Origin of the sequence: Paracoccus sp. (in: a-proteobacteria) (assembly GCF_047605025.1) — a bacterium.
GTDB lineage: Bacteria > Pseudomonadota > Alphaproteobacteria > Rhodobacterales > Rhodobacteraceae > Paracoccus.
This window is the reverse complement of the sequence record NZ_JASGGO010000028.1, coordinates 1-50,279: the sequence shown is the minus strand read 5'-3', so window position 1 is coordinate 50,279 and position 50,279 is coordinate 1. Positions and strand designations below refer to the sequence as shown.

At 64.3% G+C, this 50,279-nt stretch carries 46 protein-coding genes, 1 tRNA gene and 1 pseudogene; 27 read left to right on the top strand and 21 right to left on the bottom strand.

All coding sequences use genetic code 11. The annotated features are described in order from the left end of the window. Positions 1-47: 47 nt before the first annotated feature. Complete coding sequence (locus tag QM682_RS15070; protein ID WP_415131171.1) at positions 48-650, bottom strand: amino acid synthesis family protein; 603 nt, start codon at positions 648-650, stop codon at positions 48-50. A 103-nt stretch (positions 651-753) separates the two neighbouring features. Between QM682_RS15070 and QM682_RS15065 the strand changes: the two genes are divergently transcribed. The 13 genes from QM682_RS15065 to iolB all read left to right on the top strand — a co-directional run bounded on the left by QM682_RS15065 (position 754) and on the right by iolB (position 16,335). Continuing rightward, complete coding sequence (locus tag QM682_RS15065) at positions 754-1,461, top strand: GntR family transcriptional regulator (protein ID WP_415131169.1); 708 nt, start codon at positions 754-756, stop codon at positions 1,459-1,461. Further along, positions 1,458-1,742, top strand: a complete 285-nt coding sequence (locus QM682_RS15060) for a DUF1330 domain-containing protein (protein ID WP_415131167.1) — start codon at positions 1,458-1,460, stop codon at positions 1,740-1,742. Before QM682_RS15065 ends, QM682_RS15060 begins: the two co-directional genes overlap by 4 nt. A 337-nt stretch (positions 1,743-2,079) precedes the next feature. After that, positions 2,080-3,108 (top strand): LacI family DNA-binding transcriptional regulator, encoded by a 1,029-nt coding sequence (locus tag QM682_RS15055; RefSeq protein ID WP_415131165.1) that lies wholly within the window; start codon positions 2,080-2,082, stop codon positions 3,106-3,108. A gap of 208 nt (positions 3,109-3,316) precedes the next feature. Then, on the top strand, positions 3,317-4,261 hold the full coding sequence (locus QM682_RS15050; protein ID WP_415131163.1) for a sugar ABC transporter substrate-binding protein: 945 nt from the start codon (positions 3,317-3,319) through the stop codon (positions 4,259-4,261). A gap of 90 nt (positions 4,262-4,351) precedes the next feature. Then, on the top strand, positions 4,352-5,890 hold the full coding sequence (locus QM682_RS15045; protein WP_415131161.1) for a sugar ABC transporter ATP-binding protein: 1,539 nt from the start codon (positions 4,352-4,354) through the stop codon (positions 5,888-5,890). Positions 5,891-5,903: 13 nt separating this feature from the next. Then, complete coding sequence (locus QM682_RS15040; protein WP_415131159.1) at positions 5,904-6,920, top strand: ABC transporter permease; 1,017 nt, start codon at positions 5,904-5,906, stop codon at positions 6,918-6,920. 218 nt (positions 6,921-7,138) lie between these two features. Continuing rightward, on the top strand, positions 7,139-8,077 hold the full coding sequence (locus QM682_RS15035; RefSeq protein WP_415131157.1) for a sugar ABC transporter substrate-binding protein: 939 nt from the start codon (positions 7,139-7,141) through the stop codon (positions 8,075-8,077). A gap of 403 nt (positions 8,078-8,480) precedes the next feature. Then, entirely contained in the window at positions 8,481-9,491 is a 1,011-nt protein-coding gene (locus QM682_RS15030; RefSeq protein ID WP_415131155.1) for a Gfo/Idh/MocA family protein, read from the top strand. Between the two features lie 50 nt (positions 9,492-9,541). Then, on the top strand, positions 9,542-10,654 hold the full coding sequence (locus QM682_RS15025) for a Gfo/Idh/MocA family protein (RefSeq protein WP_415131153.1): 1,113 nt from the start codon (positions 9,542-9,544) through the stop codon (positions 10,652-10,654). Between the two features lie 11 nt (positions 10,655-10,665). Next, positions 10,666-12,588 (top strand): bifunctional 5-dehydro-2-deoxygluconokinase/5-dehydro-2-deoxyphosphogluconate aldolase, encoded by a 1,923-nt coding sequence (locus QM682_RS15020; RefSeq protein ID WP_415131151.1) that lies wholly within the window; start codon positions 10,666-10,668, stop codon positions 12,586-12,588. Between the two features lie 139 nt (positions 12,589-12,727). Further along, positions 12,728-14,560, top strand: coding sequence for a 3D-(3,5/4)-trihydroxycyclohexane-1,2-dione acylhydrolase (decyclizing) (gene iolD, locus QM682_RS15015; protein ID WP_415131149.1), 1,833 nt, complete (start codon positions 12,728-12,730; stop codon positions 14,558-14,560). Between the two features lie 11 nt (positions 14,561-14,571). Next, a complete protein-coding gene (gene iolE / locus QM682_RS15010; protein ID WP_415131147.1) occupies positions 14,572-15,483 on the top strand; it encodes a myo-inosose-2 dehydratase in 912 nt (303 codons plus the stop codon). Positions 15,484-15,537: 54 nt separating this feature from the next. Continuing rightward, positions 15,538-16,335, top strand: a complete 798-nt coding sequence (gene iolB / locus QM682_RS15005; RefSeq protein ID WP_415131145.1) for a 5-deoxy-glucuronate isomerase — start codon at positions 15,538-15,540, stop codon at positions 16,333-16,335. An 891-nt stretch (positions 16,336-17,226) separates the two neighbouring features. Here the strand turns inward: iolB and QM682_RS15000 are convergent. The 7 genes from QM682_RS15000 to QM682_RS14970 form a co-directional block, all read right to left on the bottom strand. Then, complete coding sequence (locus QM682_RS15000) at positions 17,227-17,988, bottom strand: LamB/YcsF family protein (RefSeq protein ID WP_415131143.1); 762 nt, start codon at positions 17,986-17,988, stop codon at positions 17,227-17,229. 10 nt (positions 17,989-17,998) lie between these two features. Next, complete coding sequence (locus QM682_RS14995; protein WP_415131141.1) at positions 17,999-18,442, bottom strand: VOC family protein; 444 nt, start codon at positions 18,440-18,442, stop codon at positions 17,999-18,001. Between the two features lie 5 nt (positions 18,443-18,447). Then, positions 18,448-19,221 (bottom strand): SDR family NAD(P)-dependent oxidoreductase, encoded by a 774-nt coding sequence (locus tag QM682_RS14990; protein WP_415131139.1) that lies wholly within the window; start codon positions 19,219-19,221, stop codon positions 18,448-18,450. Positions 19,222-19,232: 11 nt separating this feature from the next. Then, positions 19,233-20,408: an NAD(P)/FAD-dependent oxidoreductase gene (locus tag QM682_RS14985; RefSeq protein ID WP_415131137.1), complete on the bottom strand. Its 1,176-nt coding sequence runs from the start codon at positions 20,406-20,408 to the stop codon at positions 19,233-19,235. Between the two features lie 7 nt (positions 20,409-20,415). Further along, positions 20,416-21,888 carry an aldehyde dehydrogenase gene (locus QM682_RS14980; protein ID WP_415131135.1) on the bottom strand — a complete coding sequence of 491 codons (1,473 nt, stop codon included), beginning with the start codon at positions 21,886-21,888 and terminating at the stop codon, positions 20,416-20,418. An 81-nt stretch (positions 21,889-21,969) separates the two neighbouring features. Beyond that, positions 21,970-22,557 carry a thiamine pyrophosphate-dependent enzyme gene (locus QM682_RS14975; protein WP_415131133.1) on the bottom strand — a complete coding sequence of 196 codons (588 nt, stop codon included), beginning with the start codon at positions 22,555-22,557 and terminating at the stop codon, positions 21,970-21,972. Between the two features lie 5 nt (positions 22,558-22,562). Beyond that, entirely contained in the window at positions 22,563-23,117 is a 555-nt protein-coding gene (locus tag QM682_RS14970; RefSeq protein WP_415131131.1) for a hypothetical protein, read from the bottom strand. A 101-nt stretch (positions 23,118-23,218) separates the two neighbouring features. Between QM682_RS14970 and QM682_RS14965 the strand changes: the two genes are divergently transcribed. The 5 genes from QM682_RS14965 (at position 23,219) to QM682_RS14945 (ending at position 29,122) form a co-directional block, all read left to right on the top strand. Further along, positions 23,219-24,202 (top strand): LysR substrate-binding domain-containing protein, encoded by a 984-nt coding sequence (locus QM682_RS14965; RefSeq protein ID WP_415131129.1) that lies wholly within the window; start codon positions 23,219-23,221, stop codon positions 24,200-24,202. A 148-nt stretch (positions 24,203-24,350) separates the two neighbouring features. Then, a complete protein-coding gene (locus QM682_RS14960; RefSeq protein WP_415131127.1) occupies positions 24,351-25,511 on the top strand; it encodes an acyl-CoA dehydrogenase family protein in 1,161 nt (386 codons plus the stop codon). 54 nt (positions 25,512-25,565) lie between these two features. Beyond that, positions 25,566-26,723, top strand: coding sequence for a CaiB/BaiF CoA transferase family protein (locus QM682_RS14955; protein ID WP_415131125.1), 1,158 nt, complete (start codon positions 25,566-25,568; stop codon positions 26,721-26,723). A 133-nt stretch (positions 26,724-26,856) separates the two neighbouring features. Beyond that, positions 26,857-27,699 carry a MaoC family dehydratase N-terminal domain-containing protein gene (locus tag QM682_RS14950; protein WP_415131123.1) on the top strand — a complete coding sequence of 281 codons (843 nt, stop codon included), beginning with the start codon at positions 26,857-26,859 and terminating at the stop codon, positions 27,697-27,699. 316 nt (positions 27,700-28,015) lie between these two features. Beyond that, on the top strand, positions 28,016-29,122 hold the full coding sequence (locus QM682_RS14945) for a helix-turn-helix transcriptional regulator (RefSeq protein WP_415131121.1): 1,107 nt from the start codon (positions 28,016-28,018) through the stop codon (positions 29,120-29,122). A 118-nt stretch (positions 29,123-29,240) separates the two neighbouring features. Here QM682_RS14945 and QM682_RS14940 read toward each other — a convergent pair whose 3' ends face one another. The 7 genes from QM682_RS14940 to QM682_RS14910 form a co-directional block, all read right to left on the bottom strand. Further along, entirely contained in the window at positions 29,241-29,789 is a 549-nt protein-coding gene (locus QM682_RS14940; RefSeq protein ID WP_415131119.1) for a flavin reductase family protein, read from the bottom strand. Positions 29,790-29,806: 17 nt separating this feature from the next. Continuing rightward, the gene (locus tag QM682_RS14935; RefSeq protein ID WP_415131117.1) at positions 29,807-31,012 is read right to left on the bottom strand and encodes a hydroxylase; all 1,206 of its coding nucleotides are present in this window, start codon (positions 31,010-31,012) and stop codon (positions 29,807-29,809) included. A 113-nt stretch (positions 31,013-31,125) separates the two neighbouring features. Then, the gene (locus QM682_RS14930; protein ID WP_415131115.1) at positions 31,126-31,410 is read right to left on the bottom strand and encodes a cytochrome C oxidase subunit IV family protein; all 285 of its coding nucleotides are present in this window, start codon (positions 31,408-31,410) and stop codon (positions 31,126-31,128) included. A 3-nt stretch (positions 31,411-31,413) separates the two neighbouring features. Beyond that, on the bottom strand, positions 31,414-32,016 hold the full coding sequence (locus QM682_RS14925) for a cytochrome c oxidase subunit 3 (protein WP_415131113.1): 603 nt from the start codon (positions 32,014-32,016) through the stop codon (positions 31,414-31,416). Between the two features lie 260 nt (positions 32,017-32,276). Further along, positions 32,277-32,789, bottom strand: a complete 513-nt coding sequence (locus QM682_RS14920) for a MarR family winged helix-turn-helix transcriptional regulator (protein WP_415131111.1) — start codon at positions 32,787-32,789, stop codon at positions 32,277-32,279. Between the two features lie 74 nt (positions 32,790-32,863). Continuing rightward, a complete protein-coding gene (locus QM682_RS14915; RefSeq protein ID WP_415131109.1) occupies positions 32,864-33,469 on the bottom strand; it encodes a hypothetical protein in 606 nt (201 codons plus the stop codon). Beyond that, positions 33,450-35,180 (bottom strand): FAD-dependent oxidoreductase, encoded by a 1,731-nt coding sequence (locus QM682_RS14910; protein WP_415131107.1) that lies wholly within the window; start codon positions 35,178-35,180, stop codon positions 33,450-33,452. The genes QM682_RS14915 and QM682_RS14910 overlap by 20 nt, the downstream gene beginning before the upstream one ends. A 194-nt stretch (positions 35,181-35,374) precedes the next feature. On the opposite strand from QM682_RS14910, the gene QM682_RS14905 reads away from it, so the two are divergent. From QM682_RS14905 to QM682_RS14865, 9 genes and pseudogenes are all read left to right on the top strand, one after another. Beyond that, the gene (locus QM682_RS14905; protein ID WP_415131105.1) at positions 35,375-35,806 is read left to right on the top strand and encodes a pseudoazurin; all 432 of its coding nucleotides are present in this window, start codon (positions 35,375-35,377) and stop codon (positions 35,804-35,806) included. Between the two features lie 240 nt (positions 35,807-36,046). Continuing rightward, on the top strand, positions 36,047-36,853 hold the full coding sequence (locus QM682_RS14900; RefSeq protein WP_415131103.1) for a 2-keto-4-pentenoate hydratase: 807 nt from the start codon (positions 36,047-36,049) through the stop codon (positions 36,851-36,853). Further along, positions 36,850-37,788, top strand: a complete 939-nt coding sequence (locus QM682_RS14895; protein ID WP_415131101.1) for an acetaldehyde dehydrogenase (acetylating) — start codon at positions 36,850-36,852, stop codon at positions 37,786-37,788. The genes QM682_RS14900 and QM682_RS14895 overlap by 4 nt, the downstream gene beginning before the upstream one ends. Beyond that, complete coding sequence (gene dmpG, locus QM682_RS14890) at positions 37,788-38,801, top strand: 4-hydroxy-2-oxovalerate aldolase (RefSeq protein ID WP_415131099.1); 1,014 nt, start codon at positions 37,788-37,790, stop codon at positions 38,799-38,801. The genes QM682_RS14895 and dmpG overlap by 1 nt, the downstream gene beginning before the upstream one ends. A gap of 35 nt (positions 38,802-38,836) precedes the next feature. Beyond that, positions 38,837-39,856 carry a VOC family protein gene (locus tag QM682_RS14885; RefSeq protein WP_415131097.1) on the top strand — a complete coding sequence of 340 codons (1,020 nt, stop codon included), beginning with the start codon at positions 38,837-38,839 and terminating at the stop codon, positions 39,854-39,856. Between the two features lie 68 nt (positions 39,857-39,924). Further along, the gene (locus QM682_RS14880; RefSeq protein WP_415131095.1) at positions 39,925-40,785 is read left to right on the top strand and encodes an alpha/beta fold hydrolase; all 861 of its coding nucleotides are present in this window, start codon (positions 39,925-39,927) and stop codon (positions 40,783-40,785) included. Between the two features lie 93 nt (positions 40,786-40,878). After that, positions 40,879-41,865 (top strand): transporter, encoded by a 987-nt coding sequence (locus QM682_RS14875; protein ID WP_415131093.1) that lies wholly within the window; start codon positions 40,879-40,881, stop codon positions 41,863-41,865. Positions 41,866-41,997: 132 nt separating this feature from the next. After that, positions 41,998-42,765: a hypothetical protein gene (locus QM682_RS14870; RefSeq protein WP_415131091.1), complete on the top strand. Its 768-nt coding sequence runs from the start codon at positions 41,998-42,000 to the stop codon at positions 42,763-42,765. 480 nt (positions 42,766-43,245) lie between these two features. Then, positions 43,246-43,994, top strand: a pseudogene (locus QM682_RS14865) (IS5 family transposase). Positions 43,995-44,028: 34 nt separating this feature from the next. On the opposite strand, the gene QM682_RS14860 reads toward QM682_RS14865, so the two are convergent. From QM682_RS14860 to QM682_RS14835, 6 genes are all read right to left on the bottom strand, one after another. Further along, a tRNA-Val gene (locus QM682_RS14860) sits at positions 44,029-44,103 on the bottom strand. 62 nt (positions 44,104-44,165) lie between these two features. Then, positions 44,166-44,489 (bottom strand): HU family DNA-binding protein, encoded by a 324-nt coding sequence (locus tag QM682_RS14855; RefSeq protein WP_415131089.1) that lies wholly within the window; start codon positions 44,487-44,489, stop codon positions 44,166-44,168. A gap of 61 nt (positions 44,490-44,550) precedes the next feature. Next, positions 44,551-46,965: an endopeptidase La gene (gene lon, locus QM682_RS14850; protein WP_415131087.1), complete on the bottom strand. Its 2,415-nt coding sequence runs from the start codon at positions 46,963-46,965 to the stop codon at positions 44,551-44,553. A 328-nt stretch (positions 46,966-47,293) separates the two neighbouring features. Beyond that, on the bottom strand, positions 47,294-48,547 hold the full coding sequence (locus tag QM682_RS14845; RefSeq protein ID WP_415131085.1) for a hypothetical protein: 1,254 nt from the start codon (positions 48,545-48,547) through the stop codon (positions 47,294-47,296). Further along, positions 48,544-49,593, bottom strand: a complete 1,050-nt coding sequence (locus QM682_RS14840; RefSeq protein WP_415131084.1) for a hypothetical protein — start codon at positions 49,591-49,593, stop codon at positions 48,544-48,546. The genes QM682_RS14845 and QM682_RS14840 overlap by 4 nt, the downstream gene beginning before the upstream one ends. Position 49,594: 1 nt before the next feature. After that, the gene (locus tag QM682_RS14835; protein WP_415131082.1) at positions 49,595-50,047 is read right to left on the bottom strand and encodes a hypothetical protein; all 453 of its coding nucleotides are present in this window, start codon (positions 50,045-50,047) and stop codon (positions 49,595-49,597) included. Positions 50,048-50,279: the final 232 nt, after the last annotated feature.

Here is a 50,279-nt window from a genome sequence, read left to right as displayed (position 1 = left end):
GCAGCGGCTCTCCGCGTCCGGCCTCGATCAGCCGGACAGTGGCTCCGTCAGACAGCCGCAGGATTCGAGACATCATGGCCCAGATCCTTCAGGTCCTGATAGCGGTCTCCGATGCGATGATGTGGACGCCCGCCGATTGATGCGCCAAGCGCGACCAGAATTTCGTCGGCGGCCGGGGCGTCCGGGATCGCGAACTGGATCGTCAGATAGTGCGAGCGGCGGCCCTCGTCATTCTTGTCCATCAGCGGAATCATGACCGGGGCGTTCGCCGGGCCGCGGGTGTTGGTAAAGGCCAGATAGGACTTTGCGCCGACCGCGCTGCGGTAATGGTTGCCAAAGCGCAGGGTATGGATCAGCGCGCTGGCATGCTCGACCTCGCCATCCAGGCCGACCACGGCAGCCTTGCCATAACCTTCGATCCTGTCGCCCCCGCCGGCCGCCTCGATGATCATATTGGTCAGCAGCTTGCCCAGAATCGGGGCGACAGCGTGGATTTCCGGCTTCAAGTCCTCGACATAGCCGCGTCCCGCCCAGGGGTTTTTCAGGACGGCGGCGGCCGTGATCAGCTTCAAGGGGTGCGATGCGGAGCGGCCACCCTCGATCAGCGTAGTTTCGATATTCAGCAAGGTCTTGCGGATCTCCGCGGTCATGGCCGCCTCCCAAAAACGATTCTATGATCGTAAGATGGTATTCCAACATACCATATGTCAATAATAGATTGCCATGCTGCTTCAACGGCGCTAATCTAAGGCAATGGAAAGTCAAAAATTAATCAGCATGCGCATTGAGCATGTTCCCCAGACACTCCGTGAAATCGCGGTGGAGCGTTTGCGCGCGGCTATTGTGTCGGGACGCTTCCCTTCCGGTTACCGACTTGTCGAACGCGTTTTGGTTGATCAGCTTGGGGTTTCGCGATCCGTCATCCGCGAGGCGATCCGTTATCTGGAATCCGAGGGCCTGGTAGAGAGCTTGCCCCGGCAGGGACCAGTTGTTGCGACCCTGGATTGGGGCAAGGCACGCCAGATCTATGATATCCGCCTTCTGCTAGAGGCGGCGGCGGCGGCGGATTGTGCCAGGCTTCTGGATGCGTCGGCCCATGCCGATCTACAGGCCGCGCTTCAATGGCTCACGAAAGCTTTCTCTTCAGCCGATGCCCAGGTTCTCTATGATGCGACGACGCGGTTTTACGAGATCATCTTTGCCACGGCGGGTCATCATATCGCCTGGGAAATCGTCCAGCGCCTAAATGGACGCATATCAAGGCTTCGGGCAATGACGCTTGCATCCACGGACCGCCACGTTTCTGGACAGGCCCGGATGCAGCGGATTGCGGAGGCCATTTTTGCAAAGGATCCCGAGCGGGCAGCCAAAGCGGTTCATGAGCATTTGACCGAAGCTGCGGAAATCGCAGGCAGGTTGCTGGAAGAGGCCGATAAGGGCGAATCGGCGCGCGCTCCATGAGCGCTTATTGGATAGCCCATGTCACCATTCTCGATGCCAAGGCTTATGCCGGATATCAGGCCATGGCTCCGCAGGCGTTCGCGAAATACGGCGCGGAGTTTCTGGCCAGGGGCGGTGCATCCGAGACGTTGGAAGGTCCAGTATTCCAACGTCATGTCGTGATCCGTTTCGTCGACCTGGCGAGCGCCCGTGCCTGCTATCACTCCGAAGAGTATCAGCAGGCGCGCGCGTGCAGAAGGGGCGCGTGCGAGGCGCATGTCGTGATCGTCGAAGGGCTGTAAGCCCATGCCGTCGTGCGAATGAAGAACGAAGTTCCTATGCTTCCTGCGGAGGCAAATCATCAGGAAGGGGGCACGCCTGCCCGACACATCTCGTTGTCCGTGCGGTTGGGCATGTTGATTGGTCCAGAACGCCTATATCCGCGATCTGGTTCAGGCGAATGCCCTGCGCATCGCGGGGCGGCGGCATGAGAAAAACCTTTGCCGCAAAGCCAGGGTCGCTGAAAGGCGCGGGCCGCGACGATGCGCCAGGAAACGCATCCTCGACTGTTTGACAAAATCAAATCATTTGTGATGTAAACCGTCATAAGTGATTTTATCCTTCTGCAAGGATGCCGCCATGAAACGCCCCACCATCCACGATCTGGCCAAAGCCGCGGGCGTCAGCGTGGCGACGGTGGACAGGGTGTTGAATGGCCGCCTGAAGGTGCGCGAGGAGACCGCGCGCAAGGTCTCGACCGCGGCCGAACGGATCGGCTATCACGCCGCGACCGCGATCCGGCAACGGGTGTTGGCGGATCTGCCGGAATATCATCTGGGGATCGTCCTGCAAAAGGAACGCCACGCCTTCTATCAGGAATTCGCCGATAAACTGCATCAGGCCGCGCAGCAGTTCCGCGAGGCCCGGATCCGCCTGACCGCGATCTATACCCAGACCTCGGAGCCGGCGGAACTGGCCGGGATCCTGCTGCAACTGGCAGGCAAGGTGCAGGCGGTGGCGGCCAGCGGGCTGGATCATCACGACGTGACCAACGCCGTCGCGGCCCTGCGCGGCCGGGGCGTGCCGGTGTTCTCGCTGCTGTCGGACTTTGCCCAAGGTGAGCGTGAGGGCTATTTCGGCACCAATAACATGAAGGTGGGGCGCAGCGCGGGCTGGCTGATGTCCAAGGTCGCGATCCGGCCCGGCAAGATTGCCGTTTTCATCGGCGGCCATCGCTATCACGGCCATGCCCTGCGCGAGACGGGGTTCCGCGCCTATCTGCGCGAATATGCCCCGGATTTCGAACCTCTGGACGCCATCGTCAATCTGGAGACCCGGCAATTGACGCGCGAGGCGTTGGCCGGTGTGATGTCGCGCCATCCCGATCTGGTTGGCGTCTATTGTGCGGGCGGTGGCATGGAGGGTGCCATCGCCGCTCTGCGCGAAGCAGGGCAGGGCGACCGCATTGCCTGTATTGTCCATGAACTGACGCCGGAATCGCGTCAGGCCCTGCTGGAGCGCTGCATCAGCGGCGTATTCCAGACCCCGCTGAAAGACCTGTGCACCGAATTGATGATAACGGTGGTCCATACCATCGAACAGGGCATGGCCGAAAATCCCGGCCAACGGTTCATCGCGCCGACGCTGTGGACGCCCGAAAGTATATGATGTAATTCTATCATAATAAATGATGATTTTATATCATAAATGATGTTGCATTGACAGGCTTGCCCGTTGACCCAAGGTCAGGATTGACGGCATCTGATGCGCAGGAACACGGCGGAGGGGCCGGGAACCTGACGACCGGCAGGGGCAGGGCCAACGGCCATGCAGCCCCGTGCAAGCGGGCGGCCGGACCCGCATGGGGAGGATAAACATGAAGACGTTTCTGATCGTCGGCGCCACTGCCGTGGCGCTGATGGGTTCGGCTGCATCCGCCGAAAACATCGGGGTTTCGATGGCCCAGTTCGATGACAACTTCCTGACCGTGCTACGCAACGGCATGTCCGATTACGCCGCCAAGCAGGATGGCGTCACATTGCAGATCGAGGACGCCCAGAACGACGTGGGCAAGCAACTGAACCAGATCCAGAACTTCGTCGCCTCGGGGGTCGATGCGATCATCGTGAATCCGGTCGATACCGACGCCACCGTCGCCATGTCGCAGGCGGCATCGGATGCGGGCATTCCGCTGGTCTATGTGAACCGCCAGCCGGTCAACCTGGACAGCCTGCCCGACAAGCAAGCCTTTGTCGCCTCGGACGAAAAGGAATCCGGCACGCTGGAGACGCAAGAGGTCTGCCGCCTGCTGAAGGAAGCCGGCAAGACCGAGGCCAAGATCGTCGTCATGATCGGCGAATTGTCGAACCAGGGCGCCCGCCAGCGCACCCAGGACATCAAGGACGTGATCGCCACCCCCGATTGCGGCTTCATGCAGATCGTCGAGGAGCAGACGGCCAACTGGTCGCGCACCCAAGGCGCCGACCTGATGACCAACTGGATCACGGCCGGCCTGCAATTCGACGCGGTGATCGCCAATAACGACGAAATGGCCATCGGCGCGATCCAGGCGCTGAAGGGTTCGGGACGCGACATGAAGGATGTGATCGTGGCCGGCATCGACGCGACCGCCGACGGCCTTGCCGCGATGCAGGCGGGCGACATGGATGTGACGGTGTTCCAGAACGCCGCCGGCCAGGGTCAGGGTTCGGTGGATGCGGCGCTGAAGATGGCGCGCGGCGAAACGATCGAAAAGCGGAATTTCGTGCCGTTCGAACTGGTGACGCCCGACAGCATGGACAAATACCTCAACCATAACTGACCCCTTGGGGGCGACCCGCATGACAGTGTCCAGGGGGGCGGCCCGTCCCCTTGGTGTCCCGGCTTCGGCCACGAACAGGGGAGGACCGCCATGGTCAGTTCGACAACCCAACACGCCATAGATCGCGTCAAGGAGGCGATTCATCAGGACGGTGTCCTGTCGATCCGCGGCATTCGCAAAGAGTTTCCCGGCGTTTTGGCGCTGGACGATGTGCAGTTGAAGATCCGTCCCGGCTCTGTCCACGCCCTGATGGGCGAGAATGGCGCCGGCAAATCCACGCTGATGAAGATCATCGCCGGGATCTATCAGCCCGACGCGGGCGAGATCCTGCTGCGCGGTCAGCCGGTCACGCTGTCATCGCCGTTGGACGCGCTGGAACAGGGCATCTCGATGATCCATCAGGAACTGCTGTTGATGAACAGCATGACCGTGGCCGAGAATATCTGGATCCGGCGCGAACCCAAGGGTGCGTTCGGCCTGGTCGACCACGGCAAGATGTCGGCCATGACGCAGGAGCTGTTCGACCGGCTGAACATCCGGCTGGATCCCGATGCGCTGGTCGGCGATCTGACCGTCGCGCAAAAGCAGATGGTCGAGATCGCCAAGGCCGTCAGCCACAATTCCGACGTGCTGATCATGGACGAGCCGACCAGCGCCATCACCGAATCCGAGGTCGCGCATCTGTTCACCATCATCCGCGATCTGCGGGCGCGTGGCGTGGGGATCGTCTATATCACCCACAAGATGAACGAACTTTTTGAAATCGCGGACGAATTCACCGTGTTCCGCGACGGGAAATATGTCTGCACCCACAGTGCCGCCGACGTGACCCGCGACGACATCATCCGCATGATGGTCGGCCGCGAGATCAACGACATGTTCCCGAAGGTCGATTGCCCCATCGGGGACACCGTGCTTGAGGTCAAGAACCTGACCCTGCCCGGCGTGTTCGAGGATATCAGCTTTACCGTCCGCAAGGGCGAGATTCTGGGCCTGGCGGGTCTGGTCGGGTCCAAACGCTCGAATGTGGCCGAGGCGATCTTCGGCGTTCATCCCGCTGCCTCGGGGGAAATCCTGATCGACGGCAAGCCCGTTCAGATCACCAACCCCAAGGTCGCGATGGAGCATGGCCTGGCCTTTCTGACCGAGGACCGCAAGGAAACCGGCTGCTTTCTGATCCTTGACTGTCTTGAGAACATTCAGTCGGCGCTGATCACCCGCGACCATGTGAAAGCCGGGTTCATCGACCAGAAGACGGTGACGAAACTGGCCTCGGACATGGCGAAAACCCTGCGCGTCAAGACCCCGAACCTGCACGAGACGGTCGAAAACCTGTCGGGCGGCAACCAGCAGAAGCTGCTGATCGCGCGCTGGCTTTTGACCAAACCGCGCATCCTGATCCTTGATGAACCGACACGGGGCATCGACGTGGGTGCGAAATCCGAAATCCACCGTCTGATCACCCAGTTGGCCGGACAGGGGGTCGCCGTCCTGATGATCAGTTCGGAACTGCCCGAGGTTCTGGGCATGTCCGACCGCATCATGGTCATGCACGAAGGCCATGTTTCCGGCTTTCTGAACCGCGATGAGGCGGATCAGGTCCGCATCATGCAACTAGCGGCTAAATAAAGGGAAAAACCGAATGAGCACGCAAAACGCATCCATTCCCGAAGCCGCGAAGGGGCTTCGTCGCCTGCCGGCCGAGGTGAATATCCTGATGGTCCTGCTGGGCATCGCCCTTGTGTTCGAAATCCTGGGCTGGGTCTTTCAGGGGCAATCGTTCCTGTTCTCGCTGAACCGGCTGAAGATCATGATCCTGCAAGTCTCGGTCATCGGGATCATCGCCGTGGGCGTGACGCAGGTTATCATCTCGGGCGGGATCGACCTGTCATCGGGTTCGGTCGTGGGGGCGGTGGCGATGGTCGCCATGTCCTTCGCGCAGGTCTCAAGCTATGCGCGCGCGGTCTATCCGGCGCTGACCGACATGCCGATGATCGTGCCGGTGCTGATCGGCCTGGGCTTCGGCGCCGTCGTCGGCTTTATCAACGGCTGGCTGATCGCCTATACCAAGATCCCGCCATTCATCGCCACGCTGGGCACCATGGTCACCGTGCGCGGCTTTGCCAAGTGGTATACCAAGGGCCAGCCGATCAGCTTTCCGACCGACAGCTTCGCCGCGCTTGGCAAGGGCATGATGCCCGTCCTGATCTTTGTCGGTGTGGCGGTGATCTTTCATGTCGCCATGAAATACACCCGCTATGGCAAGTTCACCTATGCCATCGGCGCCAATCCGCAGGCCGCCCGCGTGTCCGGCATCAATGTCGAACATCACCTGATCAAGGTCTATGTCATCGCCGCCGTCCTGGCCGCGCTGGCTGGGATCGTGGTCGCGGCGCGGGGTCAGACGGCGCAGGCCGGCATGGGCCTGGCCTATGAACTGGACGCCATCGCCATGGCCGTCATCGGGGGTGTGTCGCTGACCGGCGGGCGCGGCTCGATCATCGGGACGGCGATCGGGATGGTCATCTTCGGGGTCATCATCTCGGGTTTCACCTTCCTGCGGCTGGACGCCTATTATCAGGAAATGATCAAGGGTGTGATCATCGTCGCCGCCGTCGTGGCCGATGTCTATCGCCAGCGCAAACGCCGCAAAACCTAGGATCGGCGATCTTGCTTCGTCTCTGCGGTGACCGGGACGGCCATCGCAGGGATCCCCGACCTGCCCGCCGAATGTCCCGAGCAAGGCGGCGCCACGGCGCGAAAAGGCCCCTTGCAATGGGACGGTTGCCATCACGCGATCCGCGGCCGTGTCGGCCGGTGGTCACAATCCAGCACGAAGGCGCCCCGTAGGGCCGCCATGAATGGGAGAATCTTGAAATGAAAAACATGCTTGGTGCTGTCTGCGCGGCTGTTCTTGCCACGGCCGCACTTCCCGCCTCGGCCCAGAATATCGGCGTCGCCGTGTCGAACTTTGACGACAACTTCCTGACCTTGCTGCGCGAATCGATGAGCGAAAGCGCAAAGGCCGCTGGCGCGACCCTGCAATTCGAGGACGCCCAGCGTGATGTTGGCCGCCAGCTTAGCCAGATCGAAAATTTCGTGGCGACGGGTGTGGACGGCATCATCATCGCGCCCATCGACAGCGATTCGACCGTGCCCATGACCCTTGCGGCCGAAAACGCCGGCATTCCCGTGGTCTATGTCAACAACTCGCCCGTCAACCTGAAGGAACTGCCCGAGAAGCAGGTTTTCGTCGGCTCGGTCGAATATGAAGCCGGAGAGTTGCAGGCCCAAGAGATCTGCCGCCAATTGCAGGCCGCAGGCAAGACCGAAGCCAATGCCGTCATCCTGCTGGGCGATCTGTCGAACCAGGCGACGCGGCTGCGCACCCAGGCGGTGAAGGATGTCTTCGCCAAGCCCGAGTGCAGCTTTATCAAGATCGGCGACGAACAGACGGCCACATGGCAGCGCACCCAGGCCGCCGACCTGATGTCCAACTGGCTGACCGCAGGCCAGAAACCCGACGCGGTGATCGCCAATAACGACGAAATGGCGATCGGTGCCGTGCAGGCCCTGAAGGCGGCTGGCGTCGATATGACGACCGTGGTGGTCGGCGGCATCGACGCCACGCCGGATGCCGTCGCGGCGGTGGCCTCGGGCGATCTGGACGTGACGGTGCTGCAAAGCGCGCCGGGCCAGGGCAAGGGCGCGGTCGACGCGATCCTTTCGCTGATCAAGGGCGACGCGGTTCCGCATGAAAACTATGTGCCGTTCGAACTGGTCACGCCGGAAAACTATAAGAACTACATGAAGTAACCGCGCGAGCGCCACCGCATGTATCGCGTGCGGTGGCACCACTCTTCTGGGGAAAGCCTGGTTGATGCGCGCCAAGGACATCGAAGGGGTGATCGCCATGCCGGAGTGCGCCGGGGTGAAGGTCGCCGACGAACAGACCGCGAACTGGCGCGGTATCCGACGACCAACGGGCTGGCCGCGATACGGGGGGCGATCTGGACGTGACGGCATTCCAGAGCGCGACCAAGCGGGGCCAGGGGCGACAGGACCAAGCCTCGGATCCGGGTTCCGTATAGGCCAGTGCCCCCTGAAACCATGGCGAATGACCTGAAATGACCCATCCCGCCCCGGCGCGGGCCCGGCGCCCCCGATGCTTTGCACACCAAAAACACATCGCAGAACAGTGAAAACAAGGTGAACTAACATGATCGTCAGAATTGGTGTCATCGGCACCGGCGCCATTGGCCGCGATCACGCCCGCCGCATCAATCAGGTGCTGGCCGGCGGCAGGATCGTCGCGCTGAGCGATGTGAACGCCGCCTCGGCCGAGGCGGTTCGCGCCGAGATCGCGCCTCAGGCCAAGGTCTATGCCACCGGGCAGGATCTGATCGCCGCCGCCGACGTGGACGCGGTGCTGGTCTGCTCCTGGGGTGCCACGCATGAGGAATATGTGCTGGCCGCCATCGCCGCCGGAAAACCCTGCTTTTGCGAAAAGCCGCTGGCGACCACCGCCGAAGGCGCCAGGCGCATCGTCGATGCCGAGGTTGCCGCGGGCCGCCGTCTGGTGCAGGTCGGATTCATGCGCCGCTATGACGAAGGCTATGTCGCGCTGAAGCGGGTCGTGGATGGGCGCATCGGCGCGCCGATCATGGTCCATGCCGCGCATCGCAACCAGTCGGTCGGCCCCAATTACGTCACCTCGATGGCGATCCATGACACGCTGATCCACGAAATCGACGTGTTCCGCTGGCTGCTGGATGACGACTATGTTTCGGCCAGCGTGACCTTTCCACGCTCCTGCGCGCGCACCCATGCCAAGCTGCGCGACCCGCAGATCGTGACGCTGAAAACCGCCAAGGGCACCGTGATCAGCACCGAGATCTTCGTGAACTGCCATTACGGCTACGACATCCAGTGCGAGGTCGTGGGCGAGGACGGCATCGCCAGGCTGCCCGAGCCGGTGTCGATCCAGACTCGTCTGGCCGCCAGGCTGCAAAACGACATCCTGACCGATTGGAAGGACCGCTTCGTCGCCTCCTATGATGTGGAATTGCAGGATTTCCTGAAGGCCGCCGCGCAGGGCACGGCCTCGGGTCCGACTTCCTGGGATGGCTATATGGCTGCGGTCGCCTCGGATAGCTGCGTTTCCGCGCAAGAGGCCGAGGGCACCGTGATCGCCATCACCTATCCCGCCCGTCCCGCGCTTTACGCCTGACGCGCGCGCCGGCCACCCGCGTCCCGATCTGCCAACCCGGAGTTTAGACGATGACCCGCAAGATGCCCGAAAAACCCCTTGGCGTTGCCCTGATCGGCACCGGCTTCATGGGCAAATGCCATGCCATGGCCTGGCGGACCGTGGCCGCGACCTTTGGCGGCGCGCATCCTCGACTGGAAATCCTGTGCGATATGCCCGAAGACCGCGCCCGCGCCTTTGCCGCGCAGTTCGGCTTTGCCCGCGCCAGTGCCGACTGGCAAGCGGCGGTGGCCGATCCGGCGGTGGATGTCGTCTCGATCACCACGCCGAACGGGCTGCATCGCCCGATGGCCGAGGCGGCGCTGCGCGCGGGCAAGCATGTCTGGCTGGAAAAGCCGATGGCGCTGACGCTGGACGATGCCGCCGCCATGGCCGATCTGGCCGCCGCCCATTCCGGCCAGGTCACGATCCTCGGCTATAACTATACCCGTTCCCCGGCCTATCAGGCGGCGGTGGCGCTGGTGAAATCGGGCGCCATCGGCGTGCCGAAATCCTTTCGCGGCGTCTATGACGAGGATTATTCCGCCGATCCGAACCTGCCTTGGTCGTGGCGCATGACCCATGCCGAAGGCGGCCTTGGCGCGCTTGGCGATCTGGGCTGCCACCTGGTCAGCCAGATGGTCGGCCTGATGGGCCCTATCGCCGAAGTGACCGCGATCACCCAGATCGCGATCCCGTCCCGTCCCTCGGCCGAGGGTCCGAAGCCCGTCGAGAACGAGGACAGCGCGCTGGCGCTGCTGCGCTTCGCCAGCGGTGCGCAGGGGTCGTTCGCCACCTCGCGCGTGGCGCGCGGCCGCAAATGCCGCCTGCAATGGGAGATCCACGGATCGGACGGCACGCTGGTTTTCGATCAGGAAAACATGAACGAGCTGTGGCTGCACCGCGCTGGCGAGGCGGGCTTTACCCGCCACCTGACCGGGCCCGAGCAGCCCGATTTCGCCGCCTTCTGCCCGGCGCCCGGCCATAATTTCGGCTTCAACGAACAGAAGGTCATCGAGGCGCGCGATATGGTCTCGGCCATCGCCGGCGGTCCGGCCTGCGGCCCGGATTTCGCCGCCGGTTATCAGATCGAACGCGTGATCCACGCCATGGCGGCGTCGAACGGCCGTCCGGTCGCATTGTAAGGACATGAACCATGACGAAATCGCTTGATGTCATCACCATCGGCCGCGCGGGTGTCGATCTTTACGGCGCCCAGATCGGCGGCCGGCTTGAGGATATGGGATCGTTTCGCAAATATATCGGCGGCTCGCCCACCAATATCGCCTGCGGCACCGCGCGGCTGGGCCTGAAATCGGGGCTGATCACGCGGGTGGGCGACGAGCACATGGGCCGCTTCATCCGCGAACAACTGGTGCGCGAGGGCGTCGATGTGCGCGGCGTCGTCACCGATCCCGAAAGGCTGACCGCGCTGGTCATTCTGGGCATCCGCGACGAGGAACAGTTCCCGCTGATCTTCTATCGCGAGAATTGCGCCGACATGGCGCTGTGCGAGGACGACATCGACGAGGCGCTGATCGCCGATACCCGCTCGGTTCTGGCCACCGGCACGCATCTGTCCCATCCGCGGACCGAGGCGGCGGTGCTGAAGGCGCTGGCGCTGGCGCGCAGGCACGGCGCGCGGACGGCGCTGGACATCGACTATCGCCCGAACCTGTGGGGCGTGGCCGGGCATGGCGACGGCGAAAGCCGTTTCGTCGAAAGCGCGGCGGTGACGGCCAGGCTGCAAGGATCGCTGCATTTCTTCGACCTGATCGTCGGCACCGAGGAAGAGTTTCACATCGCTGGCGGATCGACCGACACCATCGCAGCCCTGCGCGCGGTGCGGGCGGTCAGCGCGGCCACGCTGGTCTGCAAACGCGGCGCCAGGGGCGCGGTGGCGTTCGAGGGCGCGATCCCCGACAGCCTGGACGACGGCCAGAGCGGCCCCGGCTTCCCTATAGAGGTCTTCAATGTGCTGGGCGCGGGGGATGGCTTCTTTTCCGGGTTGATGAAGGGCTGGATGGATGGCGAAAACTGGCCCCGCGCGCTGGAATACGCCAATGCCTGCGGCGCCTTCGCGGTCAGCCGCCATGGCTGCACCCCGGCCTATCCCAGCCTTGAGGAGCTGGAATTCTTCCTCAAGCGCGGCGTGATCCGTCCCGATCTGCGCAACGACGCGGAACTGGAACAGATCCACTGGTCCACGAACCGGGCCCGGCGCGGGCTGCCGGATTGGGCGGATTACCACATCTTTGCCTTCGACCACCGGATGCAGTTGGAAGAGATGCCGGGCTATGACCTGGAAAAGGGCGGCGCCTTCAAGGAATTGTGCCTGAAGGCCGCTTTACGGGTGCGCGACGGCCGCGACGGCTACGGCATCCTGTGCGACGACCGGATCGGGCGGCGGGCGCTGCACGCGGCCTCGGGGTCGGGGCTGTGGATCGGGCGCCCCTGCGAGTGGCCGGGCTCTCGTCCGCTTGAGCTTGAGCCCGAGCTTGGTCCCGATTGCGGCGGGCTCGAGGCATGGGCGCGCGAAGAGGTGGTCAAGGTGCTGTGCTTTTGCCACCCCGACGACGACGCGGCCACGCGCGCCGCGCAGGAGGCGACGGTGATGCGGCTTTACACCGCCGCGCGCCGCAATGACCTGGAATTCCTGTTGGAGATCATCCCCTCGAAGGTGGGGCTGGTCGACGACACGACCACCGCGACCCTGATCCGGCGGTTCTATGCGTTGGGGATCCATCCCGACTGGTGGAAGCTGGAGCCGATGCAAAGCGCGGCGGGCTGGCGCCACGCCATCGCCGCGATCGAGGAGAACGACGCCCATACCCGCGGCATCGTTGTGCTGGGCCTTGACGCCCCCGAGGCCGAACTGGCCGCGAGCTTCGAGGTCGCGGCGCGGTTTCCGCTGGTCAAGGGCTTTGCGGTCGGGCGCACGATCTTTGGCGATGTGGCGCGGCGCTGGCTGGCCGGCCAGATCGCCGACGATGCGGCCGTCGCGGATATGGCGGCCCGGTTCCAGCGGCTTTGCGCTGTCTGGGACGCGGCGCGGGCCAAGGCGGAGCAGGCGGCATGAGCGCGGCGGGCACCGAATTTCGGGGCGGGGCGGGAAGGCGGGCAAGGTCAGGGGCTTTGCCCCTTTTGGCCTGCGGCCAATTCACCCCAGGATATTTGGACAAGAAAGAAGCACGGGCCTTGGTCCGGGAGGAGAGGGCATGAGCGGGACAATCCGTTTGACTGCATCCCAAGCCATGGTGCGTTGGCTGTCGGTGCAGATGACCGAGGATGGCGAGCGCTTCATCGAAGGCTGTTGGGCGATCTTTGGCCATGGCAATGTGGCCGGCCTGGGCGAGGCGTTGCACGGGATCGGCGATGCCTTCCCGACCTGGCGCGGCCAGAACGAGCAGACCATGGCCCATGCGGCCATCGCATTCGCCAAGGGCCATGGGCGCAAGCGGGCGCATGCGGTCAGCAGCAGCATCGGGCCGGGGGCCACGAATATGGTGACGGCGGCGGCGCTGGCGCATGTGAACCGCCTGCCGGTGCTGTTCATCGCGGGCGATGTCTTTGCCAGCCGCCGCCCCGATCCGGTCTTGCAGCAGATCGAGGATTTCGACGACGGCACGGTTTCGGTCAATGACTGCTTCCGCCCCGTCGTGCGTTACTTCGACCGCATCACCCGGCCCGAGCATCTGCTGACCGCGTTGCCCCGCGCGTTGCGGGTCATGACGGATCCGGCCGATTGCGGTCCGGTCTGTCTGGCCTTTTGTCAGGACGTTCAGGCCGAAGCCTATGACTGGCCCGAGGCGTTCTTTGCCCCGCGCGTCTGGCGCGGGCGGCGTCCCGAACCGGATGCGCATGAGCTGTCGCAGGTGGCCGATCTGATCCGCGCGGCGAAATCGCCGGTGATCGTCGCGGGCGGCGGCGTGATCTATTCGGGCGCCTGCGCCGCGCTTGCGGAATTTGCCGGGCGCCGCAATATTCCCGTGGCGGAAACGCAGGCCGGCAAATCCGCGCTGGCGCAGGCGCATGCGATGAATCTTGGCGCCTCGGGCGTGGATGGCTCGGCCGCGGCGAATGCGGCGCTGAGCGCGGCGGATCTGGTGATCGGGATCGGCACGCGACTGCAGGATTTCACCACCGGCTCTCGGACGCTGTTCGGGGGGCGGTTGGTGGCGGTCAACGTGCATCCCTATGACGCGGTGAAGCACGGCGCGGTCACGCTGGTCGCCGATGCCAAGGTCGCGCTGGAGCGTCTGGACGCCGCCCTTGGCGATTACCGGACGGATTTCGACGGCAAGGCGCGGGCGGCATGGCTTGCGGCGGTCGACGCGGCCTGCGCGGCGCCTTTGGGCGGCAACGGCCTGCCGACCGATGCGCAGGTGATCGGCGCCGTGCAGCGCGCGACCGGCCCCGAGGCCATCGCCATGTGCGCCGCCGGCACCATGCCCGGCGCGTTGAAGCTGTTGTGGCAGCCGTCGCAGGGCGGCTATCACATGGAATACGGCTTTTCCTGCATGGGCTATGAAATCGCCGGTGCCCTGGGCCTGAAACTGGCCCGTCCCGACCGCGAGGTGATCTGCTTCGTCGGTGACGGCAGCTATATGATGGCCAATAGCGAACTGGCGACGGCGGTGATGCGGCGCGTGCCCTTTACGGTCGTTCTGACCGACAACCGGGGTTATGGCTGCATCAATCGCCTGCAAGCCGGGACCGGCGGCGCGCCGTTCAACAACCTTTACGCCGATTGCAATGTCGAGACGCAGCCGCGGATCGACTATGTCGCTCATGCCGCCAGCATGGGCGCCCATGCCGTCAAGGCCGCCGACATCGCCGCGCTTGAGGCCGAGATCGCCGCCGCGCGGTCTCGCGATATTCCCACGGTGATCGTCATCGACACCACCGCCCGCCCCGGTCCCGGCGACGGGCTGGCGGGCGCGGGACATTGGTGGGATGTGGCCGTCCCCGAGGTCGGTTCGACCGAAAGGCTGCGCGCCGCCCATGCCGCCTATATCGAAAATGCCCGCCGTCAGGCGCTGGTGAACTGAAAGGACATCACATGATCCGCTATGGCACGAACCCGATCGCCTGGGCCAATGACGACGACCAGACCATCGGCGCCGATATCCCGACCGAGCAGATCCTGAACGAGGCGGGCCGCATCATCGGCTTCGACGGGATCGAGAACGGCCATCGCTGGCCCGAGGATCCGCAAGAGCTGAAGGCGAAGCTGGCGGAATACGGCCTGGCGTTTATCTCGGGGTGGTATTCGACGGAACTTCTGACCCGCTCGGTTCAAGAGGAGATCGCTTCGGTCCAGGGGCATCTGGCGCGGCTCAAGGCCAATGATTGCAAGGTCTGCATCGTCTGCGAATGCTCGAACGCCGTGCATGGGCGCCGCGATGTCGCGGTCAACGACCGCCCCCGGCTGAGCGCGGATGAAATGGCCGAATTCGGCGCCAGGATCGAGGAATTCGCCGCCTATCTGGCCGGGCAGGGCATCACGCTGGCCTATCACCACCACATGGGCACCGTGGTCGAAACCCCCGAGGAAATCGACGCCTTCATGGCGGCGACCGGCCCGGCGGCGCATCTTTTGTTCGACTCTGGCCATTGCGCCTTTGGCGGCGGCGATCCCGAGGCGGTGCTGGCGCGCCATGCGGCCCGCGTCGCGCATTTTCACGCCAAGAACATCCGCAGATCCGTGACCGAGCGGGTGCGGGCCGAGAACATGTCCTTTATCGAGGGCGTTCTGGCCGGGGCGTTTACCGTTCCGGGCGATGCCGAAGGGGCGATCGACTTCGTGCCGCTGCTGAGGATCTTGGCCGGCGCCGGTTACGACGGCTGGCTGGTGATCGAGGCTGAGCAGGATCCCGCGATGCGCAACCCGCTGGAATATCAATCGCTGGGCCTGAAATCGCTGAAAACCGCGGCGCGCGCGGCCGGGCTGGACCGGGCCTTGGTGGCATAAGGGGGGGGAGCTTCGCCCCCCAGGATATTTGGACAAGAAAGAAGGATCGGGATCATGAGCAGGCTTTTGTGCAGGCCCTTCGGCACCCATGGCAAAGTCCACGAGATCACGCCGCAATCGGCGGGGTGGCGCTATGTCGGGTTTTCGCTTTATCGCCTGCGCGCGGGCGAAACCGCGGCCGAAGCGACGGGCGGGCGCGAGGTGATCCTGGTCATGGTCGAGGGCAAGGCCGCGATCCGGGCCGCCGGGCGGGATTGGGGCGTGCTGGGCGGGCGCATGTCGGTCTTTGAAAAGACGCCGCCGCATTGCCTGTATGTGCCGAACGGACAGGATTGGGCGCTGGAGGCCGCGACCGATTGCGTGGTCGCGGTCTGCCTGGCCCCCGGTCACGGAGGGCACGAGGCCCGGCGCATCGGTCCCGACGGCATCACCCTGACACAGCGCGGCGAGGGATCCAACACCCGCTGGATCAACAATATCGCCATGGAGGCCGAGGATTGGTGCGACAGCCTGCTGGTCACCGAGGTCTTTACCCCCGCCGGAAACTGGTCAAGCTATCCCAGCCACCGCCATGACGAAGACGATTTCCCGCGCGTCACCTATCTTGAGGAAACCTATTATCACCGTCTGAATCCCGGTGACGGCTGGGCGGTGCAGCGGGTCTATACCGATGACGGCGCCCTTGACGAGGTGATGGCGGTTCGCGACGGCGACGTGGCCTTGGTGCCGCGCGGCCATCATCCCTGCGGCGCGCCCCATGGGTTCGAGCTTTACTATCTGAACGTCATGGCAGGGCCACGCCGGAACTGGCGTTTCATCCCCGCCCCCGAGGTTGCGCATTTGATGAAGTGACCGGGCATCCGAGGTGCGGCTTGCAATGGCCTTGGCGGTTTCGCGGGGCCGATGGCCTGCCGGAACGCCGCGCGGTGGTGTTCCAGCATGGGGCTTTCGGCTTGTCCCGCACCGCGCAACCATGCCTTGCGCCCGCAGCTATGCCCTGCTTGGCGGCAAGGAAACGATCCGCCGTCCGGTGCGCAACAGCCTCGAAGCCCATGACGCCCTGATCGAGGGCCTGCCCTTGCCGGCGCTTCCGCATCCGGCGCAATCCTGCTGGTCTTCGAGACGAGTCGCAGTTGCCCGACCGTCTGGGAGGATGCATCGATACGCTGCTGCGGTTTCCCGTCGATCAGGTCGGCGTAGCCCGTCCTTCGGTTCGTCGAATGGGAAGCAACTCGAAGCAGAGTTCGTCATTCGGGCGGGTGCCATTGTTCACCATGCTCTGGTCGTGGCGCCGTTCCTTCGATACCCCGCTGTCATCTTCAGCGCGATCCCCGCCTTCGCGGGTTTCACATGATAGGCGCGTAGCGGGTTTTCGGCATCCCGTCCTAGGCCCATCGGGCGCCCTATCGGGCGTCGCTCAAGCAAGCCAGGGGCAAGCTTCTTGGATCGGGCCTGCCTTTCCCCAGATGCAGCGCCCGCATCTTCTTGTCCGACATGAGATCTGAAGCATCGCCGTGGATCGCCGCCTTGCCCAGCGACAGGACATGGGCCCGGTCGGCGACGGCCGAGCGCCTTGAGGGCGTTCTGTTCGACCATGACGATGCACATGCCCTGATGGTCGTCGCGGATCCGGGCGATGGCGTCGAAGACCCCATGCGGCATCAGCGGCGACAGGGCGGCTGATCAGGGCACGGGCCTGCGACCGAAGCCGCCGCTTGCCCCCGGACATCCGCCGCTGCGATCTCAGGGCTTCAGAAAGGGCGCGATGCCGACGCCCACGCTGGACAGCCGTGCCCGGATTTCCCGCGCCATCGCGACCGCGCCGGCGGTATCGCCATGGACGCAGATGGATTGCGCGGCCAGGGGGATCGGCGCGCCCTCGATCACCGGCATCCGCCCGGTTTCCAGAAAACGCACCAGCCGTTCCGCCGCCTCGTCCGCGTCATGCAGCACCGCGCCGGGCCGCGAGCGGGGCACCAGCCGCCCGTCGGGAAGATAGGCGCGGTCGGCGAAAATCTCGGAGAAGACCTCGACCCCGCCCGCCCGCGCCGCCAGTTCCAGATCGGTTCCCGAAATCGCCAGCACGGCCAGCCGCCCCGGCAAGGCCGCGACCGCCGCCACGATGGCCTCGGCCACCGCCCGGTCATCCGCCGCCAGATTGCCAAGCGCGCCATGCGGCTTGACATAGCGCACCTCGGCCCCCGCCAACGCGGCGACGCCCTGAAGGGCACCCACCTGCGCCGCGACCATCCGCCCGATCTGGGCGGGCGGCATCGGGATCACCCGCCGCCCGAAGCCCTCGCGGTCGGGATAGCCCGGATGCGCGCCGATGACGACGCCGCGCGCGACGGCCCGCGTCAGGGTCAGAAACATCGTCTCGGGGTCGCTGGCATGGCCGCCGCAGGCGATATTGGCCGAGGTGACGACATCCAGCATCGCCGCGTCGTCCCCCATCACCCAGGGGCCGAAGCTTTCACCGAGGTCGGAGTTCAGGTCGATCTTCATCGCGTGGCCCTCAGGTCGCGGGATTGTTCGTGGCACGGGTCAGCAGGACGACGCCGGCCGTATCCGCCGTGTCGTAATAGGTGAAGCCGGTGCCGTTTTCCCGCCGCCCCCGCATCAGCACCGGCATCCCGGCAGCCGCCTGCGCCGCATCGGCGTCCGGCACCTCGAAGCCCAGGTGAAAGACGCCCTCGCCCTTCGTGTCCAGATGGATGCGCTGCGGGCTTGGGTCCCGGCTGGGCTGGCAAAGCTGCAACTGGATATTGGGCAGGTTGCAGACCCGGTATTGCATCGCCATGAACCCGTCATGGCTGGGCACCTCCAGATCGACATATTCCGTCAGCGGCGGATAGGCGGTCCAGGGGCCGATGCCGATGGATTCGTAATACGCCTGCGTCCTGTCGATGTCGTGGACGACCAGACAGATATGATGCAGCTTGTCGAAATTCCCGCTCATCGGGCTTACTCCTTGACCGGGACAGTATAGTTCAGGATGCGGCGGCCGCCATCGGGATAGATCGTCTCGCCAGTGATATAAGAGGCATCGTCCGAGGCCAGGAAAGCCACGACCGAGGCGATTTCCTCGGGCTCGCCCAGCCGGCCCAGCGGCGTGCGGGCAAGGATCGCGTTCATGCCCGCGCGCTCGGTGAAAGCGCCCTTGATGATCTCGGTCGCGATGGTGCCGGGGCCGACGCCGCAGACGCGGATGCCGTGCGGCGCGAAGGCGACGGCCGCCGTCGATGTCACCTGGTTCATGCCGCCCTTGGAAATCGCATAGGGCGCGCAGGCCGGGTTGGCCAGGCCCGAGTTGATCGAGGACATGTTGATGATCACCCCGCCTTGCCCTTGCGCGATCATCTGGCGGCCCGCCGCCTGGGTGCCGAAGAAGGCGGCGCGCAGGTTCACGGCCAGCGTGCGGTCATACTGTTCCTCGGTGAAATCAAGGAAATCGGCGACCGGGCAGATGCCGGCATTGTTCAGCAGGATGTCGATGCGGCCGAATTTCGCGACCGCCGCGGCGATCAGCGCGTCCACATCGGCCTTTTTCGCGACATCGGCGACGACCGGCAGCACGCTGTCGGGGGTGCCGATTTCGGCCGCCGTGGCCTCAAGACGGGCCTTGTCGATGTCCCCCAGGACAAGTTTCGCCCCTTCGGACAGGAACCGCTCGGCGCTGGCCCGGCCGATGCCCTGCGCGGCGCCCGTGATGACGGCGACTTTTCCTGCGAACCTCATGGTCTTCTCCTTTAGTAAACGATGCTTTCATGCATGGGCTGGCCCGAACGAATACGGTGATAGCCCAGCGGCGATAAATCTAGGCTCGTATATCCGCCGTGCAGGATGTGCTCTGCCACGCCGCGCCCCGCCGCCGGGGCGTGCATGACGCCGTGGCCCGAAAAGCCGGTGGCGAAGATCAGGTTGGCGATCTGATCATGCGGGCCAAGGATGCCGTTATGGTCCAGATCGTTGATCTCGTAATGCCCGGCCCAGGCGCGTTCCAGCCGCAATTGCTCCATCGCCGGGATGCGGGTGGCCAGCAGCGGCCAGAAGACATCCTCCAGCAGATCGTGATGCGGCTCGAAATCGCCCGTCGCATCCGGGTCGCGGTCTTCGGGCGGCTGGATGCCGCCGATGAACCCCTCGCCCTCGGGGCGGATCCAGACGCCCGAGGCATCGAACAGCATCGGGAAATTCCCGGCCCTCAGCGGCGCGCGAAAGGAAAACACCGTGCGCTTGCGGGGCGTGACCGGCAGAGGCTGGCCCAATGCCGCCGTCAGCGCCCCCGAGGCCGGACCCGCCGCCATCACGCACCAGTCGCAGGGCAAGGCGGTGCCATCGGCCAGCCGCACCGTATGGATGCGCGCGCCCGCCAGATCGAAGCCTGCGGCTTCGGCGGCAACATAGCGCACGCCCAGATCCCGCGCCGCCGCGCGCACCAGCGACAACAGCGACCAGGCATCGAACCAGCCTTCGTTCCTCTGGCCGAAGGTGCCGATGCCGATACCCTCAAGCGACAGCCAGGGATAGCGCGCGGCCAGCTCATCGGGCGACAGCGCGATGATGTCCGCCCCCTCGGCGCGCTGCATGGCGACGCCGGCGCGTCGCGCGGCCACCGTTTCCGGCCCGCCAAGGATCAGATAGCCCTTTTCGACGAAGCCTATATCGGCGCCGGGGCCGAATGTGTCCTTGATCCGGCGAAAGAAATCCGCGCCGTAAAGGCTCATGCGGATATTGACCGGCGTGCCGAACTGGGTGCGGATCGAGGCCGCCGACAGCGCGGTCGAGCAGAAGCGATAGGTCGGATCCTTCTCGACCACGGTGATCTCGCCCGCGAAGCCCTCGCGGCGCAGGAACCATGCGGCGAAGCTGCCCATGATCGCGCCGCCGACGATGACCACCCTTGCCCTTGCGCTGTCCGACATGGCGGCCTCAGCGGATGACGAAGGGGTTGGCGACCTGGCCGGCCGTGTCGATCCAGACCGTCTTGGTCTGAAGATAGGCGTCGATGGCCTCTTGCCCGCTTTCGCGCCCGATCCCGCTGCGCTTCATGCCGCCGAAGGGCGCCATGTAGCTGACCGCGCGATAGGAATTGACCCAGACCGTCCCGGCCTCCAGCGCCGCGCTGCCGCGCAGCGCCCGGCCCATGTCGCCGGTCCACAGCCCCGCCGCCAGCCCATAGGGGCTGTCATTGGCGATGGCGTAGGCTTCTTCCTCGGTGTCGAAGGGGATGATCGACAGGACCGGGCCGAACACTTCCTCGCGCGCGATGCGCATCCGGTTGTTCACGCCGGTGAAGATCGTGGGTTCCACGAACCAGCCGTCGCCCAGCCCCTCGGGCGCCTTGCCGCCCAGCACCGCCTCGGCCCCCTCGCCGCGCGCGATGTCCAGATAGGACAGCACCTTTGCCCGCTGCGCCTGCGTGGTGATCGGGCCGACCTGGGTGTCGGGATCGGCCGGATCGCCCAGCCGCGCCGTCCCGGCCAGCTTCACGACACCCTCGACCACCTGATCGTGAACCGACCGCTGCACCAGCAGCCGCGAACCCGCGATGCAGGTCTGGCCTGAGGCGGCGAAGATGCCCGAGACCGCGCCGTTCACCGCATTGCCGATATTGGCATCGGCAAAGACGATATTGGCGGATTTGCCGCCCAGTTCCAGCGTGACGGTCTTCAACCCCTCGGCCGCCGCGCGATAGACCGCGATGCCGCCCGGCTCGCCCCCGGTGAAGGCGATCTTGGCCACGTCGGGATGATTGACCAGCGGCACGCCGACCTCGACCGGCATCCCGGTGACGGTGTTGACGACGCCGGGCGGAAAGCCCGCCTGCTGAAACAGCTTCACGAACTCCAGCGCCGAGGCCGAGGTATGTTCCGAGGGCTTGATGACCACGGTGTTGCCGGCGGCCAGCAGCGGCGCCAGCTTCCAGCTCAGCAGCATCAGCGGCGAGTTCCACGGCACGATAGCGGCGATCACGCCCAGCGGCTCGCGCCGGGTAAAGGCGAACATGCCGGCCTTGTCGATGGGCAGGACCGCGCCCTCGATCTTGTCGGCCAGACCGCCGAAATAGCGAAACCATTCCGGGATATAGCGCAGTTGAGCGGACATTTCGGCGATCAGCTTGCCGTTGTCGCGGGTTTCCAGCGCGGCGATCCGGTCGGCGTCTGCGGCGATCAGATCGGCCAGGCGCAGCAGCAGCTTGCCCCGTGCCGTGGCCGTCAGCCCGGCCCATTCGGGCGCGCGGAACGCGGCGCGGGCGGCTGCAACGGCGGCCTCGACCTCGGCCGGGCCGTCCAGCGGGATCAGCGCCCAGGGCTTGCCGGTGAAGGGGTCGAAGGATTCGAACGTGGCCCGCACCGGCTGAAGCCGGCCGCCGACGGTGTTCTGGAATTGCCGTAGCGCCATGATGCCCTCCCCTGGGCGGTTTGTCCCGCCGCTATCGCGAAATCATGGGGAGGGCAGCCATCGGCCGCCATCCCCCGCCGTTCAGCAGGTCGCAAGCCCCAGATGCGCCCGGAAGCGGTTCTTGATGAAGGCCGCGTCGCGCGGCGGCAGCGAGCGCGGCAGGTTCTCGGCCTTGATCTTCAGCACGAAAAGGCGCGGACCGGCGGCCGGCTTGCGCAGGGTTTCGACCAGCGCATCCACCTGCTCAAGGCCGCGCAGTTCCGCCGTTTCGGCAAAGCCCGCCGCCGCCGCCACCTTGTGAAAGGCGATGCCCTGCCCGGTATGGCTGGGCTGCATCCCCGTTTCGCCGAAATGCTGGTTGTCCAGCACGATGATGTCCAGGTTCGTGGGCCTTGCGACCGAGATCGTCGCCAGCGCGCCAAAGGCCATCAGCATCTCGCCGTCGCCGGTGATCACCATCACCCGCTTGTCGCGCTGCGCCTGCGCGAGGCCAAGGCCGGTCAGCGCGGCCCCGCCCATGGCGCCCCAAAGGTAATAATTGCCGTCCACGTCGCCCGCCGCATGAACGTCATAGCTGGGCGAGCCGAGGCCGGTCACCACCAGCGCCCCGTCGCGCGCCGCCAGAAGCTTGCTGACCGCCGCGCGGCGATCCATCGTCGGAAGGGTCATCACGCTTACCATTTCTTTTTGCCAAGCAGGCGCTGACCGATCAGCACCGCGATCTGCTGGTCCGCGTCGAAGGCCATGCCGGCGGCCTGGGCCACCACCTCGACCAGATCCTCGGCCGTGTCGGCGCGCAGGACGGTGACGCCGATGGCCGTCAGCGCGGCCTCGGTCGCCCGGCCCATGGGCACCTGCCACGGGTTGAACTCGGCCCATTCGCCGCGCATCGTCACCAGCATCAGCAGCGGCGTGCGGGTCTGGACCGGCAGCGACAGCATGTTGATGCAGTTGCCCACGCCCGAGGATTGCATCAGCACGACTGAGCGTTCGCCGCCCAGCCAGGCGCCGGTCGCGATGGCGATGCCCTCCTCCTCGGTGGTCAGGACATTGGTGGTGACCTCCGCATCCTCGCCGAACAGCCGGATCAGGGTCGAATGGCCGGCATCGGGCACATAGGACATCTGACGGATGCCGGCGGCCTTCAGCACGTCGTAAAGCTCCAACGGCCAGTCATTGGCCAGATCGCGGGCTGTCTCCTGCGTGGAAATCGCTGCGGCGACTGTCATTGCGCACCTCTCGGCATGGCGGGTTTCCTTGCGTATAGCCTTGCCGGAACCCGCCCACATCGACCCTTTTTCTTGATCAGATATAACGCCATTATATAGGAATGGAACTGTCGCAGCTTCGCACCCTGATCCACGTCGCCGAACTGGGCAGCCTGTCCAAGGCCGCCGACCGGCTGCATATCGCCCAGCCGGCGCTTAGCCGGCAGATCCGGCTGCTGGAAGAGGAACTGGGCGTGCGCCTGTTCGACCGTCACGGGCGCGGCATGATCGTCACCGACCAGGGCCAGGACGTGCTGCGCCACGCCCTGCGCGTCATGGCCGAGCTTGAGGAGATCCGCGCCTCGGTTTCCGATCAGGATGCGCCCCTGCGCGGGCATGTGTCGATCGGGATGCCGCCCACCGTTTCGGACATCCTGGCCGAGCCGCTGGTGGCCGCCTTTCGCGACACCCACCCCGAGGCGACGCTGCGCATCGTCAGCGCCTATTCCGGCTATCTGCTGGACTGGATGCATCGCGGGGAAATCGACGCCTCGATTCTTTACGACCCCAAATCGGCCCGCACCCTGCGCGTTCAGCCGTTGCTGGACGAGGTGCTGTTCCTGATCGGCCCGCCGGGCGCCGGCCTGTCGCAGGATGTTCCGGTCGAGTTCGGCGATCTTGAAACCCGTCGCCTGCTGCTGCCCAGCACCAGCCACGGCCTGCGCGTCATCCTTGAGAAATGCGCCGAGGAACACGGGTTTTCCCTGTTCGTGCCGGTCGAGGCCGACAGCTATTCGACGCTCAAGACGCTGGTGCGCGGCGGTCATGGATCGACGATCCTGCCGATGGCCCCGATCCATCGGGATCTGGCCCTTGGTCAACTTTGCGCGGCGCCGCTGCGAAATCCGGTTCCGGCGCGGCGGCTGGTCCTGTCCTATCCCTCGGACCGGCCGGTGCCCCGTCTCGCGCGGTTCGCCGGTCAGATCATCGCCTCGACCGTCACCCGGATGGTGGGTCAGGGCGTCTGGCCGGGACGCCTGCCGCCGGAAGACTCGGGCGAGGAAACCGGCCGGCCAGGACGGAAAACCGCCTCATCGCTTCGCTGAAACCGCTGTTCCGTTCCATGGCCCAAAGCCCGCGAGGGCCTGACGCAGCCATCTTATACAATGCCGCTATATCTGATCTATCCGCACTCTCGTTGTCGGCATGTCTCAATTCTGCCAAGCAAGGGCAAAGGTCAAAGGAGCTGCGCAGATGAGTGAGGCCGTCGAAACCTATCCCGAAATCCGCGAGGCGATAGCGAGGCTCTGCGCCAAATTTCCGGGCGAATACTGGCGCCGCCTTGATCGCGACATGACCTATCCGCGGGAATTCGTCGATGCGCTGACCGAGGCGGGCTGGCTTTCGGTGCTGATCCCCGAGGAATACGGCGGTGCCGGCCTGCCCCTGTCGGCGGCGGCGGCGGTGCTGGAAGAGATGCAGCGCGCTGGCTGCAACGGCGGGGCCTGCCATGCGCAGATGTATACCATGGGCACCCTGCTGCGCCACGGCTCGGCGGAACAGAAACGGAAATACCTGCCCGAAATCGCCAGCGGCGCGCTGCGCCTGCAAGCCTTCGGCGTGACCGAACCGACCAGCGGCACCGATACCGGCGCGCTGAAGACCACGGCCCGGCTGGAGGGCGACCATTTCATCATCAACGGCCAGAAGATCTGGACCAGCCGCGCCGAACATTCCGACCTGATGCTGCTGCTGGCGCGGACCACGCCGCTGCGCGAGGGGATGAAAAAGACCGAGGGGCTTTCGGTCCTGCTGGTCGACATGCGCGAGGCCATCGGAAACGGCCTGACCATCCGTCCGATCCGCACCATGATGAACCACGCCACCACCGAGGTGTTTCTCGACAACCTGCGCGTTCCGGCCGAAAACCTGATCGGCGAGGAAGGCAGGGGCTTTCGCTATATCCTTTCGGGCATGAATGCCGAGCGGATCCTGATCGCCGCCGAATGCGTGGGCGATGCGAAATGGTTCATCGACAAGGCCGTCGGCTATGCGAAGGACCGCCATGTCTTCGGCCGCGCCATCGGCCAGAACCAGGGCATCCAGTTTCCCATCGCCAAGGCTTACGCCAATATGCGCGCCGCCGAACTGATGGTGCGCGAGGCGCTGCGGCTTTACGAATCCGGCAAGAACCCCGGCGCCGAGGCGAACATGGCCAAGATGCTGGCGGCGGATGCCAGTTTCGAGGCCGCGAATGCCGCCGTGCAGACCCATGGCGGCTTCGGCTTTGCCGAGGAATACGATGTCGAGCGTAAATTCCGCGAAACGCGGCTTTATCAGGTGGCGCCCATCTCGACCAACCTGATCCTGTCCTATCTGGCCGAGCATGTGCTGGGCCTGCCCCGTTCCTATTGAGGTCGCCCATGAATATCCTGATCGTCCGTGCCCATCCCGACGAAGGACCGCGCCTTGGCGTCCCGACCCGCCGGGGGCTTCGGCGCAATGTCTGAGGGGGCGCTTTCCGGGCTGCTGGTCATCGCCCTTGAACAGGCGGTGGCCGCCCCCCTTTGCACCGTGCGGCTGGCCGATGCCGGCGCCCGCGTCATCAAGATCGAACGCGCGGGCGGCGAGACCGCCCGCCATTACGACGCCGCGGTCAAGGGCACCTCGGCCTATTTCGCCTGGCTGAACCGGGGCAAGGAAAGCGCGGTGCTGGACCTGAAGGCGCCGGACGATCTGGCGGTGCTGTTCGCCATGCTGGAACGCGCCGACGTGCTGGTTCAGAACCTGATCCCCGGCGCGCTGGCGCGGATGGGGCTGGGGCCTAAGGTGATCGCCGAACGGTTTCCCCGGCTGATCGCGCTGTCGATCAACGGCTATGGCCAGGACACGCCCTATGCCCCGATGCGCGCCTATGACATGCTGGTGCAGGCCGAAAGCGGCATCTGCGCCGTTACCGGCACGCCTGAAACACCCAGCAAGATCGGGGTGTCCGCCGCCGACATCGCCACCGGCATGAATGCCCATGCCGCGATTCTGGAGGCGCTGATCGAACGCGGCCGGACCGGGCGCGGCAAGCAGATCGAGATCGCCATGTTCGACGGCATGGCCGACTGGATGGCGGTCCCCCTGCTGCATTATGAACATGCCGGGGGCGAGACCGGGCGCTACGGCCTGTCGCATGCCTCGATCTATCCTTACCGGCCTTTCGCCTGCGCCGACGGCACGGTCATCGTCGCCGCGCAGAACAACGGCGAATGGAAAAGGCTATGCGAAGGCGTCGTCGGGCGCCCCGAGCTTGTGGAACATCCCGCCTTCGCCACCAATGCGCTGCGCGTCGCCAATCGCGCGGCATTGGATCGCGAGCTTGAGCCGGCCTTCGCCCGGCTTGCCGTGGCCGAGGCGATCGCCCTGCTGGAAGCGGCCGGCGTGGCCTGGGGGCGCTATACCGAGGTGCGCGATCTGGGGGCGCATCCCGCGCTGCGCCGGGTGGATGTGGCATTGGCGGACGGCCAGCGGGTCGCCCTGCCTCGGCCAGCCGGGCGCGATGCCGGCTTCCGGCCGGGACCGGTCCCCGGCCTGGGCGCCGATACCCAGGCCATCCGCGCCGAGTTCCGGCCATGCTGAGCAGCCCGAGGCCGGTATCGCAGGCCGGCGACGCACCCCTGGCAGCCGCATCCGCCCGGCAGGTGAGCAGGTGGCGGGAGCTTGCCCGTGTCCACCCTTGCAGGTCCCCGACCCGCGCAAAGGAGCGAAGGCCATGACGGCAGAGACAGAGTTTTCCTCTTGGATCGGGCGCGGCGAGGAAGCGCCGGCCGAGACGATCGGCACCGGCCTGCTGGACCGCTTTCGGGCAACCCTGGCGCCACATCTGGGTGAAACCGGGGGTGTTCCCGCCGGGCTGCACTGGTGCCTTTCGCCGCCCGCGGTTCCGGCCCTTGGGCTTGGCCCGGACGGCCATCCCGCCAAAGGGGGCTTCCTGCCGCCGATCCCGCTGCCGCGCAGGATGTGGGCGGGGGGCGAGGTCGAGTTCGTCGCGCCTTTGCATCAGGGGGACCGGGTGACGCGGCGCTCGCGTATCGGCGATGTGCGGCTGAAGACCGGGCGCAGCGGCGCATTATGGTTCGTGACCCTGCATCATGAGTTGATCACGGATCGCGGGACGGCGCTGCGCGAGCGGCAGGATATCGTCTATCGCGCGGCCGCGACGGCCCAGGCCCCCGCCGCCCCCCCGGATGCCGCCCCCGATGCCCGCGACGGTGCCGAGGCGGAGTGGCGGGTGAATGTCGATCCGGTCCTGCTGTTTCGCTATTCCGCCCTGACCTTCAACGGTCATCGCATCCATTATGACGAACCCTATGCGCGCGGGACCGAGTTCTATCCCGGACTGGTGATCCACGGGCCGCTGCAAGCGACGCTGCTGCTGAACCTTGCCGCCTCGGTCGGGGGCGGGCTGCCGCGCCGTTTCGCCTTCCGGGGGCTTAGTCCGGCCTGCGGATCGCAAACGCTTCGGATCCGCGCATGGAGGACGGCGACGGGGCATGAGCTTGCGGTCGTTTCCGAAAACGAGGTCACGACGATGAAGGCGGAAGCGACATGGTGAATTTCGTCCCCTGATCGCGCCGCCATTCGTGCCAGCAACCCGCGCGCCCCGAATAGTTCCGCAAGGCTGTGGCAGGCCGAGTTCGCAGATTCGACGCGCGGCAAGGACGGATTGCCCGACGCGATAGCGGGATCGGACCAGCCGGAAAGGCAGGCAGGTCTGAAAAGGCCCGGAACCACCGGCAGCCCCTGGTAAAGCTAAAATATTCACAATTGTAAAACATGCGGGGCCGGTCCGCCGGCCAGCGGAAACTTGACGCAATATTTCGTGCATAATAGTTTCGTTGCTGTCTATGGCCGTCAGGAGGGGAGGACTGATGGGATATTATTCTGAAGAGGCGTTTAGCCCCGACCTTGTCGTCCGCGATATCTATCGGGCGGCATTGCGGCCGGATCCGCTGACAGCATGGTCGCGAATGATTGCCGATTTCCTGGACATGGAGATGGCAAGCATTACCGTCTTCGCGCCGGATGGCGTCGCGGTCGAGATAGGAAGCACGGAAACCGGCATGAGGCTGGGCCGCGAATACATGGAGCATTCGCAGCATATCAACCCCTTTCGGTCCCTCTGGCAAAAGGCCCCCTGCGGCCAGGTTCTTCAGCTTGACGACCGGCTCATCGACGATGGTGCCCGCCAGTCCGAGTTCTACAATCGCTATGGGGAATACCTTGACCGTGGCCAGGCGGTTTGCATGGTTCTGGGCATCCGCGCCGCGCGGGTCCTGATCCATGCGAGCCAGCCCCGCCGGGAAAAACGACGGGACGCGCGTGAGCTTGCCGCGCTGCGCGACGATCTGCTTCTTGCCTTCGAGATTGCCGGCACGCTGACATTGGCCGGGAATATGGCGAATGCGATCATCCGCAGCCTGGATCAGAAGGGCATCGGCGTGGCGCTTCTGGCCGAGGATGGGCGGCTTGAGCACACGAACGGCAGCATGAGCGACATCCTGGGGGCCGGCAAAGTGCTGCGTATCGAGGGGGATCGGGTGTCCCCCGGCGCGGCGATGAAGCCGTCCGAACTGCGCGGCATCGTCCAGCGGGCGCGCAAGAACGGCGTCGGCGGCAGGCTGAGCTATGGGGAAACCGCCAGCGATCGCGGCAGCATTGTCGCCTGGCCCGCCCCCATGGCCTTCGACTGGGAGGGGACGCATGACGGCAAGGTCGTTCTGATCGCGACGGACGGGGTGCGGTCGCGCAACCTGCTGGTCGACAATCTGCGCAAGACCTGGGGGCTGACCCAGGCAGAGGCGCGTGTCGCGGGAATGCTGATGGACGGCAACACCTCGCGCCAGATGGCGGATGAGCTGGGGGTGCAGATCAATTCGATCCGGGCGCATCTCAAGGCGATCTTCGCCAAGACGAGCACGCATTCGCAGGTGGAACTGATGAAGCTGCTTCAGATGGAGACCGGGTCGATCCACTGAGCTTTCGCGACAGGCAATCGCCCGGCATCTTGGGAGAAGATGCCGGGCGTGCCCGATCCGGCGCCGGACAGGGAGGAGGGGGGCCGGATCGTCCCTGATGCCTGGGGGGAGGCAGGTTTCAGGGCCAGTCGAGCAGGCGGTCAAGAAGCGCCGCCGCATTGGAAAAATAATCGCCGTAGCCTCCGCGCAGGAACAGAAGCGGTGTCTTGTCCGAAACGACATGCAATTCCTGCACCCTGCCGACGATCAGGTCGTGGTCGCCGATCCTGACCACGTCGTGAATGCGGCAGTCGATCCAGGACACAACGTCCTCCAGCACCGGATTGCCAAGCGGAGAGGCGGTCCAGCCGACGCCCGAGAACTTCTCGGCACCCCGCGAGGCAAGCTTGCGGCAAAGCTTTTCCTGATCCGCCGCAAGCACGTTCGCGCAGAACCGCCCCGTCGCCCTTATCCGTGCCTGTGATGCCGAAGCGACATCGGCAAGGAATGAGACAAGCGGCGGCTCCAGCGAAACCGACGAGAAAGAGCCGACGACCATTCCCACCGGCATCCCGTCAGCCTCCGTCGAGGTGATCGCGACCACCCCGGTCGGAAAGCTGCCCAGCACCCTGCGAAAGTGGCGCGGGTCGATGGCCGGATGTTCCGCGCCGTCATTGCGTTCTTTCACCTGGACCACCATGTCGCCTAGATGCCCATCTTCAGCGGCTCGGGCGGCTCAAGCCCATATTGGGTCAGGGCATCGGCATGGTAGGTCTGTCCGGGCACATGGATGAAATGGTTCAACCCGACATGGGCATCACGCCAGAACCGCTGAATCGGGTTGGTCCGGCGGCTGGAATTGCCGCCCGAGCGCGCATAGACCGCATCGATCGCCGCCACCGCCCGCCAGGCGCAGCGCACCTGGTTGCGCCGGATATGCGCGCGTTCCTCGAATGTCAGTTCTTCCCCGGCCTTCACCTTGTCATAGGCCCAGTTGATCCCCGCCAGCAGTTGCACGCGCGAGGCATGGACCTCGGCCGCGGCCTCGCCCGCGAAATAGGCGGTATAGGGGTCGTCGCGCAGCTTGTTTCCGGCCGCCGAGACCCGATCCCGCTGATAGGCGCCATGCGCCGCAAGCGCGCCCTCGGCCATGCCGATGATCGCCCCGGTGATGCCGACCGGAAAGATCGACGAGAAGGGCAGATGATAGATCGGATCGGTCAGCCCCTGCGCCTTCGCCGCCGCACCCGAGGCGACATCCTCGTGGAAGATCGCGCGATAGGCGGGAACGAAGGCGTTCTGCACCACCACATCCTTGCTGCCCGTGCCCAGAAGCCCGATCACATCCCAGGTATCGGCAAGGATCTGGTAGTCCTTGCGCGGCAGGATCAGGTGCATCGCGCGCGGCGGCATGGCCGGCGCGCCTTGGCCGTTGCCCAGCAATGCGCCCAGGAAAACCCAGTCCGAATGATCGGTGCCCGACGAAAACTGCCAGCGGCCCGACAGCCGGTAGCCGCCATCGACCGGCTCGGCGATGCCGGTGGGCGTATAGGGCGAGGCGATCCAGGTCTCTTGGTTTTCGCCCCAGATGTCGCGGCCAAGCTGCGGGTCGAACAGCGCCACCTCCCAGGGGTGGACGCCCACCACGCCGCAGACCCAGCCGGCCGAGCCGTCAAACCGCGCCGTGGCCATGACCGCCTCGACGAATTCGGCGGGCGTGCCGCCAAAGCCGCCATGTTCGACAGGCTGCAAGATCTTCATCACCCCGGCGGACCGGATGATCTCGACCGTTCGCGCGCTTAGCTGGCCAAGGCGCTCATTTTCCCAGGCGAGTTCGGCCAGTTCGGCCCCCGCTGCCTCGATGCGCTGCACGACAGACGTGGCCGCCGTGCTTCCTCCCTCATATGCCATTGTTTCCTCCCAGATTCGTGGCTATTTTCGACATGTTGTCTGGCCTAGCTTGGGCTGTGGCGCTGTCCGGCGCATTACCCACCTGGCCAATCCGAAGCCGTTATCGCAGTCCCTCAGAGGCCCAGATAAAGGCCGACGATCAGTCCCCACAGAACCAGGCAATACGCCTCGAACGCGAAACGCATCGGCCGGGGCGCGTGGCGCAGTTCCATGAAGTCCAGCCCGACGAATCGGACCTTTACGACCGCCAGGGTTAGAAGCGCGATTTCGGCCCAAAGCATGCCGCGCCCCTCGACCCCAAGGACCGGCCCCAGGATCGACAGCGCGACAAGGACGGCCCAGACCGCATAGACGCGCGCGGGGATCAGCTTGCGGATGGAAAGATTTCGTTCGGTCATGGCTTAGCTCAGCAGATAGAGAAGCGGGAAGATGACCATCCAAAGCAGGTCGACCATGTGCCAGTAGCAGCCCGCGCCTTCGATCAGCGCCTGTCCCTTTTCGACGGGCTCGTCCCGGCCGGCGCGCGAAATCATCATGCCAAGCGTCAGAAAGCCGATCAGCACATGCATCAGATGGGTGCCGGTCACGACGAAGAACCAGGTAAAATAGCTGTTCGACCCCGGCCCGTGCCCTGTCCCGATCAGATGGGCGTATTCCGAGACCTTCAGGATCGTGAAGGCTATCGCGCAAAGCAGCGCCATGACGAACATCCATCGGGCGATTCGGCGCGCGCCGCCGCGATAGGCGCTGACGCCCGCCGCCACCATCAGCGAACTGGTCAGCAGGATGATCGTATTCACCAGCCCGATGGTCAGGCCGACGGATTGCGACGATGCGTTGAACAGCGCCGGATCCTCGGCGCGCTCGACCAGGTAAGAGGCGAAGAAGGCAAGGAAGATCAGCATATCGCCGAAGATAAAGACCCAAAGCCCGGCCTCTCCGGGAATGCGCCCGGTCTGTTCATCCGCGACCTGCGCAGGGGGGAATGCCTCGACCCCGCTCATGCCCAAGCCGTCCCGCCGCCACGCGCCGCTTTCCTCGCCCAAGACGAATGCCGTCCTGTCATATCACCCCTCCCGTCGCCGAAGCCCTCGCCCTGCGAGGCCCGCGCGCAGAGCAAGGCCCTGCGCCGCCCGCCAGCGCCGCCCCGCCTCCTACGGGAACGTCACCGAAGCGATTGAAATCCAGACATCAGTTTCGCGAGAGGGGTCACCCTTGCGCATTACCCACCTGGTCATGATTCGCCCGGAATCGGTGTGCCGGCCTAAAGCCAGCCTTCGCGGGGTGCCTCGCCCATGGCGCGCGCGGCATTCGCGCTGATTCGGCGCAGGCCGTTCAGCAGGATTCGTTCTTCCTCGGGTTCCAGCCCTTCCAGCATGGCCGAGTAAAGCGCCGCGCCTCCTGAAATCAGCGCCTCCAGCGCGGGATTGGCGTCCTTGTTCAGGAAGACGCGCAGGACTCTCTGGTCGGATTCGTCCGGGCGGCGTTCGACCCAGCCCTTCGCCTCCAGCCGGTCCAGCAGCTTGCCCGCGGCCGAGCGGCCCATCTGCATGATCCGCGCCAGCTCGGACTGGCTTTGGCCCTCGTTGATCAGGATATGCATGATCGCCCACCATTGCGCCCGAGTCAGGTTATGGGGCTCCATCACCTTGTCGAACTGGGTGCTGATCTGGCGCGATGCCTCATGAATGGCATAAAGCAGCGCCCCACGGCGCAACTCGTCCGCGCTTGGGCTGACACCGGCGATCACCGGGGACTGGAATTTCTGGTCGGGCATCGGACTCGCAAGGCAGGCTGGCGCGGCAGGATGGCACGTTCCGGCGCGACTGACCATCCCTGGCCAAGCGGGTTTCACCCGGCCGGGGCAAGGGGCATCGCCGTCACGGCCGCTCCGGGCGCGACCCCGGCAAGCCGCGCGGAGATCCCGGCGCAATCCGCCGCCGGACCGCGAAGCTCGATCCGCAAGCCGTGCGTGTCGCCGACCGCAAGCGGCATCCGGTCGAAATTCGCCGGAAACGCCGGGTCGATCGCCACCACGGACGCGATTCTGTCCGGCCTGACAAGGGCCAGCAGCAGGCCCACGACAGCCCCCTCGCCATGCCCCAGAAGGTTCAGGCGGTCGATCCCGTCCACCTCGCGCAGGTCCTCAAGCAGCAGGTCCAGCTGATAAAGGGCATCGCCCAATGTGGAAAGCTCGGGCCGGTCGGGCGGGCCGATGAACCAGAAACTTCCCTTGGGCGGCGCAAGGCTGCCTCTTGTCTGGGTGCGGGCGCTGCGCACGGCGATACGCAGCGCCTGATCGCCCAGAACTCGGGCGCCAAGCGCCCGAGCATCGGTCAGATCGCCATAGCGGTGGTGCAGGACAAGCCAGGGCGTCCCGTCGCGTGGGCCATCGAAGCCGATATGCAGAAGGCTGCGCCGCGATGGCGCAGCCCCTTCAGGCCCGAGCGGCCGCATGCGCGCCAGCCAGATAGCCGAACGTGACGCCAAGCCCCAGCGTGCCGCCCGCGCCCCAATAGGATTGCCCCGATGGCGAGGCCGAGGCATTGCCGGCCACATAAAGCCCCGCGATGGGTTGGTCCTGGGTATCAAGCACCCGGCCATGTTCATCGAAGACCGCGCCGCCCTTGGTATCCAGCGTGCCCGCCGCCAGAACCATGGCATAGTAAGGCCCCTTGTCCGAGATCGGGTAAAGCCAGGGGTTCGGCACCGTGACCTCGAAACCCTGCGGCGGGGCGAAATACTGGTCGATGGGCGCCTCGCCGCGCAGGAAATCGCGGTCCTTGCCGGTTTTGGCGAAGCCGTTGAAACGCTCGATGGTCTCGCCAAGGTTGCCAAGGAAGTCCGGGTCCAGCCGGTAATGCCCGATCCGATCCTCGAACGAGGCCAGCTTTTCGTCGATCTTCGTCGCCAGTTCTTCAAGCGTGTCGGCCACGATGATATAGGGCGGAACGAATTCGCCCGGCGGCGGCACCATCACGCCTCCGAAGCTGCGCGCATGGTCGTCAAAGATCATGAACTGGAAGCGGTTGGCATATTCGCCCCGCGCCGGATCCCAGACCAGATGCGAGCGAGTGCGTTCGTTATAGGTGGTCTTTTCGTTGCAGGTCCGCCGGCCGAATCGGTTCACCTGGATCATGCTGTCGCCGCCCAGGAAGAACACGCCGAAGGGCACGCTATTATATTCCAGAACCTCGTCCAGCACTTCCTGCTGAAGCCACGCCTCGTTCATGCTGCCAAGCTGCGCGCCCAGTTCGATGGCGATCTTGACGAAATCCCCCTGGTTGGTCGGCACGGCGCAACCGCCCAGCACCGGCAGCCGCAGGAAGGATTCGCGCATATCCGGGTTCTGGGTAAAGCCGCCCGAGGCAAAGACCACGCCCTTGCGCGCCCGGATCGTCACATCCCGGCCGTCGGCATCGCGCGCCACCACGCCGATGACCTGCCGGTCAGCATCCGTCACGGCGCGGATGACGGCGGTTTCCACGGCGATCTGGCCGCCATGCGCCTCGACAAAAGCCTGCAACTGCTCGATCAGATCGCTGCCCGCGCCGGGTTCGCCCGCCGCATCGGCGGGATGCAGCGACCGGCCGCGCGGCGCCTTGTTCTCGGGCAGGCCCGCGTAATAATCCGGGATCGCCTGCCAGCCATAGGTCGGATAGCGCACGGATTTCAGCGCGCCGATATCGGCCAGTTCCTTGTTCACCCGCGACGCCTGGTCGAAGAACACCTCCAGCAGGCGGAAGTCATGTTCGGCAAGGCCAAGGGTCGGGCTGTCGGGACGGTAAAGATGCGGGCGCGCACAGCGCGCCATATAGCGCAGCGCGTCCGCCTTTTCATCGGCAACGCCATCGGCCTGCATGAACTGATTGTTGGGAATCCAGTAGACGCCGCCGGATTTCAGCGTGGTGCCGCCGACGATCTCGGCCTTTTCCAGCACCTTGACGCTGGCGCCGTGATGGGCCGCCCCCGCTGCCGCGGCCAGCCCCGCCCCCCCGGAGCCCACGACGACGACATCGTATTCCTCGTTCCATTCCTGCGCGGTGGCATCGCTGACCACCGTTACGCCAAGCGCCCCCGCCGCCGCGCCCATCGTGGCCACCCGCAGAAAGTTACGACGCGAGACATGCGACTTAGTTTCCGGTTTCCCGGAGTCCAGTTGTTCCATTCGATGATCCTCCCTGTTCCGGCCCGGACGCCTGTGCGCCGCCGCGAAAACGCCGTGAACGGTAGGAGCCGCTGGACAATCTGTCAATAATGTATCCCACGATACATACTTGTTTCGTGGGATACATTTTGTAAGCTGCCATCCCGACGGCATTCGGCCGTCTGAATCATCGGGGAGGAAACCGAATGAAACCCATGGCCCCGCTGCTTTTTGCGGCGATGATATTGGCTGGCACCGTTCCGGCGCATGCCGAATTGCATGAGGTGCGGATGCTGAGCCGGGGTGAAACCGGCGCAATGGTGTTCGAACCCGCATTGCTGCAAATCCAGCCCGGCGACAGCGTTCGCTTCATTGCGACCGAGCCAGGCCACAATGCCGAATCGATTGCCAAGCTGATCCCTGACGGCGCCAAACCGTTCAAGGGCCGCATCAACGAAGAGATCGAGGTCACTTTCGATGTCGAGGGCGCCTATGCCTATAAATGCGCGCCGCATTTCTCGATGGGCATGGTCGGCCTGATCGTCGTGGGCGATGCGGCCGCCAATCTGGACGCGATCGCCGAGGCGAAAATGCCCAAACTGTCTCGCGAACGGCTTGCCCCGCTGATTGAGGGGCTGCGGCCGTGAAAGTCGGGCAAACGACCTGGATGTTATCCAGGTGGGTAATGTTTACCCCGCATCGATCCACCACGATGCAGTGAATTCCTTGCCGCGCCCTTGCCCGAGACACGTGGCGAGGCGCGGTGAGAAATCCCAGGGATGCGGCGGGACTTGAGGAGGTTCCCCGCACTGGGGTCTGGCCGTGAGAACCGGCGGAACGGGAGGATAGACCATGCATGAACGATCCTGTCACGGGACTGAACGCCCATGACCATCGCGGAAGCAAACATCGTCGCCGCAGTCGAAAGGCTGTCGCGGGCCGAAGCCGACCGGCGTCCCTGCGGGCCGGTGAACGACCTTTTGGGCAAGGCCGACATCGCCGCCGCCTATGAGGTGCAGCGGCGCATTACCGAAAAACGGCTGGCTGCGGGCGCAAGGCTTGTCGGACGCAAGATCGGGCTGACATCGCGCGCGGTTCAGGCTCAGATCGGGGTGGACCGCCCGGATTTCGGCGTGTTGCTGGACGACATGCGCTTCGCGGATGATGAGGAGATCGCCTTTTCCCGGCTTTTGCAGCCGAAGGCCGAGGCCGAGGTGGCATTTCTGCTGTCCCGCGACATCACGGATGCCAAGGATCCCGCAGCCGTCCGCGCGGCGGTGGCACTGGCCTTTCCGGCGTTGGAGATCGTCGACAGCCGGGTTGCGGGCTGGAAGATCGGCATCACCGATACGGTGGCCGACAATGCCTCGTCCGGGGTCTTCGTGATCGGGGCGAAGGGTCTGCCCCTGTCCGAGGTCGAGCCGTCGACGGTCACCATGACCATGTATCGCAATGGCGAGGTGGTGTCGCAAGGCACGGGCCGCGATTGCCTTGACGATCCGCTGAACGCGCTTGCCTGGCTGGCGCAGACCGCCATCGACTTCGGCGCGCCGCTGAAAGCCGGTGACATCGTTCTGTCCGGCGCGCTTGGCCCCATGGTCGAGGTTCGCCCCGGCGATGTGTTCAAGGCCGAAATCGCCCCGCTGGGCCAGGTGACCGCGCGATTTTCAATTCAGCAAGGAGATACGCAATGACGGATCGCATCGGTGTCGCCATCGTGGGATCGGGGAATATCGGCACGGATCTGATGATCAAGATCCTGCGCCATTCCACCCATCTGCGCGTGGCGGCCATGGTCGGGATTGACCCGGCCTCGGACGGTCTGGCGCGGGCCGACCGCATGGGGGTTGCGACCACGGCGGGCGGTATCGACGGGCTGATCGCCATGCCCGAGTTCAAGGATGTGCGCATCGTGATGGATGCCACCAGCGCCTCGGCCCATGCCGTCAACGCGCGAAAGCTGGAACCCTATGGGGTCCGGCTGATCGACCTGACCCCGGCGGCCCTGGGCCCCTTCGTCATTCCGGCGGTGAACTTCGGCGCGCATCTGGATGCGCCGAACATCAATATGGTGACCTGCGGCGGTCAGGCGACCATTCCGATGGTCGCCGCCGTCTCGCGGGTGACAAAGGTGCCCTATGCGGAAATCGTGGCCTCGGTTTCGTCGAAATCGGCGGGTCCGGGCACGCGGGCGAACATTGACGAATTCACCGAAACCACCGCCCATGCGATCGAGCAGGTGGGCGGGGCCGCGCGCGGCAAGGCGATCATCATCCTGAACCCCGCCGATCCGCCGCTGATCATGCGCGACACGGTTTTCTGCCTTGTGGGCAATGCCGACCACGCCGCGATCACGGAATCGATCCGCAAGATGGTGGCCGAGGTGCAGAAATACGTTCCCGGCTATCGCCTGGTGCAAGAGGTGCAGTTCACCCCGATCGACCCGCGCGAGGTTGCGACCCTGCTGCCCGAGGGCGCGAGCCCCGTCGATACCAAGGTCTCGGTCTTTCTGGAGGTCGAGGGCGCGGCCCATTACCTGCCCGCCTATGCCGGCAATCTAGACATCATGACATCGGCCGCGATGAGCGTCGCCGAACAGATCGCCGCGCGCGAAAAGGAGGCGGTGTGATGACCAGGAAACTTTACGTTCAGGACGTGACGCTTCGTGACGGGATGCACGCGCTGCGGCACCGTCTGGAGCCGAAGAAGCTGGCCGAAATCGTGCGGGCGCTGGACAAGGCGGGCGTCTCGGCCATCGAGGTCAGCCATGGCGACGGCCTTGCCGGCAACAGCCTGAACTACGGCGCCGGTTCGAACACCGACTGGGAGTGGATCGAGGCCGCGGTCGAAGCGGCCGAGAACGCGGTGATCACCACCCTGCTGCTGCCCGGTGTGGGCACCATCGCCGAATTGCGCCGCGCCTCTGCCATGGGGGTGAAGTCGGTGCGCGTCGCCACCCATTGCACCGAGGCCGATGTCGCCGCCCAGCACATCGCCGAGGCCCGCAATCTGGGCATGGATGTCTCGGGCTTTCTGATGATGGCGCATATGAGCGATCCCGCCAGCCTGGCCAAACAGGCGAAGCTGATGGAATCCTATGGCGCGCATTGCGTCTATATCACCGACAGCGCAGGGCGCCTGACCACCGAGGGCGTGCGGGACCGGGTGCGCGCCTACAAGGACGCCCTGGACCCCGCGACCCAGATCGGCATCCATTGCCACGAGAACCTGTCGCTTGCCGTCGCGAATTCGGTCGCGGCCATCGAAGAGGGCGCCTGGCGGATCGACGCCTCGCTTGCCGGACATGGCGCGGCGGCCGGCAACACCCCCATTGAACCCTTCATCGCGGTCGCGAACCTGTTGGGCTGGGAAACCGGCTGCGATCTTTTCGCGCTTGAGGATGCGGCGGACGACCTTGTGCGTCCGCTGCAAGACCGGCCCGTCCGCGTCGACCGCCAGACTCTGACCATCGGCTATGCCGGCGTCTATGGCAGCTTTCTGCGCCATGCCGAAAACGCCGCATCGGCCTATGGCGTCGACGCCCGCGACATCCTGATCGAGGCCGGCCGGCGCAAGCTGGTCGGCGGTCAAGAAGACATGCTGACCGACATCGCCCTGAATTTGCGCGCCGCCGCCACCTGAGCCTGCGCGAAGCCCCATCTCTGGAGGAGACCAAGATGACCAAGACCTATGATCCGGGACCAAAGATCGCCCATGCCGGCGGCATCAATATCGGGACGCCCGACCTTGACCGCTCGCTGTGGCTGTTTCGCGATATCTTCGGCATGGAAGTAACGGCGCAAGAGGAAGGCGTTGCCTATCTGCGCGGTTATCAGGAATTCGACCACCATTCGCTTGTGCTGACCCAGCAAAGCGAAGCGGTGATCAACAGCTACAGTTTCCGCGTCGCCCGTCCGCAGGATGTGGAACTGTTCCATGAGCAGTTCACCGCCGAAGGCATCGACGTGCGGGTGATCCCCGCCGGCACCGAAACCGGCCGGGGCGAGGCGATCCGCTTTCTGCTGCCCCATGGCGGTCATCCGATCGAGCTCTATTACGATATCGACAAACCCGAGGCACCGCAGGGCCTGCGCTCGCATCTGCTGGGCAACAGCGGCCGGCGCCGTGGGCTTGGCGTGCGGCGGCTGGACCATTTGAACATCATGACAGGCCCTGCCACGATTGTTCAGGCCGAAGGCTGGTTGCGCGAAAAGCTGGGCTTCAAGCGGCGCGAATTCCTGACCCTGCCGCAGAACCCGGATTTCATCGTTGCCTCGTGGATGTCGGTGAACTCGAAGCTGCATGACATCGCCATCGGTGCGTCCCCCAATGGCGAGGATGCGCAGTTCCACCATGTCGCCTTCTCGATCGAGAATTTCCACGACATGCTGACGGCCGCCGATCAGTTGCGCGATCTGGATATCCAGATCGACGCAGGCCCCGGCAAGCACGGCATCGGCCAGGCGATGTATCTTTACCTTCGCGATCCCGGTTCGGGACATCGGATCGAGCTTTATTCCGGCGGCCGCGAGTTCTTCGAACCTGACTGGCAGGCGCTGGAATGGAAGATCGACAGCCCCTACGGCATGACCTGGTATGGCGATCTGCCGAATGTCGATCCGCAGACCAGCCCCTATGTCACCACCACGCCCTCGGCGGGGCTGGACCTGCCGGTGCGCCGCACCGAAGCGGCCTGAGCGGTCGCGGATACAAGGCATTGCCGGGCTGTATGCACAGCCCGGCCGTCAGGGAGGGCCACAGAAACATGAATCCTGAACTTACCTATGAGGGCACGCGCCGCACGGTCCAGATCGACGGCATCACTCTGTCCTGGCATGAGGCCGGCGAGGGTGAGCCGCTGATCCTGCTACACGGCTCGGGTCCCGGTGTCAGCGCCTGGTCGAATTTTCGGTATAACCTGCCGGTTTTCGCCAAACGCTTTCGCACCATCATGCCCGACATGCCCGGCTTCGGCGCGTCCGGCCTGCCCGAACTGGCCGAGTTCTATCCGGTTCTGGCCGCGCGGTGGACGGCGAAGCTGATGGACCATCTGGGCATCGAATCCGCGTTTTTCACCGGAAACTCCATGGGCGGCGCCGTCACGGCGGAACTGGCGGCCCTGCATCCCGAACGGGTGCGGCGCATGGCGCTGATCGGCTCGGGGGGGCTTTCGGTCGGGGTCTTCGGCACCGACCCGAGCGAGGGTTTCCTGCGCCTGTTCGAGTTTCTCGACGATCCGACCCGCGACCGCATGATCGGCTGGGTCAAAACCATGGTCTTCGATCACCGGCTGATCACCGATGAACTGATCGAGGCGCGAATGGCGAATGCGTTGGCCGATGGGGTGATCCCCCGCATGAAGGCGATCTTTGCCAGCATGTTCAATCCGGCCCTGCGTCATGGCCAGCCGCCCCTTTGGACACGCGCCGGAACAATCAAGACCCCGACGCTGCTGCTTTGGGGCCGCGATGACCGGATGCTGCCCTATGACCACGCGCATCTGGCCAACCGCCTGCTGCCCGAGGTGGAGCTGCACAGTTTTTCGCGCTGCGGCCATTGGGTGCAGATCGAACGCAAGAACGATTTCGAAAGGGTATCGACCGAATTCCACACTCGCAGCGCCTGATCGGCGTGCTGGAGCGATGAGGAGACCGGGCCTGCGATGCAGGCAAGGGTTCGCTCCAGATCAGTATTGAACGACACAACAAGGGAGGAACGAATGCTGAAAGGAAAATCTGGTTTCCGGTCTATGGCCGGTGCAATGCTGCTGGCCGCCGGGCTGATGTCGGGTCCGGCGCAATCTGCGGAAACCATCGCCGCGGCAGGCCCCATCGGCGGCTCGGATATCAACTCGGCCCTGCTGCCGCCAGAGGGTCTGTGGATCACGGGCCTGGGCCTGGGCGTCGGGTTCAGCGACTATTACGATGACAAAGGCGACGAAATGGCGGCGGGCGGCTCGGATAAGCTTGCCGGGGTCGGCCTGCTTTACTCCTATCCCGGACAGTTCATGGGCGGTCAACTCGCATCGTCCCTGTTCGTCGGTTACGAGCGGCTTTGCTTCAACGTGAAGCCCTATGCCAAGAACTGCTCCAGCGGGGCAAAGGACATCTATTCCGATGTCCTGATGTGGAGCCGCTATTTCCCGAACGCGCATGCGATGAACCAGCCGCAGGATGCCGTGCCGCAACCCTATGGGCTGGGCGTTCTTGTGGGCCTTGGCGTGACCGCGCCGACCGGCTCTTACGACAAGGACAAGCCCATCAACAACGGCTCGAATATCTGGGGCTTTTCTCCGAATATCGCCTTGACCTATACGATGCCCAGTCCGCTGCCCGAGGTTTTCGGCGAGGCGATGCAATTCAGTGGGCGTCTGTTCTATCATAAATACTCCGAAAACAAGGATACCAAATTCCAGACCGGCGACGTGATCAGCCTGGATTGGGCCATCACCATGGGCAAGGGAAGCTGGCGCTATGGCCTGGCGGGCTTGGCCTATAAGCAGTTGGAGGACGACACCATCGACGGCGTGGTCCACCCGAATAACGGAAACCGTTCCAGCGTGTTCGGCCTTGGCCCCATCGTGTCGCGCGATTTCATGTGGGGTGAGCGCCCGGCCAATATCACGATCAAGGGTATCCAAAGCGTATATGGCAACAACGTTGCCAAATCGACCGGCCTTCTGGCCCGTGTTTCCGTGAAGTTCTGACAGGATTTCGCGCTTCATGCGCGCCACCCCCGCCCGGTTTCTTACCGGACGGGGAACGGGGCGTAGCCGCGCTTTCGACAATTGCGAAACATCCACGCGATGCTTTTCGTCTGCCAAGGGAGGAACAAGGACATGGCAGTCAATACGAACGTCGGGATCGACCCGGCACTGAAATTCAGGCTCTATCGCTTTTCCGTATGGTGCGGGGCGATCGTCCTGATCGCCAATACCGTGGCATTCTTCTTCCTTGGCAAACTTTTCCCGCCGCCCGATCCTGCTTGGGGCGCGACCGAGATCAGTGCCTTCTTTGCCGAGAATCGCACAAAGATCCTGTGGAGCGTCGTTACAATGGCGTTCTTCGCTCCGTTCTTCTATTTCTTCGCGGTGGTCACCAGCCTGCAAATGAAGCGGATCGAAGGGGAATTCGGCATCCTTTCCTATATTCAGTTGACCACGGCCGTCGTGGCCCCGACCGGCTGGGTCTATCCGATGTCCGTTCTGGCGACCGGCGCCTATCGGCCCGAGCGCGCGCCTGAACTGCTGTTGATGATCAGCGATCAGTTCTTCCTGACCTTCGTTGGGGTCGCCTTCATCTTCTCGATCAACATCTGGTCCATCGGCATGGCCGCACTTGCCGACCGCCGGGCAAAGCCGGTCTTCCCGCGCTGGTTCGGCTATGCGAACTTCTTTCTTGCCCTGGTCTTCGCGCCCGGCATCTTCGTCTATGCCTTCACGGACGGGCCATTGGCCTGGAACGGATTGTTCGCATTGTGGATCCCTGCCTCGGCTTTCCCGATCTGGAAAATTCTGATGATCACCTATCTGTTGAAGGCCGTGCGGCAAGAGGAAGAGGAAGAAGCAGCCGAGCGCGCATCCCAAAGGCAGGCTTTCGCGGGTTAAGCCCCGCGATAGTGCGATGAATTTGGATATGGTGAGCCTGCTAAAAAGCCAGATCTGGCCACTCCGATTTCAGGCCATGTCATAGTCGACGCACAAAGCCCAGTAACGCGAAAAGGTAATAAAAATCCCACGTCGCCCGGTTTGGCTATGCCTGATCCGGGCGATCTTGCACTTCAAAAAGTTGATGAGTGCGAAATCCCTTATCGGTGCGCCAAGTGCTTGGGGACGCATTTTTTCCAGGCCGGAAGGGATGCACTATCGCACAAGTTCCGCACGGAAGCGCCACGACGCCAGAGACGCTTCGTCGAGCAATACAAATCCCGAGGGCGCCGTCAAAGTGCTATGGGATAAGCCGGACTCCGGAGATCGGCGGGGACAAGCCGGTCCAGAAAATGCCGGGACTTAGGCTCGGGACCCATTAAATTTCTTGCGGCCGCGGCCACGTATTGGTTCACTGGCAGCCTTGGAGGGGGTGCCGCCATGACCGAGATGATCCTGCTGTCCGAAGCCCGGATGGCGCGAATCTCTCCATTTTTTCCGCTGTCGCACGGGATGCCGCGTGTGGACGACAGGCGGGTGATCAGCGGCATGATCTTCGTGATCCGCAACGGCCTGCGGTGGCGCGATGTGCCCGCAAGCTACGGGCCGCACAAGACAATCTACAACCGCTTTGTCCGCTGGAACGAGCTGGGCGTGTTCGGGCGCATCTTCGTCGATCTCGCCAAAGGGGGCGGCGAGACGGAAGAAATCATGATCGATGCCACACAGATCAAGGCGCACCGGACAGCGGCCAGCCTGCTCAAAAGGGGGCTCTTCCCCGGCATATCGGACGCACCAAAGGCGGCCTGAATTCGAAACTGCGTGCCGTCCGTGACAGCGATGGGCGGCCCAGAACCCTGTTTCTTTCGGCTGGCCAGGTCAGCGACTATGCCGGCCCGCCGCGCTGTTAAGTTCGCTGCCAGATGCCAAGGCGCTCGTGGCGGACAAGGGTTATGACGCCGATTGGCTGCGTGCAGCCCTCGTGGATCCGAGGATCGAAGCCTGTATCCCATCAAAATCAAACCGGAAAATCCAGATGCCCCATGGCCGTGTGCGTTGCCGCAAGCGACACAGGATCGAGAACATGTCCGGCAAGCTCAAGGATTGGCGCCGTATCCATACCCGCTACGACCGCTGCGCACACCTTCATGTCAGCCATCGTCATCGCAACAGTCATCTTCTGGATATGATCAATGGGTCCTGAGCCTAGGGCATTGAAAATAATGGTGGGCGATAACGGATTTGAACCGCTGACATCTTCGATGTGAACGAAGCGCTCTACCGCTGAGCTAATCGCCCGGTGCCCGCTGATTATCGGCATTGGCGCGTCGCTGCAAGGGGGGATCACACAAAAAGCTGAGTCAGTCCTGTTCTTGGGTATCGTCGACGCGGCGGCGCAGGCGCAGGGTGATCACCTCGGCCCCGGAGACATCACGCTGACGGTTGATCCGCGCGCGGCCCAAAGGAGGCAAGGCCAAGGTCTGGCCCGCCGCGATTGCGTCGCCCAGTTCGGCAAGGGTGGCATCTACGATCTCTTTGACCTGCACGCTGCGCAGTCCCGTCCGCTGGGCCACGGCGCTGATGAATTGCCTTTTCTGAAGCACCCTCGCCACCGAGGGGTGGACATCCTCTGGGCCGGGGCGGGCGGTATGCTTTGGCCGATTCTGGTCTTGCTTGGACGCCATGGGACCTCCTGCATCGTCACCAAAAAAAATCGCGCGGAGCGAACTCCGCGCGATAGAACCGTCAGTGAGCGATGGCCGCACCGCCGCCGGGTTGGCGGGCGGCGGCCAGGCGACTGGCCTCGGCCGCCTCCTCGGCCGCCTCGTCCCATTCGATGGGATCGGGCTGGCGCACCAGTGCCTGCGCCAGAACTTCACGCACATGGCTGACCGGAATGATCCGAAGCCCTTCCTTGACGTTGGCCGGGATGTCGGCCAGGTCCTTCTCGTTATCGGCCGGGATCAGCACCGTCTTGATGCCGCCGCGCAGTGCCGCCAGCAGCTTTTCCTTCAGGCCGCCGATGGCCATGGCATTCCCGCGCAAGCTGACCTCGCCGGTCATGGCGATGTCCTTGCGGACGGGGATCTGTGTCAGGACCGAGACGATCGAGGTCACCATCGCCAAGCCTGCGGAAGGCCCGTCCTTGGGGGTTGCGCCGTCCGGGACGTGGACATGAATGTCGATCGTGTCGAATTTCGGCGGTTTCACCCCGATCTGGGGCGCGATCGAGCGCACATAGCTCGCCGCCGCGTCAATCGATTCCTTCATCACATCGCCCAGTTTCCCGGTTGTCTTCATGCGGCCCTTGCCTGGCAGCTTCAGCGCCTCGATCTGCAACAGATCGCCGCCAACCTGGGTCCAGGCCAGACCCGTCACCACGCCGATCTGGTCGTCCTTTTCGGCCAGGCCATAGCGGTGGCGGCGCACGCCCAGGTATTCCTCGGCTTTCTCGGGTGTGACCGCGACGGACTTGACTTTGCCCTTCAGGATCTCGGTTACCGCCTTGCGGGCGAGCTTCGCGATCTCGCGCTCAAGCGAGCGGACACCCGCTTCACGCGTATAATAGCGGATCACATGGGTCAGCGCGTCATCGGTCACGCTGAATTCGCCCTTGCGCAAGCCGTTTGCCGTGATCTGCTTGGGCAGCAGGTGCTGGCGCGCGATCTCGCGCTTCTCGTCCTCGGTGTAGCCGGCCAGAGAGATGATCTCCATCCGGTCCAGAAGGGGGCCGGGCATATTGTAGCTGTTGGCCGTGGTCACGAACATGACATTGGACAGGTCGTATTCCACCTCGAGATAGTGGTCCACGAAGGTCGCGTTCTGCTCGGGGTCCAGCACCTCCAGCATCGCGCTGGCCGGATCGCCGCGGAAGTCCTGGCCCATCTTGTCGATTTCATCGAGCAAGATCAGCGGATTCGTGGTCTTGGCCTTTTTCAGCGCCTGGATGATCTTGCCGGGCATCGAGCCGATATAGGTGCGGCGGTGGCCCCGGATCTCGGATTCGTCGCGCACGCCCCCCAGGGAAATGCGGATGAATTCGCGCCCCGTCGCCTTGGCGACCGAACGTCCCAGCGAGGTTTTGCCCACACCCGGAGGCCCCACCAGGCACAGGATCGGCCCCTTCAGCTTGGCCGAGCGGTTCTGCACCGCCAGATATTCGACGATCCGCTCCTTGACCTTTTCCAGCCCGTAGTGATCGGCATCCAGCACCTGCTCGGCCTTGACCAGATCCTTGCGGGTGCGCGATTTCACGCCCCAGGGCAGGCTCAGAAGCCAGTCCAGATAGTTGCGCGATACCGTCGCCTCGGCCGACATCGGTGACATCGACTTCAGCTTCTTCAGTTCGGCCTCGGCCTTTTCGCGCGCCTCCTTGCTGAACTTGGTCGCGGCGATTTTTTCCTCAAGCTCGGTCAGCTCGTTCGAGCCGTCCTCGCCATCGCCCAATTCCTTCTGAATGGCCTTCATCTGCTCATTCAGATAGTATTCGCGCTGGGTCTTCTCCATCTGGGTCTTGACCCGAGACTTGATCTTCTTTTCGACCTGAAGGACGGACATTTCGCCCTGCATCAGGCCATAGACCTTTTCCAGCCGCTGGGCGGTGTCCAGCGTCTCAAGCAGATTCTGCTTCTTGTCCAATGCAATGCCCAGATGACCGCTGACCAGATCGGCCAGACGCGCGGGGTCGCGGGCCTCGGCGACGGCCGAAACCACTTCCTCGGGGATGTTCTTGCGCACCTTGACGTAACGCTCGAATTCTTCGGCGACGGCGCGGGTCAAGGCGGTGCGGATTTCCTCATCCCCGGCGTCTTCGGTCAGAGGCTCGCAGGTGGCCTCAAAATAATGCTCGTTCGCCACGAAGTGGTTGATGCGGACACGTTCGCGCCCCTCGACCAGAACCTTCACCGTGCCGTCGGGCAGCTTGAGTAATTGCAGCACATTCGCCAGCACCCCGGTGCGGAAAATCCCGTCGGCATCGGGTTCGTCGATGGCCGCATCCTTCTGCGCGGCCAGCAGGATCGGGCGGTCCTGCTCCATCACCGCTTCCAGCGCCCGGACAGACTTTTCGCGCCCAACGAAAAGCGGCACGATCATATGCGGAAACACCACAATATCCCGCAGCGGCAGGACCGGATGAGTGGTATGGGCGAATTCGTTCATGGAATCAGTCCTTTCTCGCCAAGAGGCGCGGCCCCGGAATCGGCAGCGCAGGCCCCCTGCTTGCGGACAAGATAGGGAGGCGAGGGGTTCTGTTCAATGACTCATTGGTTCGCAATCTGTTCCTTGGTCTTCGCAACGGAATTGGCCCCCGGTCCTGTCGAAGGCTCATGCTTACGCCGGATCTCTTTCAGGTCCGTTAACGCGGGGTGAGAAAGGAGCGGCGCCAGGCTGCAAGGGATCCCTATCGCCGTGACCTGCGCCGGCTCCGATCAATCAGGTATCTGACTATTGATGGGAAAAGCGCCCCGGATGGGGCGCGGCGTTGTTTTCAGAACTGTGGCACGAAGATATCGTCTTGGAAGCTGCCCCGGAAACCGGGTAGGGCGCGCCATAAGGTCCGGCCCGGAAGGAAGTGGCTGGCGCGGATATGGCTAGGGAAAAGGGTCGTGCGATGGGCCGACATCGTATAGCCCGCCTCATCCGTCAGCGCGAAGCAATCCTGAACTTGGTGGGCAAAGCGCAGCCATTTCGGACTGGCCGAGGCCAAGGTGATCGTCACGCTGTTGCCGCCCATGTCCGGCACGACGCTGGAGATCGCGACATCGCTTTCGAAGCCGAAATTCGTGCAGGTCGCGGCGGCACCATAGGCGGCGTAAAGATCCGCTCGTTCGGTCAGCGTCTCGCCCGGCCGCAGGGCAAAGCTGACCGTGACGATATTGTCGGATTTCTCCACCGCATAGGTGATGTTCCAGGGCCTGCCGGCCTCGATTTCGGCCACGGCCCAATCGCAGGTCTCTCCGATCAGGACCTTCACATCCGGGTCGATATGGGCGTTCTGGTCGTTGATCGGATAGATCCGCTGCCAGCCCGCGATGATGCCTCCGTAATCCTGGGCGATGCGATATTGCATGCCCGGCGTATCATAGACATCTCCGACCGTGTTCACATCCGCGCCGTTCACCACCACGATCAGCTTGGGCGCGCGCCCGAAAAGCTCGGTGGCAAGCGCCACCGTCTCGCCATGGGCGGTGTCGAAATCGGCGCGATAGACCGCCCCCGCCTGATCCTTGGCCGAAGAGCCTTGGAACAGATAGACATAGGGGCAGGTCATCGCGACGCCGAATTCGTCGGCCAGGCGCTTGCTCTCGCGCATCCAGTATTGCTGGTTACGGCCGATGGGGCTGGCGTCGATGCGGCGCCATTCGGCGATATAGCGACCGCCATAGCCGTGATCGCCGATGACCGCGCCCTTCTGGGGCTGCCCCGCATCCGCCCAGCGGGCCGAGCGGCAATACTGGAACGTATAGGCCGGAGAGACCCTGCCCAGATTCGCCGCCGGCAGAAACCCCGATGCGGCCTTGGTCAGGTCGATGGCAGCCATGCCGGTGCCCGACCAGCCCGCGCCCGAGGCATCGACCGGCCGTCCCGCCTCGGTTGCCATGCCCGAGATATAATAGATCTGGCCGGGGGTGGCCGCATCCAGCGTCGCGGCCAGGGCGGGGCTGTCGGATGAGCGATTCTCGGATTGGCCATAGACCGGAAGCAGTTCAAGCGATGTGACGGATGGCCGGGGGGCCGTCACTCCCCCAGCCGAAAATCCGCGATGACCTGATCCATGGTCAACGGCCAGTCGCCGCCCTCGGGCCGACCGACGATCACCAGCCGGTGCAGAGTTCCGTGCACATAACGCCCTGTGGTGAAGCGGGTAGGCGAGGGATCGGTCAGCCCGTCATGCGGCGCCGAGACGGTCGCGCCCGCCGTGCTCACCCCCGAGAGCAGGTCCAGCACATCGTCAAGCTGTCCGCCCACGATCACGCGGTTGCCATAGCTGACGCCGCCGAGGTTCAGCGAGCCTTGTCCCGCCACCGGACCCAACGCCTGGATCGTGCCCGAGCTGTTGCGCAGTTTCAGGTTTACGCCGGTGCCGTCGATGATCTGGCCTAGGTTGGTGCCATAGCTCGTCAGCGTCACATCGGCGACGACGAAAAGCCCGTCTGTGGTTGGCTGGCCGCTCAGCACCTGGGTTTGCACATAGGCGCCATCGCCGAAGACGAATCCCGTCGGCCCTGCCTGGATCGCCGTCCCGCTGCCGGCCTTGGTGAAAACGTAGTTCCCCGTCCCGATGGGCGAGATCGAGGTCACGTCCTGCGCCGTGCCGCTATAGGTCGAGGCGGAGGTCAGATAGGCCAGGGCTTGCGTGGCATAATCGATGGACTCCGCCGGAGGCGCGATGACCGACAAGGTGATCTCATTGGCGGACGTGCTGTCGGCGGCATTGGTCCATGCCACCACCAGGGCATAGATACCGGGTTCGGACAGTTCCATGGTCATGGCGCCCTCGTCCAGCAGGCTCTTGATCGAGACGCCGTTCAGCGTGAAGTCCCAGTTTGCCGCCGGCGCGGGCTGGCCCACGGCCTCGCCCAGGTCCAGCGTGATGCTGTCGCCCATCGCCGCATCCAGTGGCAGGATGGTCGGCTCGCGTGTGACCCTGGGCGCGACCGGCACCAGAGCCGAGGTCACCGCATTGCCGCCGCGATCACGCAATTCGGCCTCTTTGCCGCCGAAATAGGCCGCCTGAATACCATAGAATGTCGCCCGGTTGGCCTCGCCATAGATTGAAACCGGCATGTCAGGCCCCTTTTACCAGGACAATGTCGTTGCCGCGCTTCTGGCTGTCGGGCAGGGCAGCATATTCCGCGAACTCGCTGACCAGGATCAGGCGCGACAGCCCGGCATCCTTCGCGGCCTTCAGGTTCTGGGCGCTGGTCTTTTCCAGATCCCCCAGTGAGGTCTCCAGCGCCGTGGGGATGAACAGGTTCTTCACTTCGAAGACCTTTGCCACATATTGGTTATAGCCTTCGATGTTCCAGGTCGTGCTGGCGCTGTCACCCTCGGCGTTGACGATCAGTTGCAGCGCCCATTCGCCTGCGGCGTTGGTGGTGGCCTCGATCTTCTGGGTCACGACGCGCAGGCCGTCGTCGAAAATATCCGACCCGTTCAAGGTGGCCACGATCTTGCCGGCGGTGATGGGGGCCAGCGCGGCGTCCACCAGCACGCCCCGGACGGTAGCTTTATTCGGCATGTCTTGCTCCTCGGCTTCGACGAAAGTCGCGGCCATTATCTTCGCAATGATCGCCCGTTGCCGGGCAGAGGGATGCAACGTCCCGATTCCGGCAAAGGGGGCGCGGACAAGCCCGCCCGCGAATCCCGATCCTGCCGTCCTTTCCAGTCGGTGAGATGTGCTCCGTCCTCTGAGTCGTCAATTTACCTTATATTTTCAATATCTTAATATATTCTTGTCATCTTTTTTCATT

Bases quoted from the DNA above. Each gene is read 5' to 3' on its own strand.
- QM682_RS15070 (WP_415131171.1), bottom strand. From the start codon at position 650: ATGACCGCGGAGATCCGCAAGACCTTGCTGAATATCGAAACTACGCTG.
- QM682_RS15065 (WP_415131169.1), top strand. From the start codon at position 754: ATGGAAAGTCAAAAATTAATCAGCATGCGCATTGAGCATGTTCCCCAG.
- QM682_RS15060 (WP_415131167.1), top strand. From the start codon at position 1,458: ATGAGCGCTTATTGGATAGCCCATGTCACCATTCTCGATGCCAAGGCT.
- QM682_RS15055 (WP_415131165.1), top strand. From the start codon at position 2,080: ATGAAACGCCCCACCATCCACGATCTGGCCAAAGCCGCGGGCGTCAGC.
- QM682_RS15050 (WP_415131163.1), top strand. From the start codon at position 3,317: ATGAAGACGTTTCTGATCGTCGGCGCCACTGCCGTGGCGCTGATGGGT.
- QM682_RS15045 (WP_415131161.1), top strand. From the start codon at position 4,352: ATGGTCAGTTCGACAACCCAACACGCCATAGATCGCGTCAAGGAGGCG.
- QM682_RS15040 (WP_415131159.1), top strand. From the start codon at position 5,904: ATGAGCACGCAAAACGCATCCATTCCCGAAGCCGCGAAGGGGCTTCGT.
- QM682_RS15035 (WP_415131157.1), top strand. From the start codon at position 7,139: ATGAAAAACATGCTTGGTGCTGTCTGCGCGGCTGTTCTTGCCACGGCC.
- QM682_RS15030 (WP_415131155.1), top strand. From the start codon at position 8,481: ATGATCGTCAGAATTGGTGTCATCGGCACCGGCGCCATTGGCCGCGAT.
- QM682_RS15025 (WP_415131153.1), top strand. From the start codon at position 9,542: ATGACCCGCAAGATGCCCGAAAAACCCCTTGGCGTTGCCCTGATCGGC.
- QM682_RS15020 (WP_415131151.1), top strand. From the start codon at position 10,666: ATGACGAAATCGCTTGATGTCATCACCATCGGCCGCGCGGGTGTCGAT.
- iolD (WP_415131149.1), top strand. From the start codon at position 12,728: ATGAGCGGGACAATCCGTTTGACTGCATCCCAAGCCATGGTGCGTTGG.
- iolE (WP_415131147.1), top strand. From the start codon at position 14,572: ATGATCCGCTATGGCACGAACCCGATCGCCTGGGCCAATGACGACGAC.
- iolB (WP_415131145.1), top strand. From the start codon at position 15,538: ATGAGCAGGCTTTTGTGCAGGCCCTTCGGCACCCATGGCAAAGTCCAC.
- QM682_RS15000 (WP_415131143.1), bottom strand. From the start codon at position 17,988: ATGAAGATCGACCTGAACTCCGACCTCGGTGAAAGCTTCGGCCCCTGG.
- QM682_RS14995 (WP_415131141.1), bottom strand. From the start codon at position 18,442: ATGAGCGGGAATTTCGACAAGCTGCATCATATCTGTCTGGTCGTCCAC.
- QM682_RS14990 (WP_415131139.1), bottom strand. From the start codon at position 19,221: ATGAGGTTCGCAGGAAAAGTCGCCGTCATCACGGGCGCCGCGCAGGGC.
- QM682_RS14985 (WP_415131137.1), bottom strand. From the start codon at position 20,408: ATGTCGGACAGCGCAAGGGCAAGGGTGGTCATCGTCGGCGGCGCGATC.
- QM682_RS14980 (WP_415131135.1), bottom strand. From the start codon at position 21,888: ATGGCGCTACGGCAATTCCAGAACACCGTCGGCGGCCGGCTTCAGCCG.
- QM682_RS14975 (WP_415131133.1), bottom strand. From the start codon at position 22,557: ATGACCCTTCCGACGATGGATCGCCGCGCGGCGGTCAGCAAGCTTCTG.
- QM682_RS14970 (WP_415131131.1), bottom strand. From the start codon at position 23,117: ATGACAGTCGCCGCAGCGATTTCCACGCAGGAGACAGCCCGCGATCTG.
- QM682_RS14965 (WP_415131129.1), top strand. From the start codon at position 23,219: ATGGAACTGTCGCAGCTTCGCACCCTGATCCACGTCGCCGAACTGGGC.
- QM682_RS14960 (WP_415131127.1), top strand. From the start codon at position 24,351: ATGAGTGAGGCCGTCGAAACCTATCCCGAAATCCGCGAGGCGATAGCG.
- QM682_RS14950 (WP_415131123.1), top strand. From the start codon at position 26,857: ATGACGGCAGAGACAGAGTTTTCCTCTTGGATCGGGCGCGGCGAGGAA.
- QM682_RS14945 (WP_415131121.1), top strand. From the start codon at position 28,016: ATGGGATATTATTCTGAAGAGGCGTTTAGCCCCGACCTTGTCGTCCGC.
- QM682_RS14935 (WP_415131117.1), bottom strand. From the start codon at position 31,012: ATGGCATATGAGGGAGGAAGCACGGCGGCCACGTCTGTCGTGCAGCGC.
- QM682_RS14930 (WP_415131115.1), bottom strand. From the start codon at position 31,410: ATGACCGAACGAAATCTTTCCATCCGCAAGCTGATCCCCGCGCGCGTC.
- QM682_RS14925 (WP_415131113.1), bottom strand. From the start codon at position 32,016: ATGAGCGGGGTCGAGGCATTCCCCCCTGCGCAGGTCGCGGATGAACAG.
- QM682_RS14920 (WP_415131111.1), bottom strand. From the start codon at position 32,789: ATGCCCGACCAGAAATTCCAGTCCCCGGTGATCGCCGGTGTCAGCCCA.
- QM682_RS14915 (WP_415131109.1), bottom strand. From the start codon at position 33,469: ATGCGGCCGCTCGGGCCTGAAGGGGCTGCGCCATCGCGGCGCAGCCTT.
- QM682_RS14910 (WP_415131107.1), bottom strand. From the start codon at position 35,180: ATGGAACAACTGGACTCCGGGAAACCGGAAACTAAGTCGCATGTCTCG.
- QM682_RS14905 (WP_415131105.1), top strand. From the start codon at position 35,375: ATGGCCCCGCTGCTTTTTGCGGCGATGATATTGGCTGGCACCGTTCCG.
- QM682_RS14900 (WP_415131103.1), top strand. From the start codon at position 36,047: ATGACCATCGCGGAAGCAAACATCGTCGCCGCAGTCGAAAGGCTGTCG.
- QM682_RS14895 (WP_415131101.1), top strand. From the start codon at position 36,850: ATGACGGATCGCATCGGTGTCGCCATCGTGGGATCGGGGAATATCGGC.
- dmpG (WP_415131099.1), top strand. From the start codon at position 37,788: ATGACCAGGAAACTTTACGTTCAGGACGTGACGCTTCGTGACGGGATG.
- QM682_RS14885 (WP_415131097.1), top strand. From the start codon at position 38,837: ATGACCAAGACCTATGATCCGGGACCAAAGATCGCCCATGCCGGCGGC.
- QM682_RS14880 (WP_415131095.1), top strand. From the start codon at position 39,925: ATGAATCCTGAACTTACCTATGAGGGCACGCGCCGCACGGTCCAGATC.
- QM682_RS14875 (WP_415131093.1), top strand. From the start codon at position 40,879: ATGCTGAAAGGAAAATCTGGTTTCCGGTCTATGGCCGGTGCAATGCTG.
- QM682_RS14870 (WP_415131091.1), top strand. From the start codon at position 41,998: ATGGCAGTCAATACGAACGTCGGGATCGACCCGGCACTGAAATTCAGG.
- QM682_RS14855 (WP_415131089.1), bottom strand. From the start codon at position 44,489: ATGGCGTCCAAGCAAGACCAGAATCGGCCAAAGCATACCGCCCGCCCC.
- lon (WP_415131087.1), bottom strand. From the start codon at position 46,965: ATGAACGAATTCGCCCATACCACTCATCCGGTCCTGCCGCTGCGGGAT.
- QM682_RS14840 (WP_415131084.1), bottom strand. From the start codon at position 49,593: ATGCCGGTTTCAATCTATGGCGAGGCCAACCGGGCGACATTCTATGGT.
- QM682_RS14835 (WP_415131082.1), bottom strand. From the start codon at position 50,047: ATGCCGAATAAAGCTACCGTCCGGGGCGTGCTGGTGGACGCCGCGCTG.